Origin of the sequence: Dorea sp. AM58-8 (genome assembly GCF_003464045.1) — a bacterium.
GTDB lineage: Bacteria > Bacillota > Clostridia > Lachnospirales > Lachnospiraceae > Claveliimonas > Claveliimonas ammoniilytica.
In genome coordinates this window covers 1-57,671 of sequence record NZ_QSDM01000016.1, presented here as the reverse complement: position 1 = coordinate 57,671, position 57,671 = coordinate 1, and the positions used below count along the sequence as shown (strand labels likewise).

Here is a 57,671-nt window from a genome sequence, read left to right as displayed (position 1 = left end):
GGTCGCAAATCCACGGTTATTGGTTCCGATCACGCCGACTCCCTGAACTTTCTCACAGACAGCCACGCATCTGCGGCACAGGATACATTTGTTATTGTCACGGATCATATGAGCTGCCGAATCATCCAACTCATAGTGATTACTCTCACCTGCAAAATAATTCTCATCATCCACGCCATATTCCCTGCAGAGCTGCTGTAATTCACAGTTACCGCTGCGCACACAGGACAGACATTTCTTATCGTGATTCGACAGCAGAAGCTGTAATGTCTTCTTTCTGGATGAAATCAGCTTCGGTGTATTCGTATACACTTCCATCCCTTCACTGACCGGATGTACACAGGCAGCTACCAGATTACGGGCCCCTTTTACTTCTACTACACACATACGACATGCGCCGATCTCATTGATCTCCTTCAAATAGCAGAGAGTAGGAATTCTGATTCCGGCTGCATGTGCTGCCTCAAGGATCGTAGAGCCGGCCGGTGCAGATACTTTCAGTCCATTGATTGTAAGATTAACCGTTTCCATATTCTCTATCCTCCCTTATTCCTTATAAATCGCACCGAAGCGACATTTTTCCATACATGCACCACATTTCAAACATTTCTCCGGATTGATCGCATGTGGTTCTTTTACTTTACCGCTGATCGCACCATTCGGACAGATACGTGCACAAAGCGTACAACCCTTACATTTGTCCGCATTGATCTTGTACTGCAGCAGATCCTTACAGACGCCTGCCGGACATTTCTTATCCACAATATGGGCAATGTATTCATCTTTAAAGTAACGCAGGGTGGAGAGTACCGGATTCGGTGCTGTCTGACCAAGCGCACACAGTGAATTCGACTTCAGATGCGCTGCCAGTTCTTCCAGACGGTCCAGATCTTCCATCGTTCCCTGCCCCTTGGTGATCTTCTCTAAGATCTCCAGCATACGTCTGGTACCAATACGGCACGGTGCACATTTGCCACAGGATTCATCCACAGTAAATTCCAGGAAGAATTTGGCAATATCTACCATACAGGTATCTTCATCCATAACGATCAGACCACCGGAACCCATCATGGAACCGATCGCGATCAGGTTATCATAATCGATCGGTACATCAAAATTCTCTGCCGGAATACATCCGCCGGACGGACCTCCGGTCTGCGCAGCCTTGAACTTCTTTCCCTTTGGAATGCCTCCGCCGATCTCTTCTACAATCTCCCGCAGAGTCGTTCCCATCGGGATCTCTACCAGACCGGTATTGTTAACCTTGCCTCCCAGAGCAAATACCTTGGTTCCTTTGGACTTCTCTGTTCCCATCGATGCAAACCATTCCGGTCCATTCAGGATAATCTGTGGGATATTCGCCAGCGTCTCTACGTTATTCAGAATTGTCGGCTTCTGGAACAGTCCCTTTAATGCTGGGAATGGCGGACGCGGTCTCGGTTCTCCTCGGTTACCCTCGATCGAAGTCATCAGTGCGGTCTCTTCTCCGCAGACAAATGCTCCTGCTCCCAGACGAAGCTCAATATCAAAATCAAATCCTGATCCAAATATATCTTCGCCAAGCAGTCCGTATTCTCTTGCCTGCTTAATCGCAATATTCAGACGTTCTACTGCGATTGGATACTCTGCACGCACGTAGATATATCCCTGTGACGCCCCAATGGCATAGCCTGCGATCGCCATGGCTTCCAGTACAACGTGCGGATCACCTTCCAGTACGGATCTGTCCATAAATGCACCCGGGTCACCCTCATCGGCGTTACAACAGACGTATTTCTGATCTGCTTCATTCGCTGCCGCGAATTTCCATTTCATACCGGTTGGGAAACCTGCACCGCCTCTTCCTCTGAGTCCGCTGTCAAGCATCACCTGAATAACTTCTGCAGGTGTCATCTCGGTCAGCACCTTACCTAACGCCTCATATCCTCTTGTACCTATGTATTCGTCAATATTCTCCGGACTGATCACGCCACAGTTACGCAGTGCCACACGGTGCTGCTTCTTATAGAAATTCGTCTCCTGCAGCGGAAGTACATCTTCTCCTTTCACCGTCTCATCATAGAGCAGTCTCTTCACTATATTGCCCTTTGCCAGATGCTCTTCTACAATCTCAGGAATGTCTTCTTCCTTGACCATAGAATAAAACGCGCCCTCCGGATACACGATCATGATCGGTCCCAGCGCACACAGGCCAAAACAGCCTGTCTTGATCACACATACTTCCTCTTCCAGTCCGTTCTTCCGGATCTCTTCATCCAGACGTTCTCTGATCTTCTGGCTGCCGGATGATGTACATCCTGTTCCTCCGCATACCAGCACATGAGTGCGGTACTTGCCGTGCTCAGAAGCTGCAGCCTCTTCCAGAGATTCGTGTTCTGAGCGGTATGCCACTGTTCCCTGCATACGCTCTCTAATTACCCGTAATTCTTCCAGAGATTTCATTCTGTCCCTCCACTTCTAATCAAGTTAACCACTACTCGTATTTCGCAAGGATATCATCTATATCCTCCACCTTCAAGCGTCCGTATACTTCTTCATTGATCGTCATGACCGGTGCCAGTCCACAGGCCCCGATACAACGGCACGCATCCAGCGAAAATCTTCCGTCCGGCGTACACTCTCCGCCCACGATACCAAGCTTTTCCATCAGCTTGTTGTAAATATCGCCGGATCCTTTTACATAGCATGCCGTGCCAAGACAGACAGATATCTGATATCGTCCCTTCGGACTCAGATTAAACTGTGCATAAAATGTTGCCACTCCATAAATCTTCTCTAACGGGATTCCCGTCTGGTCTGAGATAATCTTCTGGACCTCGATCGGCAGATATCCATAGATGTCCTGCGCTCTCTGCATGATCGGCATCAAAGCGCCTTTTTCATCTTTCAATTCTTCGATCACCTTAAGCAGTTCTTCTTCCTGCTCCTTCGTTCCTCGAAAAGGAACTGCAGATTTTTTTGAAAGCATAGCTTTACCTCCCATTTGAATTCATCGATTTTCACACAAGTTATTTATTATATTAGCACACAAATTGTCTAATATCTATAATTTTTCTCATTAATTTTCTATTTTTTCGTCGCTATTTATAGTTTGTTTGAATTATTATCAATTAACTTGTGCATTTTTTGTCAAATCACAAATTATAAAAAAGAGAACTTTTGCAAGTATATTCTCCCTGCAAAAGCTCTCTTATTACTGCTCTATCTCAACAATCAGATAAAATCCCCGGTCAGTCTCCTCAATCTTCCTGATCACGCCTTTCCTGTCCCGGATCCGCTCCGCTGTGCGGTATATTCCCGACATGGCAATGGATGGTTCTACCAGATAAGTATATCTCCCGGTGCTCGGACTTCGTTCGCTGATCACAACTTCCTGTCCTTCTTCTACCAACCCCGGGCGCTCCATCTTAAAACGTTCCTCTCTCATAACAGCCTCCCATATGTATTATTTCTGCTTAAAATCATAACATTTCTTCACAAAGTTTTCAATCAGTCAGCTATCTTGTATGCATTTTCGTTAATATTTTAATTACTCTTCTATATATAGTATTTTTCATTATTCTATGTTACACTGACAGCAAATTACATCAAATCAGAAAAAGCCAGTTACATTGCTCGGTCAGAATAACCGCACCCAGGATATCTGTGGGTGCTCTATGCATTTAATATGACTTATAGGAGGTAATTGTAAAATGGCAATTTCAATTGGCATCAACGGATTTGGACGCATCGGACGCGTCGCTCTCCGTATTGCCATCAGTCAACCAGATACTTTTAAACTTTGTGGGATCAACGTGCGTAATGCTGATCTGGACTACATGAAATATATGGTCCGCTATGATTCAACCTTCGGACGTTTCCAGGGGGAGCTTGACACATATGAGCAGGGTCTGATCATCAATGGTCAGAAGATTCCTGTGTTCTCTGAATCGGACGCTTCTCTGATCCCATGGGATAGCTGTGGTGCTGAATATATCATTGATGCAACCGGCGCCTACTGCACAACGCAGAAAGCTATGGATCATCTGCAAGGCGGGGCTAAAAAGGTTATTATATCTGCTCCTGCAAAAGATGAAGAGACACCTACTTTTATCATGGGTGTAAACCATACCGAATACAACAGTGATATGCCCGTAGTTTCCAATGCATCCTGCACGACGAACTGTCTGGCACTGATCTGCAAGATTCTAGAAGACAATTACGGTATTGAATACGGACTCATGTCCACGATCCACGCAACTACTGCTAAGCAGAAGGTTGTTGACAGCCGTTCTCAGAAGGACTGGAGAACCGGCCGTTCTGCATTTGGCAATCTAATCCCATCTACCACCGGAGCAGCTAAAGCAATCTCCCTCGTAATTCCTTCATTGAAGGACAAAATGAGTGGCATCTCTTATCGCGTACCTACTTCAGATGTATCTGTTGTTGACTTAAACGTAGCTTTGAAGAAATCGGCATCTTACGAAGAAATCTGCAAAAAAGTTCAGGAAGCCTCTATGACATATTTGTCCGGTATTCTGGATTATGTGGAGGATGAAGTAGTATCTTCTGATTTCATCGGAGATTCTCATGCTTCCATCTTCGACGCACGACAGGGCATTCAGGTGAATTCCCACTTTTTCAAGGTGATCTGTTTCTATGACAATGAATGGGGCTATACCAGTCAGGTAATGCGCCTTATCCAGTACATGGATCAGGTCGACCATAATCGCTAAATAGTTCTGAATAGGACCGAGCTCGTTTCTGATTGATATGTAATATACTTTCTGTAAGGGACATATGCATTCGTTATTACGATTATGAACCGAAAGACAAAAGGCCTGCCGCATTTGTAAAAAGATGCGGCAGGTCAGTTTTTTCACTTACTCATTCTTATAATTTTTTCATAAACATCAATCCTCCCGTCCTATGATTATCGTTTATTTACAATAGCCTTTTTACGTCTAGCACAGTATGAGGCTCATCATACAAATGTGTAAAGACTATTTCGTCCGATATTTCTATATTATCTAACTCCTCTTTTTTTACTTTACTGCAATCTAAACTAATCTTTTTGTCTTTATAAGGATTCTTTTTGGATTCAAGATAAGTATCACTCTCCTTTATACGAACAACAATCTCTCGATTGTCCAGATTTATCTCCTCAACAATCGCCTCCTCTTCATACTGATGTATGCCTCCATGATTTGACACACCTGCATTTTCTTCTAACTTATCATTACAATATCGATAGATACCCCAAATAACTACTACACTTAATATCACAAATAGCCATTTCTTCATTACTTGATTCCCCTTACTGAAAAGCATACCCTTCATATGAATTATATTTTCCAAAATCATTATTCAGATTTCTAGCATACGAATGCCAGCCATCTGCAACACGCAATATATGTAAGTAAGAACTTGAATCATTACTTTTATATAATGCATACCCTTCAACAGCCATTGCATGTCCAGAATCACCATCAGTTGTTGTAATATGAACAGATGCAATTCCAATTCCTCCTGAATCTATACAATTTCTAAAGAAACCAAAATTAGCTGTATCTGTGAATACTGACGAAACATTTATTCCCTTCTCTCTGCAAAAACTTGTAAATGCATCCACCATTACTATTATTAGTACTAATTGCTTTATTATTAGTTTGCTGTAAAGCCAACTCATATGATGATGAAATATTTTCCCCATAATTATATTCGCACACAAAACCATCAACTGTCGAATCAAGAATTACATAGCCATATGGAAGATTTTCTTTATACATTTTTACAATATATCCTATCGCTCCATTTGACACATCATAGGCCTTAATAGGATCTCTACCATCTAGTTCGCCTTGCAAACAAGAAACACCAGAGAATTGTTCTGCGACTTCTATTGCCATCTGTTCTGTCACTTTATTCATTTCATCATCTGTTATATCATTTTTATCCGCAGCATTTACACAAAAACCACACATTAAACTGCACAATAAAACTACACTAAAAATACCACTTAATGTTTTTTCCACATAACACTCTTCTCCTCTCCTTCTCTATATATCAAGTATTTTTTTCAATAAATTCAATACTTTTTGATACCTGTCATTGAATAGAACTAAGGTTATGGAGTGATATTTACCTCATACAGGGCAGATATATAGTAATAATGGGTGCACCAAATAAAAGGTCATCACTATTCGTTCTAAATGGCCTCGATGTGTACCCATCCCTATATGGCAGCTCACCTCTCATGTCCAACAGGATCATCCTCCTTACGGTGGGTCCTCACTTCCTTCGTTCTGCCTGTCCATAACCAGGGTGCCAGCTTAGCTATTCATCAGGGTCTTGCCCTCCGGAGAAAATTTCTGCCGGCTACCAGCTCATTCTTTGTACTTTCATCACTAATCTAAATACTCCGATCACAGCACCTTTCGGTGGACGCTTCCTGTAATCATTATGGTTGTTCTTTATTGCTCGGTTATGCAGCCTTTAACTGCTCTCCAGGATGTCGAATATCTTTCAACATCTTTGATGCATCATAACCGATTCCCTTGGTAAGGATCACATGGAATACTCTTATCAGCTTACATGCTACTGCTATCAGTGACTGCATCTTTTTTAATGGATGCTTTTCCCTGGTGGTATAATGCCTGTGGATTTCTTTGAATTCTTCATTCTTTCCCACCACCGATATCGCTGCCTCGAAAAGAAGATATCTGAGACGTTTGCGTCCTCTTTTGCTTATCTTTGTCTTTCCATTGTGCTTGCCAGAGCTATCTGCCACCAGTTCCAATCCTGCCAGTTTCTGAAGTTCTTTCGTGCTATCAAAGCGCGTGATATCACCGACTTCTGCAATTGTACACAAACTAACATTCTTATAATTTTTTCACAAATATCACTCCTCCCGTTCTATAGTTTTTATTTCATATGGGTCGTTATAAAAATGTGTAAATCTAATTTCATCTGACACCTCCAAAGAATCTAAAACATTGTTCTCTTGATATATATATTTACAATCCAATAGCACCTCCTCTTTTGCATAAAAATCATATATAGATTTATGCGGTCTAAGTTTTACTTTAATTTCATTACGGTACAAAAAAACTCCTGTTACAACAGCTTGTTCTTCATATAAAACTTCTAATCTTTCAACTCGATCCGGCTTATTATCATAATGCATATATATCACTTCATCGCCATTTTTTATTTAATTTAAAACTTTTAACAAATCCCCTAAAAAATCATCCAACAATTTCTTCTCTATATCCCTGGAAATTCTGGCTCCAACGATTCCTCTAATTATATAAATCCCCAGTCTTATTATGTACAGCACAATTATTATAGTAAAAACAACATTGACCATTCTCATAAGTTCTGCATTTGAATGGACCATAAAATGATCTACGATATGTTGAAAAATCAGTGTACACATAACAGTAATTCCTGGATGTTTCCCTGATATGCCTCTGCATCTAAGCCTAATATCTTTGCCGCCTCGCATATTCCGTATATACTGGAGCCATTCATATTTACTTTTTCTAAATCTCGAATATATGACAGCGGAACTTTTAACCCATAATACTCACATATTGTAGCTAAACACGCCACACCACAGTCTCTAACATCATGTTGATAAATTCCATGAAAGCGCAATTTCTCACCTCCGACTATCTTTTACTATCTGTCCATCTTCAATCACAAGAATCCTCTCTGCATGTTCTGCAATCTTCTCATCATGGGTGATCAGGAGAATCGTCTGTCCATATTTTTCATTCAGTTCGCGAAAAAGCTTGATAATCTCGCGGCTGTTCTTCTGGTCCAGATTTCCTGTAGGCTCATCTGCCAAAATCAATTTCGGTTTATTGATCAGTGCTCTTCCGATTGCAACTCTCTGCTGCTGACCGCCGGACAATTCACTCGGAAGATGATTCACACGCTCTGTGAGGCCGAGTAATTCCAGTAATTCATCCAAATCTTTTCGTTCTGCCTGTCTGTGATCCAGGAGCATCGGCAGACATATATTCTCTTCCACGTTCAGTACCGGAATCAGATTATAAAATTGATAAATCTGACCAATCTCTCTCCTTCGAAAAGCAGTCAGCTCACGTTCTTCCATTTCATAAATGGACTGTCCGCCAATATATACCTTGCCGGATGTCGGTTTGTCAACACCTCCCAGGAGATGAAGAAGCGTTGACTTTCCTGAACCCGACGGACCTAAAATCGTGACAAACTCTCCTTCTTCCACCGAAAAGGAAACGTGGTTAAGTGCAATAACCTTATTATCTCCAAAACCATATTCTCTTGTAAGATCTTCCGTTCTCAATACTTCCATCTTCGCGCCTCCCTTACTGGTTATCGTTACGAATAGATTCGATAATATTCAGATGTTTCAATTGTGACATTGCATATCTCACGGGTACGATCAGCAATAACACTGCAACTACAATCTGTATCGGCACCATATCCCACGGTATTTTCCATGTAATATTATAAAAAACTTCGTGATAGGTATCATACACGCCTAATAATCCAAGAAAACTTACCGGTATTCCAATCACACACCCGATAATCCCATAAAATCCTGCCTCTATGGATAACATCCTTTTCAGATCTTTCTGGGACATTCCTATCGACTGATAAGCTGCGAACTCTTTTCTTCGCATACGCATAGAAGTCGATATACTTTGGAAAATATTGGTTAATGACAATAACGTGATAAGCGCCATCAATCCATATCCTAATATCAACAATAAGAACTTTTGCGAACGAAAATATTCATTTTTCTGCCAAAGTGCCTGGCTATTGAAGGAATAGCTATCTCTCTTCGAAATATCCACCTCATCAAAAGAAACAGCCGGATCATATGTCAACGGAGCGCCTTTCTTCAGTCTCACTTCTTGTGCGATAATCTCAATTTTACCCTTTATCCTCGCATCTTCTTGTATCCGCGTTGAGAGTCCATCCATTCCAAAAAGAAAATCCCAAAATGTATGCTCCTCCTCTTCCTCTTCTCTTTGAATATTAAACTTCAAATAAGTAGCAACACTATTATAAGTTGGGTAATGAAAAGCATAGGTATCTTCAGGATGTTTTTTATAAATATCACTATACATTGGATCTTCCAGTAATCGTTCAAAATCATCCATAGACATATAAATGTGGCAGAATCCCAATGTTTCCTCCTGATATCCATTAATATCGTCTTGCTTTCCGGAATAATAAGGATACGGCGGTGTTTCCTGTGTTGTTCCAATCAGCCGAAAGCTTCCCTTTCGCATCTCATCACGCTGATTATCATATGTCCCCGTAAAGATTCCTATATCCCCATAACGGCTATACCAAAAGGTAAATTCGCTGTCTGGCTGTGCCTTCAATATACTGCGTTGACAGATCTTTTCTAATGTCCGGACTTCCTCGTGATCTTCAATTAACACCTGATACTCTTCTGTGGTATCTTCTGGTATTTCATATCCTGCCTTTTTCACATATGCCTGAAAGGTTTGATCATCTACCCCACGATCACTGTTCGTAAATGAATGCCTTCTATCCAATTTCCTGATTTCATATCCTGAAAACTTTTAAGTTGCGACGGTTCATCGTACCACCAGAATCCAGTCTCTTCAGATACCTCAAATGGAACCTTTTGCAAATCATCCTGAATCTCCCCTGGTTCCAGCAGCATGTCGCTGATACTCATATTACGCTCTAAGGATATGGAAGTCACCTCCGGTAATGCTGCTACTTTTTCATAAAACTCCATAATCTTATCATCATCCATCGTATAGAGTTCTGTCCAAAGATCCAATTCTTCCCGTTCTCTATCATCTACCGGATAATACTCTTTATTGATTCCACGCATCACAGCCATGCCGTCCAAAATTACACAAAAAGTCAATATCAGCAATACACTGTTTGCAATATAGCTTTTCCTGCGAACCCACATATTTTTAAAAGCCAGCATTCCCACTGTTCCAAATAGCTTCCGCTTTTTCAACAGATTGGTTCGAGTACGCATTTTTGTATCTACTTCATAAGTTTGTGTGATCAGCTCCATACTGGAGGTATGGACAGCTTTCCATGCCGGAAAGAGACACGCCAGAAATATCATCAGAAATCCCCAGAACACAAATGTTATGATTCTTCCAAACGTAAGCTCCACCACCAACGGTTGTTCATACATAAAAATATTTTCCAGCCATTTTACGATACCATTCGTAAGTAAGATCCCCACTCCGATTCCGATCGGGATCCCAACGAGTCCTTCCAGTATTCCTTCCCAGTAAACCACACTAATCCTTTGAAATTTGCTCGCGCCGATACTTCCCAATGTTCCCAGATACCTTAGCTTTTCAAACGTAGAGATGGAATAGGCATTGTAAATCAGCACACAGCCCATAAGCATCACCATTGTAACTATAACATTGATGATTCCGCCCACGCTCATACTGGTTTCGTCATTTAGGCCATAGTATTCTAAAAGCTCTATATGATAGGTGATATTGTATTTTCCCGTTTCACGATAAGGAAGCCGTCGCCACTCCTCCTCCGGTAGCTGTTCCATGCCGATCTTTTTGCCAATTTTCTGTGTTCTGGCAAACATACGCCAACTGACGTTCTTCATTTCAGCAGCCACACACAAGCCCGCATCCGGTTCGCATTCTTCGCATTCCGTTTCTGATACATTACATAGCTTTTTATTTTCTTTCAGGCTTTCATACTGATCCTGATCCAAACCATGGAAGATCAAATGCCAGCTTCCCTGGTCTTCCCGGATGCTCTCCCGAATCATTCCCATCAGAGTATTGGCAAAGAGCGAAATCGTTGTGAGGATGATCATCGTGCATGCAATTCCAAGGATGGTAGCTCTGGTACGCTTTTTATTCCTTTTCAGATAACGTAAAGTCAATTTAAAGATAATTCCCATCTTTACACCCTCCTGTTATAAGTTTTGCTTTCTCATACATATCTATATGTATATCTTCGGAGCCTCCCAGCATATCTAACAGGATTCCACGGATATTTTCCAAAACACCTTTCTCATTATCCACTATCGCAATATTAATCAACATACTCCCCCCTTAAATGCATGACATTCTTCACTCCAGTGTCATAATATTACAACCAAAAATAATATTTTTCGCATAATTCGCAATATAATTTTATCATTGTTCCGCATTATTGACAATATACCGGACATTTTCTGACCATAGATTTTTCCCATGTAGTTTTTCCCATCAAACAAATCCCAAAAACATATATCATCATCCTTGATAATCATCGGAAATACTAAAAAAGGATCTGCCGCTTCACTCCATAATCGTAAAGCGGCAAATCCTTTTTGTTTTTATATGTTACTGTTTCTACTTTATAAACATTGCATCTCCAAAGGAGAAAAATCTGTATTTTTGCTCAATTGCTTCCTGATATGCATTCAGCACATGCTCTCTGCCTGCCAGTGCGGATACCAGCATGATCAGTGTAGACTCCGGCAGATGGAAATTCGTGATCAGTGCATCCAGAATCTTGAACTTGTATCCCGGATAAATGAAGATCTCTGTCCATCCGCTGCATTCTCTGAGGCGTCCGTTCTCATCTGCTGCCGACTCTACAGTTCTGCAGCTTGTGGTTCCCACGCAGATCACGCGTCCGCCATTGTCCTTGGCACGGTTAATCTTCTCAGCCGCTTCGGCATCAATATGGTAAAATTCTGAATGCATGTGATGCTCCAGAATGTCATCTACCTTAACCGGGCGGAAGGTTCCAAGTCCTACATGCAGTGTAACTCTGGCAATATCTATGCCTTTTTCCTCGATCTGCTTCAGCAGCTCCGGTGTGAAATGAAGTCCCGCTGTCGGTGCAGCCGCAGATCCGGTATGCTTGGCATATACGGTCTGATAACGGTTCTTGTCCTCAAGCTGATGTGTGATATACGGCGGTAATGGCATCTGTCCAAGCTGATCCAGAATCTCTTCAAAGATTCCTTCATATTCAAACTTGATCAGGCGGTTGCCTTCCTCTACGACATCGATGACTTCACCAACCAGCAGACCTTCGCCGAACACGATCCGTGTGCCTGGTCTTGCTTTCTTGCCAGGTTTTACCAGTGTCTCCCACACATTGTTCTCTTTGCGCTTCAGCAGAAGCACTTCTATCTTGGCTCCGGTTCCCTCACGGGCACCGATCAGCCTCGCCGGAATCACCTTGGTGTCATTGATCACCAGACAGTCCCCCGGGTTCAGATAATCCACGATCTCTTTGAAAATGTGATGAGAGGTCTCGCCTGTCTCTTTGTCTAGCACCAGGAGCCTGGAACTGGAGCGGTCCTCCAGCGGATCCTGTGCGATCAATTCTTCCGGCAGATCAAAATAAAAATCCTGTCGTTTCATATTATCTTATCTCTCCGTTCTATTTGCGAAGCTCGATTCCCATAGCTTCAAGACCGGCAAGAATCTTATCCATTGCTTTGGAAATATCTGACTCTTCCAGTGTTCTGTCTTTTGCACGGAATGTAATAGAGTAAGCTACAGACTTGAATCCCGGTTTGATCTGAGCTCCTTCATACAGGTCAAACAGGGAGTAGCTCTCCAGATGAGCTCCGCCATTTTTCTCAATTACTTCTTCAATCTGTCCTACCATGATGTTCTTCGGCACTACCATACTGAGGTCACGGTTTACAGCCGGGAACTTGGCAATTCCCTCATATTTACGGTCAAATGTAGCACGCGCTACGATCTCCGGCATATCGATCACTGCGATGTATGCTCTCTCTCCGATTCCGTAGATATCTGCAACGTCCGGATGTACTTCTCCCAGATATCCGACTACGGTTCCACCGTAAATGATATTAGCCTGACGTCCCGGATGCAGGAATGTCTTGCCTGCGTTTGGATCGTAAGTCTCTTTCTTGTGCAGTCCGATCTTGTCAAAGAACTCTTCTACGACACCCTTCATGCTGAAGAAATCGCCTTCTCCGTACATACCCAGAGTGAACTGCATACGCTCATCCGGAAGTTCTGTCAACGGAAGTGCCTTTGGCAGATATACATTTCCAAGTTCGTATAATTTTACATTTTTATTTCTACGGTTGTAGTTGGTAGCAAGTGATGTCAGCATACCGTTCAGGGATGTCGTTCTCATCACGCTGTAATCCTCACCCAGCGGGTTACGGATCTCAATTGCCTGACGAAGCTTGGAATCCTCCGGCAGTAATAATTTATCAAATACCTTCGGGCTCTCGAAGGAATATGACATACCCTGGCTGAATCCGCAGAATTCTGCGATATTTCTTGCCACCTCTTCAATACGCAGCTTGTAAGACAGTTTACCTGTCGTAGCTTCTCCGCTTGGAAGTGTGGTCGGAATATTGTCATATCCGAAGAATCTTGCCACTTCCTCTGCCACGTCTGCCAGACGGTGGATATCCTGACGGAAGGTCGGAGCTACGATCTCATTCGTAGTCTCATCATATTCCAGTTCTACTAACTTCAGATAGCCAAGCATCTGTTCTTTCGTCAGATCTGTTCCGAGAAGTGCATTGATCTTCTCTACGTCAAATGTAACTCTTGACGGCTCTCTCTTCTCCGCATAGACGTCTACCATTCCGCCTACAACTTCTCCGGCACCCATTTCTTCTACTAACTGGCATGCGCGGTCGATTGCTGCCTGTGCATTTTCCGGATCCAGACCTTTCTCGAATTTGCCAGATGCATCGGTACGAAGTCCGATCTTCTTAGCTGATTTACGGATGTTGGTTCCGTTGAAGCATGCAGCTTCGAACAGCATTGTCTTAACATTATCTGTAATCATAGAGTTCTCGCCACCCATGATACCTGCTACACCGATCGATTTTTCGCCATCACAAATCATCAGTACAGAGCTGTCCATCTCTCTTTCCTGTCCATCCAAAGTTACGAATTTCTCACCATCTTCTGCACGGCGCACTACGATCTCGCGGCCTGCGATCGTATCCAGATCATACGCATGCATCGGCTGTCCATATTCTTCCATTACATAGTTGGTAATATCTACCAGATTGTTAATCGGGCGGATTCCAACAGATGCCAGTCTTCTCTGCATCCACTCCGGTGACGGTCCGATCTTAATATTTTTTACAACTCTTGCTGTATATCTCGGGCAGAGTTCCTGATCCTTGACTGTAACCTTAACATAGTCATTGACATCCTCGTCATTGCCAGTCGGTGTTACAACCGGCGGATGGAATTCCTTGCGGAATGTAGCTGCTGCTTCTCTTGCAATACCGATCACGCTGTAGCAGTCTACACGGTTGGATGTGATCTCATATTCAAATACCACATCATCCAGTCCCAGTGCGCTGATCGCACTGCTTCCTACTTCTACATCTTTCTGGAAAATGTAGATACCGTATTCCGGTGCCTCCGGGTACATATCACGGTTAGATCCCAATTCTTCGATGGAACACATCATACCGTTACTCGGCACACCGCGAAGCTTGCCTTTCTTAATCTTGATACCGCCGGCAACGCGCTGTCCAGGCTCGTGACCTCCGGCTACACGTCCGCCGTCCAGAACAACCGGCACTTTGTCTCCTTCTTTTACATTCGGAGCACCTGTAACGATCTGAATCGTCTCAGTTCCGATATTTACCTGACAAATGATCAGTTTATCTGCATCCGGATGCTTCTCAATCTTGTCGATCTGACCTACTACGATGCGGTCCAGATCTGCATCCATTTTTTCAAATCCTTCTACTTTTGTACCGGAAAGTGTCATCGCATCGGTATATTCCTGCGCTGTCACATCCAGATCCGGCACATATGCTTTTATCCATGATAATGAAGTATCCATTATAATCTCCTTTCAATGTAACACTTATTCGTGCTTCCTTCTATTGTGTGCTCTTATTAAGTCTCCAGAATCCCGCCGGTTCCCGGCGCCGCCTCCCCAAGAGGCTCCCGATTCTGTCGAACCGTTCGCACACAGAAGTAAATACTCACTTCGTTCGTGCTTCCTTCTGTTGTGTGCTCACTAGAACTGTTTCAAGAATCTGATATCGTTTTCGTACAGTAATCTCATGTCGTCGATTTCGTATTTCAGAAGTGCGATTCTTTCCAGTCCTACACCAAATGCGAATCCTGTGTATTCTTCCGGATCAATTCCGCACATTTCGAGTACGTGTGGATGTACCATTCCGCATCCCAGGATCTCGATCCATCCGGATCCTTTACAGAAACGGCATCCCTTACCGCCGCACTTGAAGCAGCTTACATCTACCTCAGCGCTTGGCTCTGTGAATGGGAAATGATGTGGGCGGAACTTTGTCTTGGTATCTTCACCGAACAGTTCCTTTGCAAATACTTCCAGTGTTCCTTTCAGGTCTGCGAATGAAATGTTCTTATCGATAACCAGTCCTTCGATCTGATGGAAAGATGGTGAATGTGTTGCATCTACTTCATCTGAACGGAATACTCGTCCAGGTGCGATCATACGGATTGGCAGCTTGCCCTGTTCCATTACACGGGCCTGTACCGGTGATGTCTGTGTTCTCAGCACAATATCATCATTGATATAGAAAGTATCCTGCTCATCCTTTGCCGGATGATCTGCCGGAATATTCAGTTTCTCAAAGTTATACAGATCGTATTCTACTTCCGGTCCTTCTACTACTTCGTATCCCATACCGATGAAAATACGTTCTACTTCTTCCAATGCGATCGTATTCGGATGACGGTGTCCTACCATGTTCTTCTTAGCCGGCAGTGTAACGTCGATAACTTCCTGTTTCATCTTTTCTTCGCGGATCGCACGCTCCATTTTCTGCTTGCTTTCTTCCAGAATCTCTTCGATGGCTGCACGTGTCTCATTAACCATCTGACCTACTTTCGGTCTTTCTTCCGGTGCTACATCTTTCATTCCTTTAAGAACAGCAGTCAGTTCTCCTTTTTTACCAAGGAATCTGACGCGGGCTTCGTTCAATTTCTCCGGTACATCAGCAGACTGAATTGCTTCAATGGCTTCTCTGCGGATGCTTTCCAATCTTTCTTTCATCCTTCTCTTCCTTTCTCTTTCATAAATAATTAAATGACTATGTTTCCTCTTTAATAACTATATCGTTCAGAGCCACTTCCAAAATACTCTGAACGAATACAAAAAAACCTCATCCCAAAAGGGACGAGGTTAACTCGCGGTACCACCCTGATTCCTATCTTACGACAGGCACTCATGTTCGTGTAACGTACGAATACGGCATGTCCTACTATCGAATCATCATATATCGAAATATTCAAACATGCAGCTAACGTGGGAAATTCGATCCCTGCCTGAACCCGGAGCTACTTTCAGCCTGTGGTATGCCCCTCTCTGATGGAAAACAGTTCTCTACTGACACGGTCATCACTTTTATCTTTGATTTAAACAATACAAAGTCATTATACTCACTGACTTTTTTAATGTCAAGCCGATTCTTACGTTTCTGAATCTGTTTCTGAAGCTGTTTCCGAAGCTCCTTCTGTAATATCTGCCTTCTCTTCAGCAGTTTCCTTTTTATCTGCTCCGGTAAAGAGTACATCTTTCATATAGATATTAAGTTGTGCTCCAAACAACACACAGTACATACAGAAATACAGCCAGAGCATGATCAGCACGATTGTAGTCAGACTACCGTACATATCCGAAAATCCTTTGAAAATATCCAGGTATACAGAAAATACCCAGGATATGACCAACCAGCCAATCGCTGTAAATATCGCTCCCGGAATCTGCTTGCGGAACAGATCTTTTCGGTTTGGTAAAAACTTATATATAAGAAGTAAAAAACCGATTACCACAACCGGCGTAATCGCCATCCTCAATTCCATCAATTTATTTGCCACATGCTTAATGGCAGGTATATGAGACGTGATAAATATATTCAGCGAATTACCGAATACCGACATAACCAGCAATAATATGATTGCAATCAGGAACAGCACTGTATAAAATGTCGCTCTGAAACGCAGATAAATATAGTTACGTGTCTCTGGGCATCCATAAATTGTATTAAATCCGGTAGAAATTGATAATACACCCTTGCCGGCAGACCACAGTGCCACAATAACTGTAATCGGGATAATAGTACTTGACTGGTTATATACCTGATTCACAATTGACGTGATCAGGGAATCTACACTGGTAGGAAATACCTGCACTACTGCTGTCATTACATCTGCTTTCGTAACCGGCGTATATCTTACCATAGTAAGCAAAAGCAATATAATCGGAATCAGCGATAACATAAAGAAATATGCAGCCTGAGCTGCATATGCCCCAACATGATGTCTCCCCATATCCTTGGGAATTCTCATTACCCTCTCTATGGTCTCTCTTTTCATACTAACCTCCGTAAATCAGTATGTGCATCATACCATTTTCATTTAATTATTTCAAGTAAAAATATCAAATAGCCGTTTCTCTGCTATCGGATTTCTACATTTTGATAAAATAATTTCAGTATCTCCATGTAATTTTTACCATTCTTAGCCATTTCATTGGCTCCATTCTGGCTCATACCGATACCATGCCCATAGCCGCCGCCTCTGATCACATAGCTGTTCGCTTTCTTCTCTATAGAAATAAATGCACTTGGAAGTAATCTCTGACTATCTACGGTCTGTCCATCATTTCTTACGATCGAATATCCGCTTCCTCCCAGGGCTGTCCGAATCTTATTCTCTGTCTCCACCGTAATACTCCCTCCGGTTCCAACCGCCGTCAGTTCTGTTGCTACATCGCCGTCACCTCGCCTGGTTACTTCCACACTCTCCAGTGTTCCCAGATCCTTACCGGCATAATTACTGAGAAGTGCTGCCATTCGCTCTGATGATATCTCCGCCGTCCACTGATACCAGGGCAGATCTTTTTCATAATCTCCGACATCTCCACACACAGATATACTTTGGAGATATGCATTACTTTCATTGACCTCATCGCCCCAGGCTGTCATATCCGTTGTCTCTCCACATGAAGTCGAAAAGTAATATGTAGAAGCCACGTTTCCCTGATACCAGACCACCTGACCTGTTGTATCTTTTACCGCCTGCGTAGCTGTATCTGCCGGATAACTGTTATTGTACACCTGATACTCTACACTGTCATTGACATGTGCCTGATATTCCGGATATGCATAATCCTGCATCTGTCGCACTGCATAGCTTCTGGCACACACCGCCTGCGCTTTCAATGCTTCCATTTCATAAGACGCCGGCATCTCACTCGGCACAACTCTGCACAGATAGCTTTCCATCGGCAGTTCATTAATCACAGCCATACCTTCTTCACCGGACCACACTTCAATCTTTCCCTGATAAGATGGTATTCCCCGGCCACGTTCAATACTTTCCACCCGGATCTCTTCATCCGGATTCAGCGGTTCTGCCGAAAGATGTCCATTCTTTAGCCGCACATCATCTGCCAGAAGCGTCAGCACGCCTCCTGTCCAATCTTCTTCCCGCCCATCATATTTTAGTCTCAGGCCACTGTCTGCTGCCAGACTGACCGAACTGTGTAGCACGCTTCCATAACCGCTTGTCATCAATGCCACGCGGATATTCTGATTCTCCACCATTCCGGTATTCTGATCCGTTTCTCCACTCTGTCCTTTCAATTTACTCTCCGTCTGCTCTCCGGATCTGCCATTTCCGATCCGTTCCGGATGTACCAGACGCATTCCCGCCAGTACCAGACTAAGCACCGCCATAAAACTGATGATGTATAAAATATATCGATTCTGTCTTCTCATATTTGTATTCTTATCTCTTTCCAGGACTGCTTTCTCTAATGTATGAAACTTCATAGTGGGTTTAGAACCCCACCCCATTTTTGAACCCCGCTCATTTTTGAACTCCGCCCATGCATTCGCAAAACCGCACGATGCTTCGTGCTTTTCAGCTGCTACGCAGCTAATTTTGCTCGTGCATGGGCGGCGTCTCTATTCGAGCCGCCTCACGGACGAGAAATAATACCCCTTTGGGCATAAAAAGAACGGCTTTGCAGCCGTTCTTTTATCTTTTGTATATCCCGAAATGCCGGTTTCTGTCTCTTGACTCCTAGCTGCTGCTAGGTGGGTGTCCGCATCCGCTTTTCTGCCTTCCCCTGCGTATCTGGAGGCTTGACATATTACGGAGATATAAGAGTCCCGTTTAAAGTAATGTAGGTTCAAAACAACAGAAGTTGTCGCGCATCCCAGGTCACTGTAGTTATTATAACCCAATCATATATTTTTTTCCACTATTTTAGTAAAAAATATATAAAATTACAAATATTCTTCTATAACTCAAGAATCGCCTTTACAGTATCTTCCATCTTATCAACATCACATTCCAGTGTGTGAAGAATGTTCGCATTCAGAATCTCCTTGATCGCATTCGGCATCTCTGTGTTAGATACCTGACTCAATTCTTTCAATAAATCGAATTCATCTACAGATGCATACTTCTCATCGATTGCTGCCATAACGCTGCCTGCAAATTTGTATGGGCTGGCTGTGGAGGCAACTACACACTTTGTCTTGTCTCCTGAGTTCTCCTGATATTCCTGACACACATGTGCCGCTACTGCAGTATGTGTATCCATTACATAGCCTGTTTTTTTATAAACATCATGAATAGTCTCTGCCGTCTGCGCTTCTGTTGCATACCCCGCTGCAAAGTCTTTCAATCCTGCTTTCATTGCGTCAGTAATCTCATACACACCTTCACTCTTCAATGCCTGCATCAACTCTGCATTCTTCTTATCATCACATCCTGCGATCTGGTAGATCAGTCTCTCAAGATTGCTGGAGATCAGAATATCCATAGATGGTGATGTAGTCAGTTTGAACTCTCTGTCCTTACGGTCATACACACCAGTCTGGAAGAAATCAAACAGCACTTTATTTTCATTGGATGCACAGATCAGCTTTGCGATCGGAACGCCCATATTCTTTGCATAGTATGCAGCAAGAATATTGCCAAAGTTACCGGTAGGAACTACAACATTGATCTGTTCTCCCGGCTGTATTTCTTCATTATCCAAAAGCTTCGCATAGGCATATACATAGTACACCACCTGCGGCACCAGACGTCCGATGTTGATTGAATTGGCAGATGAAAACTGATAGCCATGCTTATTCAGCTCTTCTGCAAGCTTCTTATCTTCAAACATTGCTTTCACGCCGCTCTGCGCATTGTCAAAGTTGCCGTGAATTGCTACAACGTCTACGTTATCTCCGGTCTGAGTCACCATCTGCATCTCCTGTACCTTGCTGACTCCGTTCTTCGGATAGAACACAATGATCCGTGTACCTTCTACATTGGCAAAACCTGCCATAGCAGCCTTACCGGTATCTCCCGAAGTTGCTGTCAGGATCACGATCTCATTCTTCACGTGATTCTTCTTAGCTGATGTAGTAAGAAGATGCGGAAGAATGGAAAGTGCCATATCTTTAAATGCGATCGTTGCTCCGTGAAACAGCTCAATAAAATATGTGCCATCTACTTTTACTAATGGTGCGATCTCTTCCGTGTCAAATTTACTGTCATAAGCCTTCCGAATACAATTCTTCAGCTCTTCTTCAGTAAAATCGGTAAGGAATTCCTTCATTACAGCATAAGCTGTCTCCTGATATGTCATTCCCTTTAATTCTTCCATAGACACAGATAACTTTGGAAGATGATCCGGCACAAACAGACCGCCATCATCTGCAAGACCTTTTAAGATTGCCTGCGATGCTGTTACTGTTACCTCTGAATTTCTTGTGCTTCTGTATCGTACATCCATCATCATTTCTCCTGTTATATACTATTTGTTCTTTTTGCTGTTGATGTAATTAACCAGGCCACCTGCAGAGATCAGTTCCTGCATAAATGGAGGAAATGCCTGTCCCTGGAACTCAGTACCCTTGGTACGATTATATATACGTCCGCTGTCAAAATCAATCTCAACCTGATCTCCGGCGTCAATTCCTTCTGCCGCTTCCGGACATTCGATGATCGGAAGTCCGATATTGATCGCATTACGATAGAAAATTCGTGCAAATGTATCTGCGATAACACAGCTTACGCCTGCAGTCTTCAGACACAGCGGTGCATGCTCTCTGGAAGATCCGCAGCCAAAGTTCTTTCTCGCTACGATAATATCTCCCGGCTGTACCTTCCCGGCAAATTCCGGATCAATATCTACCATCGCATGGCTCGCAAGCTCCTGTGGATCAAAAGAGTTCAGATATCTGGCCGGTATAATAACGTCTGTATCTACGTTATCTCCATATTTAAACACATGTCCTAATGCTTTCATTATCTGTCACCCCCTACTTTTTCCGGATTCGCAATGCATCCGGCGATCGCACTTGCTGCTGCCACTTCCGGAGATGCAAGATAGATCAGAGAATCTACATGTCCCATACGGCCAACGAAGTTACGGTTGGTGGTAGATACACATTTCTCACCTGCTGCCATAACACCCATATGACCTCCCATACATGGTCCGCAGCTTGGTGTATTAACTGCACATCCTGCATCTACAAAGATGTCCAGAAGTCCTTCTGCGATACACTGCTTGTAGATCTTCTGTGTAGCAGGAACTACCATAACACGTACATCCGGATGTACGGTATGTCCTTTGAGGATAGCTGCTGCTTTTCTCAGATCAGACATACGTCCATTTGTACAGGAACCAATCACTACCTGGTCGATCTTAATAGGCTCCATAGCCTCTACTTCGTCAATTGTCTTAGCATTGCCCGGAAGATGTGGAAATGCAACGGTCGGACGGACTTCTGAAAGATCAATCTCGATCACATCCTCGTATACAGCATCCTCATCTGCTTCGTATACATGGTATTCCTTCTTGCAGTGCTCTGCCAGATAAGCCTTTGTCTGCTCATCTACCGGGAAAATACCATTCTTGGCACCTGCTTCGATTGCCATGTTAGCAATCGTAAATCTGTCATCCATGGAAAGATGTGACACACCTTCTCCTGTAAATTCCATTGATTTATACAGAGCTCCATCTACGCCGATCTTACCAATGATATGGATAATGATATCCTTACCGCTTACAAACTCAGACGGTTCTCCCTTCAGTACAAACTTGATCGCACTCGGCACCTTGAACCAAAGTTCTCCGGTAGCCATACCGGTAGAAATGTCGGTCGTACCTACGCCTGTAGAGAACGCTCCCAATGCTCCGTATGTACAGGTATGCGAATCTGCACCAATGATGCATTCTCCTGCTGTAACCACTCCTGCCTCCGGAAGAATCGCATGCTCTACTCCTGATTTGCCCTGTTCAAAATACCAGCTGAGTCCCTGATCCTTCGCAAACTCACGAATTGCCTTGGAGTTCTCTGCTGACTTAATATCTTTATTCGGTGTAAAATGATCTGGTACCAGAACAACCTTATCTTTATCAAACACTTTATCTGCCATCTGTCTGAAGATCGGCAGTGCCATTGGTCCGGTGATGTCATTCGCCATAACGATATCAAGCTTCGCCATAATAAGCTGTCCTGCTTCCACATGATCCAGACCTGCATGTGCAGCCAGAATCTTCTGTGTCATCGTCATTCCCATGATGAATGTGCCTCCTTTATCTTTTCTTCATACGTGTAATCATAACACACACAATAACAGCCACGCAAGAAAGAATGCATACAAGCATCCAATTTGATAAATTCGCTCTATCTCCGGTTCTTACTGTCTGAGCTTTTACAGTCTGTCCGGGAGTTTCCTGTTTCTCCTTCTCCGGTTTATTCGGTTCTTCCGGAACCTCTGGCTTATCATCCGTCATCGTACCAAGATTCACCGTCACATGATCCTTTTTAATCGTCACTTCGAAAGGTGGAATCAGTTCATGATTCTGATTTGCCTCACACCTCAGCTCTTCAATCGTATAAGTATCATACGGAAGTGCACCTTTGCAGTCATCCGGTGCGGTCAGAGTTCCCTCTGTATCGATTCCAAACCAGACTCCATCCTCCATGTTCTCTCCGCAATTCGTATTTGACGTATGCAGATTCCACTCTGCCGACGTTGATGCATAGCCGTTCTCATCTGTCACGATCACATGGGATTCCCCGGTTGTATTACTGGTAATCTTAAATGGTACTTTTGAAAGTCTCTTATGAGTGCCGTCTGCAATCTTGATAAGTTCCAGATCCCCACGGATCACATGATCTGATGCTTTATGCACATTGCCCCCGGTGAGTACAGCCGTATCTCCGTCCGGCCGTATCTGTGTCAGATATCTGCCTTCCTGTACTTCCCCGGATTCATCCTGAAACTGCATTCCATCCAGCAGATATCCTTTCGGTGCCTCAATCTCTTCCACCGTGATCGTTCCAAGTGGCAGTATCACCTGATCATTCATCATATAGAAGGCATCACCCTCTATAAGATGCGCTTCATCCAGCCGACATACATATGCGCTATCGGACTCGCCCTTTTCTTCCTTTGTCTCCAATACCCAGCTCCGTTCCGGAACCTCCGGAAGATTATCTGTCTCATAATATCCTGCATAATAATTCACACGCATTTTCGCACCGGCAAGATCTGCTCCACCAAGTGCCTGACTTTCACCAGTTTCGGCATCTACTTTGCAGATTGACACTTCTGCCTTATTCCACACCGGTGTATCCTTTACTTCTGCCACAGCAGTCTTCTCCGCTTCCACTGTCACAGGATATACATTCGTATTCAGCCGATACCCAAAAGGTGCCTGCTTTTCTTTTACGTAATAATTGCCCGGTGCAAGTTCTACTGCCGTCGTTTCTCCATTCGCATCCGTCTTAAGCACCGCCTTCTGATCCGTACAGCTTTCGTCTGCATACACACCATATTCTGCCCCCTGAAGGGTGTAACAGCGATTGTCCTCCGTCAGTTCGTTATCCTCTGCTGTCTTTTTAAGTCTTGCATACCCTGTCGGGTGATATTCCCAATATCCCAGGTTCTGATGTGCCGCCGCTCCGTCTGACAGCAGATATACCGTAAATCCTTTCGGCGCTGCCGGAAGTCCGGCGATCCGGTTGATAAATGCCTGTCCATAGCCATAATAATTATCATCATGACCATTAGCTACCGATCCGGCAAGACATGTTTCCACATAGCTGGCCCCGACATCTCCTGGGCCTTTCCAGCCATAGTAATATATCTTCCGGAGCTGCTCGTTACCCCGATTTTCTGCCGTATACTCCGCTACTGTAGTTAATGTACTTCCCGTCTGTGTCGGTGGTTCCATCTCATGACACACACACATTGCTGTTGTTCCACCATCGATTTCAAAATATCCCACTCTTAGTAATCCGTCGTTGTACCTGGTGTCATAGTAAGTCAGTACATGTGTGCCGCCCGCCTGGCGCTGTGTCACACTGTTCTGTTCTGCAACATCTTCTATATCGCTCTCTTCTTCGCGTTCTTCTGCCCGTACTGATATCGCTCCCACACACCCCCAGAATGACAGGATAAATACAACAACAGCAACCGCAAGTGGCATGATTCTACCTGCCCTGCCCTTATTATCTCTTATCTTCTTCATGTATCCTTTCCTCCAATTTTTAATATCTCTCCGCTTCGAGTATCGACATAATAACTCTTCCTGAGTATCTTTGTCAACACATTTTTAAAGTTTTATTTCAACCCGTTTTTCGGTAAAAAAAAGAGACCGTAAAGCCTCTTTTTTACCATTTATTTCCTTTTATTCCGACGCATTGCCACCCGTTTCTTGACTTCTCTCAATGCATCCTTATGGATACGTGATTCCATATTCGGGAATGCCTTTACCAGACGTTCGCCGACACTTCCAAGTCCATTAACCAGACTGTCATAACGTCCTTTCAGTTCATCCAGCTTCTGCTGCTGACTCTTGTACCATTCTTCCTTACCGGCACTGTATTCAGCACGCAATTCTTTTCTGACTTCTTTCATACTAGCCACTTTACTCTTAAGCTGTTCTTCTTTCTCCATCCCGTCTTTGACATTTTCATAGATGTTCTCACCCATGCGGTCAGAGAATTCCCGCAGCTCCGCAGCAATCTTTTCCATTGCTTCAAGACGTTTGTTCAGTTTCAGGATTGCAGATGCAGTTACATAGAGATCTGCGAGCATCGCAATACTTAATATTACCAGTATTACGATCCCTGCAATATGAGGGATGTACCCGATCAGATGTGCAACAAGCGGTTGAAAACACTTAACAATGAACACACAGAACACACCCCAGATCAGCGAAAATGGCAGGCACACATAACCGCCGATATTAAGCGGCTGTCCGGAATAATCCCACCATTTCTGATGAAAAATCCGGTCCATTACATATCCTGTCAGCCATTCGATAAATGTTACAAGTACAGCCGATGCCAAATATAATATTAACAGACTTTCTGAAAATCCCTGTAATGAAAATATTACCGATACAACTCCGACTCCATAAATCGGACAGATCGGACCATTCAAGAATCCTCTGTTGACAAACCTTCCTTCTTTTACTGCCGCAAATGCGACCTCCACGCACCATCCAAGTACACCGTACACAAAAAAGTACGCCAGTATTTCATAGATTCCCATATTTTATTCCTTTCCCAGCAATCTAATTTCTCATTTAAGTCTTATCGACTATTATATGGGAAGTTGTAAATTTCGTCAATTGGTGCTATACTTTTTCAAATAATAGATAATAATTATCAATAAGATTAAGGTGAGGATTACTATGGTTTTAAAAGAAGGCTTAAATGGACACACTTACCGTGTGCTATCCATACAGATCGAGCTCCAATTGGAGCGTCGGCTGGAAGCACTCGGTCTGACAGACGGCAGTCTGATTACTATATTAAATAATGACAAGCACGGTGCACTTACCGTCAAGTTCCGCGGCACACGCTTTGCTCTCGGCAGACGTATTGCTGATCACATTGAGATTGAGGAGGTGCACACACATGAATAACTCTGTTACTGTCGGTTTTATCGGCAATCCTAACTGCGGTAAAACCACACTGTTTAACGCTTATACCGGTGCCAATCTCAAGGTTGCCAACTGGCCGGGCGTTACGGTAGAAAAGAAAGAAGGGCATACCACCTACGAAGGACAGGATTACACGCTGATCGATCTTCCGGGTATCTATAGCCTGACTTCCTATACTATGGAAGAGAAAGTCTCCCGCGAATGTATCCTGAGCGACGAAGTCGATGTGATCATCGATGTAGCTGACGCATCCAGCCTGGAGCGAAACCTGTATCTGACACTGCAGTTGATCGAACTTGGCAAACCAGTGATTCTTGCTCTGAATATGATGGATATTGTAGAGGAACGCGGCATGGAGATTGACCTGCACCGGCTCCCGGAAATGCTGGGCATCCCGGTGATTCCGGTATCTGCCAGAAAGAAAACCGGGCTTTCCATATTAATGCACGCCGTTGCACATCACAAAGATGTATTACATCAGGATCCTCTGATCCATCATCATCCGGGACTGCACAGCAAGCACCGCCATGACCATCATGCGGAGTATACGATGGTGTACACAGATGATATTGAAGATAAAATTGATATTCTGATTGAACGAATCACGCATACATATCCGGACTTTCCGAACAAAAGATGGTTAGCCATTAAGTACATGGAAAAGGATACCAGCGCTTCCGAACAATGGCCACTTGACACCTCTGATATTCTGGATTGCAGCTATGAAAAAGATTTAATTAATCAAAAATATGATTTTATTGAAGAAATCATAGGCGAAACACTGGTCAATAAATCCAGCCGTGAAGAGCGTACAGACCGGATTGATCGATGGCTCACCGGCAAATACACCGGTCTTCCAATCTTCTTACTTATTATGGCAATGGTATTTTTCCTGACCTTTACGGTAGGCGATTTCCTGAAAGGATATTTTGAGATCGCATTGGATCTGTTTTCTTCGGCGGTAGCCAATGGTCTGGCTTCCATACATACCTATCCGATGCTTCAGTCCCTTGTGGTGGATGGTATCATCGCAGGTGTAGGTGGTATTCTCACCTTCCTGCCCAATATATTCATTCTGTTCCTTGCCCTCGCATTTCTGGAAGACAGCGGATATATGTCCAGAGTTGCCTTTGTCATGGATGACATCATGAGCGGGCTTGGGCTCTCCGGACGCGCATTTATCCCACTTCTGCTCGGATTCGGATGTTCCGTTCCAGCAGTCATGGCCTCCAGGGCTCTGGAACACAGGAAAGACCGGTTAAAGACTATCCTGATCACACCATTTATGTCCTGCAGTGCCAGACTTCCGATCTATGTATTATTTTCCTCTATGTTTTTTGGAAAATATGCGATGTTGGTCTGCTATGGCATGTATCTTCTGGGTATCATCGTGGCAATCTTAACTGCATTCATCCTGTCCCGGATTGACAACAGCAAAGCAGAACATGCGCTGTTGATCGAGCTTCCGGAATACAAGACACCAAATGCCAGAACCATAGCCATCTATGTGTGGGAAAAGGTCAAGGATTACCTGACACGTGCAGGAACCGTCATTTTCCTGGCGTCCGTTGTTATGTGGGTACTTTTAAACTTTGGTCCGAATGGGTATGTAACAGATATCAGCCAGAGCTTCGGTTCCTATATCGGCAGAGCCATCGTACCTGTCTTCGCACCGGCAGGTCTTGGATACTGGCAGATCATCGTTGCACTGATCGCAGGAATCGCTGCCAAGGAAGTAGTAGTCTCCAGCTGTGGAGTTCTCTTCGGTATCTCAAACATTGCTACTGCACATGGCATGAGCACTGCGCTGGTTGCCTTAAACAGTATTGGATTCGGTACTGCCAATGCTCTGGCGCTGATGGTATTCTGTCTGCTGTATGTTCCGTGTACTGCAACAATTGCTACGATCCGTCGTGAAACCGAAAGCAGAAAGCTTACCATTCTCTTTGTACTGTTCCAGCTCTGTGTTTCCTGGATCATGAGTTTTCTGTTCTATCATATCTTTCTGTTAATAGGATAAATACGAAGTGAAACAAGAAAGGCATCGGGATTGCTCCCGCTGCCTTTCTTTTTCTTTATATCTTTCCGTATCTGTGCATAATGGCCTACATCAGCTTCTTTAATATATTCAATTTGTTCTTGAACGGTGCATACCGGATTGGAATATCCAGAAGTACCGATTTCTTCATAATACTCTTTTTATGTGTAAATGTGTCAAAGCTGTCCTTTCCATGATAGCCACCCATTCCACTGTTGCCCACGCCGCCGAATGGCATATGGGACGTTGCCAGATGTACTATCGTATCATTGATGCAGCCGCCGCCATAAGACACCTGTTTGAGCATCATGGCTTCTCTTTGCTTATCTTTCGTGAAGTAATACAATGCTAACGGCCTCGGTCTGGCATTGACCATCTGAATCGCCTCTTCAATATCATAAAATGTAAGAACCGGAAGCAGCGGTCCGAAAATCTCCTCCTGCATTACCGGGCTCTCCCAGGTCACCTGATCCAACACGGTCGGCTCAATCTTAAGCATGTCCACATCAGATCCACCACCACATACTATGTGTGCCCGCTCCGTCAGCCCCAGTACACGGTTAAAATGCTTTTCATTGATCATCTTCGGATAATCCGGATTCTGCATCGGATCCTTTCCAAACATCTTACGGATATATTTTTCCATATAACGAACGAGCTTGTCTTTCACACTGTTCTGTACCAGAATATAATCTGGTGCCACACAGGTCTGCCCACTATTCAGGAACTTACCCCAGACAATACGCTTTGCCGCCAGCTTCAGATCTGCAGTCTCGTCTACAATACAAGGACTCTTGCCGCCAAGTTCCAGACTCACCGGTGTCAGATGTGCAGATGCCTTCTCCATGACGTATTTACCAACATTTACACTTCCTGTAAAGAAGATATAGTCAAACTTTTCATTCAAAAGTGCCTGATTCTCCTGTCTGCCACCTTCTACTACAGCGATATATTTCTCCTGAAACAATTCTCTCAACATATCTGCCATAACCTTTGTAGTATGTGGTGAATACGCAGATGGCTTCACTACTGCACAATTACCTGCACAGATTGCCCCCACAAGTGGTGCGATCGTAAGCTGGAACGGATAATTCCAAGGTGACATGATTAACACGATGCCATACGGTTCCGGATATATAAAAGACTTCGATGGAAATTGCGTGATCGGTGTAGGCACTCTCTTCGGTGCTGCCCATTTCCGAAGATGCTTTAATGTATATCGAATCTCTTCTTTTACTATACCAATCTCAGTAGCATAAGCTTCAAAATTTGATTTATTCAGATCCATATAAAGTGCATCCATAATCTCCTGTTCATGTACTGTGATCCACTGATACAGCTTCTTTAACTGGCGGATACGAAACTCCACATCCTTAGTATCACCTGTTTGAAAATACGCTCTCTGCGTATGCAGCATACTCTTATATTCCATCATAATGTTCTCCTATTTCAACTATCTCAGATGGCAAGCTGTGTGTCGGTGCCATAACAGATTGCTGCTGCGCACACACACCACATCGCCAGATATACAATGCCCGGTATCCTTGTCTCTGCAAATCCATATACCAGAATAATCATGAGCATCGCAATCACACCTGCCACTGCTACTAATTTCTTTCCTAATTTTTTCATAAAAGAACACCTCACTTCCTGTAATCAATATAGCAAGTAAGGTGTCCAATAATCCGTACACCTATTTCTTTGAGCGGAATTTTTTTGCTTTTTTAAGATATGGGATCTCGATCGGATCTACCGGAGTCACCGGGTTCTCAATCTTATCTTTTCTTCTCCGTTTGAAATACTTCAGCATAGCTCCTCCCCGGTTATAGAACCAGAACAGATCTGCCAGTATCTTGTGAAATGCTCCCATTTTCTCCTTGGTAGTTCTGCCATACAGAACACCTCCGGCCTGAATTGCTGCCTTTTCCCGGATCAGATTAATAAGCTCCGTCTCACAGGTAACCATCTCCGGAAGTATCGTATAGCCTGTCCCGATACAGTCTGGCTTGTGGGCATCACTTCCACCAACTCCCGGTTTCCCGTATTCAGCCGCAAGTCTGGCTGCACTGTCATTAGACTCCTGTGATTCGCATGCGTTAAACACCTCTATAAAATCAAATCTTTTCACAAATTCCTGTGACTTCCGATACCTTTTTGTATTGGTCATACTCATATATTTAGCTCCATACGGATGCGCCGGGCCAAGGATACCTCCATGCCTGTGTACGAATTCAATCAGCATCGATACCGGAAGACCTTTTAACTCCAACAGCCTCATACGAACGCCCTCCGGCATAATGCAGAGCATATGTCCTGCATCCAGTGTATCATACTCAATGCCTTTCAAAACTACGAAATCCTGGTGAGCTTTCCCTTTCATTTCATATTTCCAATGCCTGTAACCATGATAACTGTCGTGGTCCGTGATCAGCATTCCATCAAAGCCTTTTTCTTTCAGAACAGTAATATATTCATCCAGGCTTACCCGGCTGTCAATCGAGCCTTCATGCACATGACAATGCATATCTATCTTCATGTGTAAGCCTCCTTTGTCATTTTTTCTTTATTATACCACGTTACTGCCAAAATACAACAAAGGCAGTCTGCCCGCCACAGTCTCTGCTGTCACTGGCAAACTGCCTTCTACTTCATTTAAATCACTCTATGATCTTAAAATCATCATCAAAGTCAAGATTATCATATCCGGATTCCAGATCATCATCAAGATATCCTTCATCCTCATCATAATCTCCATCCAGACTGTCCTCGCTGTCTAGAACATCGTCGTAATCTGTCTCCAGATCATCGTCATCTTCCAGATCGGTTACTTCTGTATCATCCATATTATCATCGTCAAGCAACATTCGTGCCTGCTCTACTTCTGCTTCTCTGGATTCTTTTTCTCTGTGCTCTCCGGCTTTCTTGACCTGCTTCCTGCCAACCTGTCTGGATCGCATGATGAACTGTACTGCCACACAGATTGCAATAAGCACTACCGGCACTCCAATCACTGCTGCCAGATAATTACCTAACCCCAACATGGAAACAGCTGCATTACCTGCCATGTAACCACCATAAATGGATGTGATAATAATTACCAATGGATCAAACATCTTCATCGTAACGATCGCGAGAACCAATCCTAACACGCCACATACAGCAATCACCGGTATAACCTGCTGATTGATAGCCGATACTCCCATGCTGAATATTGCCAGCCATACAAAGAAAAATATACCAACTCTGTAAAATACACATACAAGAATCGCCAGTATCACTGCGCCTCCTGCCATAGCTCCCACAGAAGCCATTCCATTCAGTCCTGCCACAACAGAAACGATGCCCCCTGCTGCCACTCCCAGGACCAGTCCTACCAATGCTGCCCACACACGTGCCAGTTTCAATCCAAACAGACCGATGATCAATCCGATACAGATCGTAACCGCCAGTATAACCGTACTCTGCAGAAAGGACAAGCCATTGCCCACTATCTGATTTACCTGGGTCATCATATCACTCATACTACTTCTCCTTTGTGTTACTCCTTCATGACTGCATCTTCCGGTGAGCCGATTAGAATTCTACTGATCCACTCTCTGTTTCGTTGATCACATAGTATACTTTGCTTTCTTCCGGTTTAATGTAAAGATCCATAGTCTTGATCTCACCGATCTTGTGACCGGACTTTTTCCATGCTTTCTTTACATCAGCAATCATTGTATTCTCATGTACCTGCTTGCCATAGTATTCTACGTAAGCATTTACCTTCATGTCTTTTTTGCTTCTTCTTGTAGTTGCTTTCTTTGCAGCTTTTTTAGTTTCTTCTACAACTGTCTTAGCTGCTGCTTTTGTCTCTTTTGCTGCTGTCTTAGCTGCCGCTTTTGTCTCTTTTACCGCTTTCTTGGCTGCCGGCTTAACTTCTGCTGCTGCATTCTTCACTGCCGCTGCTGTCTTGCTTTCTTTTTCTTCTGTACCCGGCTCAGCCTTTTCTGAAGTCTCAGCAGCCTTTTCAACTGCTGCAACCTTTCTTGCTACTGCCTGTGCTTCAGACACAGCCTTTCTTGCTGCTGCCTGTGCCTCTGCTGCAACATTCTTACCAGCCGTCTTCTTAGTTCTTGCCATGACAAATCCTCCAAATACTATATTCTATCTACACTTATGTGCTGTCCCATTCTGTCTGACCTCTGATGTAACAGAAATTATTATAGCACTTCTGGAAGATATTTCAATTAAAGATTACAGCGTAACTATTTTATTTACCGACAAAAGTCAACAATTCCTGCTTTGTCTGCTCTCCAACTGTACGTTTCACAACCTCTCCATTCTCAAAAATGAGAAAAGTAGGAATAGACATAACGCGGTATTCTCTGGCAATATCCATGGCGCTGTCAATATCCAGCTTGCACACCCTAATATCCGGATACTCATCTGCGATTTCTTCTACGATCGGTCCCATATTCTGACACGGTCCGCACCACTGTGCCCAGAAGTCTACCAATACCGGCTTATCTGCCTTTAATACTACATCTTTAAAATGTTCTGCTGTTACATGTATTGCTGCCATATATTTATCCTCTTTTCTTTTTTAGATAGTTTGTAAGTTCCTGATCAGATTATACATGATACCTGAAAAAATATCACTGTTTTTCCTCAATATATCCTCACAAAAAATCTCATTAACCCTATTTAAGATCTAATGAATATCTCACTTCAGATTCTTTCTGCCAAGCCTCACTTCTTCCATATGACGCACCAGATTTTCATCCATATGGTCAAACAGATAGTTGCGATCAGATTCTCTGTGTCTGTCCCATTCTTCCCGGATCTGCCTCTCTGTAAATGCGATCTCTTCACGAAATTCTCTGGCTGAGATCAGATGTGCCCCCTGGCTGGTTGTGATCACCTGCTCCACGCCATCTGAGGTCACAACCGTCACATGTCGTTTTCTTCCAATCTCATGGACTACTTTTTCGATATACTGATCGGCAGTCTCAGCTTCCTTGGTAAATACCACATGGATATTGTGATAACGTTGGATTTCCAGTACCTCACCGTCTACCTTATAGGCATCAAATACCAGAATGAGTACACATCTGCGGAAGCCTGATAATTGCTCAGCACATCCATCAGTTTATTTCTCGCCGCCTCAATATTATCTTTTGCCAGTTCTTTTAACTCATCCCAGGCAAAGATTACATTATAACCATCTACCAGCAGATACTCTATTCCGTCATCTCGATGCTTTTTCGGCTTACTGTCCACTGTCACTACCGTCTGACCGACAGGCGCATTCCTCCGCTCGATCTTGCCATACGTACGGATAAAGATATCTTCCAGCTCTTTTTCTTCTTTGGCATTCCATCCGATGCCAGCCGAAGACGGTGCTTTCTTTCCGGTCATGCGGTCCTTACGGCGTGCAGAAGACGTATCAGTTGTCATGTCCTTCTGAATCTCCTGCCGCTTTTTCAGTTGACTCTCGATATGCATATGCGAGAACACTTCATTCCATGGCACATAATATCCTGCTCCATGGGAACAGAATACAGAACCAGCCGGATTCTCCGTATCTGCTTCCGGATCATAGCCAATTTCTTCTATCACAGTATCCTGATCTGCACACGGACGATAACCGTCTAATGTACAAAACAGCCGTCCCCCGCCTCTGGTATAGGTCGTCACTTCCATCTGATAATCCCGCATAGCAGATACCGGCGCCATTCCTGTGATTACTGTCATATCACCGTCCGTTTCCGGCGGTTCAAATTCGCCATGCATCTTCTGAATGTCATTCAGAGCTCTTCCCACATTCTCTGCCGGGATCTCCATAGCAAATGAATAATACGGTTCCAGCAGCACATTATCTGCCTGCATCAGTCCCTGCCGCACTGCACGGTATACTGCCTGCCGGAAATCTCCGCCCTCCGTATGCTTGAGATGTGCTCTTCCTGCTGCCAGTGTAATATGAACATCCGTAATCACAGAGCCTGTCAGCACGCCCCGGTGCTGCTTCTCATACAGATGTGTCAGAATCAGTCTCTGCCAGTTCTTATCCAGGATATCTTCACTGCACTCCGTGTCACACACCACACCACTGCCTGGTTCACCCGGTTCCATGATCAGATGTACTTCCGAATAATGGCGGAGCGGTTCATAATGTCCCACTCCTTCTACCGTATTGCGGATTGTTTCTTTATACACGATACTTCCTGCATCAAATGTAACCGCAATACCAAATCGCTCTTCGATCAGGCTTCTTAAGATCTCAATCTGGATCTCGCCCATGAGTTGAACACCAATCTCACCATTTTCTTCCTTCCATACAATCCGCAGCATCGGATCTTCTTCTTCCAACTGCTTCAGATAGCCAAGCATGGTATGCGCATCCACTTCTCGTGGATACTGCACACGGTAGCTGAGTACCGGTTCCAGCATTGGTGCCGAAACATCCTTCTCATCACCAAGTGTCATGCCTGGTCTGGTAAATGAGAGACCAGTCACTGCGCAGACAGTGCCAGCTTCCGCTTCCTGCACAAGCTCGTACTTTTCTCCCGAATAAATACGAATCTGGTTAACTTTTTCTTTCTTTTGTTCTTCATTTGTTTCTTCAGCAAACAGTGCTTCTTTTACTTTCAGACTGCCTCCGGTAATCTTCATATGTGTCAGCCGGTTGCCTGACGGATCTCTGGATATCTTATAGACTCTCGCGCCAAACACATTCGGATAAACCGGTGATTCCGTATAAGCTTCCAGTCCCTGAAGAAAATCTTCGATTCCTTCCTGTTTTAAAGCAGAACCAAAATAACATGGAAACAGACGTCTGCTGCGTATCAGGCGTCGTATCGTATCTGCCGACAGCGTATCTGTTTCCAGATATTCTTCCATAGCAGTTTCTTCTAACATCGCCATGCTCTCCAGCCATTCACTCTCTGACACCGCTATCCTTGCATTGCCTTCAGTCAGACCGGCTGATCCTGGAAATGCTGTGCAGCCTTCTGACAGCCTGTCCTGTAATTCTGTCAACACTTTTTCCGGATCCGTTCCTGCCTGATCCATCTTATTTACAAAGATGAAGGTCGGAATCTGATATCTGGCGAGCAGCCGCCACAGAGTCTCCGTGTGTCCCTGCACACCATCAGCTCCATTTACCACCAGAATTGCATAATCCAACACCTGTAATGTACGTTCCATTTCTGCCGCAAAATCTACATGTCCCGGCGTATCAAGAAGTGTCACCGGACGGTCACCCAGCATGATCTCCGCCTGTTTGGAAAATATCGTAATGCCACGGCTCTGCTCCAGTTCATAATTATCCAGATAGGCATCCCCATGATCGACTCTTCCGAGCTTACGGATCTTTCCCGTCTGAAAAAGTATGCTCTCTGCCAGTGTCGTCTTACCGGAATCCACGTGCGCCAGAATTCCTGCCGTCAACTTACATTTCGACATATTTTTCTTTCAACTCTTTTTCTTTTGCTTCATATGCGTCATTCTGTTTCTTCTGGAAAAGTGTGTTCACTATTGTTGCTTTCACAGCTTCAAATGGCTGTACCTCAGCCTCATTTTTCTTCTCCACACGGATCAGGTGATATCCAAACTGTGTCTTTACCGGTCCTACAACCTTGCCTGGTTCTGCTGCGAATGCTGCCTCATCAAACTCTTTGACCATCTGACCATGCCCGAATTCTCCAAGGTCTCCCCCCTGCTGTCCGGATGGCAGGTAGAATGCTGCTTTGCTGCTTCCTCAAAAGAGATCTCTCCACTTACGATACTGTTCAGGATGTCAGTGCATTTATCCTCATCCTCTACCAGAATATGCTTCGCCTGCACAGTCTCTTCTTTCTTAAATTTATTCGGATTCGCTTCGTAATACTCTTTGGCTTCCTCTTCCGTCACCTTTACATTTTTCACTGCCTCGCGCATAGCAAGCTGTGCCAGAATATCACGTCTGGTATTCTCCAGAATACGTGCAAATTCCTCAGTCTTATCCAGACCCTGCTCAACTGCATCTGCCGAAAAGGTATACAACGCCAGATACTGATCCAGCAGTCTCTCCTTGAATCCCGGATACTGCAGATATGCCTTTCTGTCCTGCGGCAGATTCTCTACAAATAAATCAAATTCTTCCTGTTTAATCTCTTTTCCTGCAACAACTGCAATTACTCCATCTTTCATGTTCTTATCTCCTTCTATATCTTTCTTATAACTCCATCGGTTTCCCGTCCAGAGCCGCACTGACTAATCGGTCGTGTCCATCATAGACCAGCTTCAGTGAGAAAAATGACTCCCTTTCCACCAGAAGTCTCAGAAAAATGCGATCACCTTCCCATAGATTCAATTCTCCGATCCGGTCGATCTCTACCCATTCCAGATCTCCCTCATCACACGGAATCTCTTCGCCTTTAAATCCATCGGCCGTAAACAACGACATATATTCCGTCACACCGCTTCCTGATACAAAGGTCACGATGCCCCGGAACCGATAAGATGTCAGTGTATACCCGGTCTCTTCTTTTACTTCCCTGAGCAGGCATTCCTCCGGACTCTCATCCGCTTCAAAATGACCGCCTACGCCAATCCACTTACCTTCATTGACATCGTTCTCCTTCACATTGCGGTGAAGCATCAGATATTTTCCATCATTTTCAATATAACAAAGTGTACTTAAGGATTCCATGCTTTTCTCCTGTTTTCCAAAGCTTTTCAAATGTGCTATGATTAGTTTATCGGAATTTAGGAGGAAATGCAATGAATCGAACGATAAATTATCAGATAGATAAGACTGCCGCCGGACTCCGCGTGGAACAGTTTTTGAAACGTAAGGGATATTCTTCCCAGAATATCTCTTCCATTAAGCATATGCCAGAAAGCATTCTGGTGAATGGCGTCCATTATTATATGCGGCAGGAACTTGCCGAAGGGGACTGTTTAAGTGTCCGCATCAGTGAGACCAAATGCTCTGACAAAATCCCACCGGTAGAATTACCTTTAGATATTGTCTATGAAGACGAAGATATCATTGTCCTGAACAAACCGGCCGGCATGCCAATCCATCCTTCCCTGAATAATTACTATAATACAATGGCCAATGCACTGGCGTGGTACTACCAAGAGCAGGACAAGCCATTTATCTTCCGGTGCTGTAACAGACTGGATCGGGATACCTCCGGACTTACTGTCGTGGCAAAACATCTGGTCAGTGCCGGAATTCTCTCTTCGATGACCGGACGCAGAGAAGTCCACAGGGAATACCTTGCCATTGCCTCTGGACACGTAACGCCCGAAGCTGGCACCATCTCTGCCCCACTCGGCAGAAAACCCGGCACCATCATCGAGCGTATGGTGGACTGGGATAACGGTGAAACCGCTATCACCCATTATCATGTTGTAAAAACGACCAGACATTACAGTCTGGTCGCATTGAAGCTTGAGACCGGACGCACACACCAGATCCGCATTCATATGAAGCATCTGGGATATCCACTGATCGGAGATTATCTCTACAATCCGGACATGCGCCACATTGGTCGTCAGGCTCTTCATTCTCATAAACTTTCATTTTGTCATCCGATCACTGGAGAAATGATGTCTTTCACCGCTCCTCTCCCAGATGATATGCAGGCAGCGCTGGATGCCGATTAAGCTTTCTTGCTTCCCATGCATTTCCGGATAATGACACAGATCACAATGGTCACTGCCATATCCGGAAGTGTATTTCCTACCGGAATATCCACACCCATTAAGTATCGATATAATACAAATCCTACAATCCAGATCACAATGTTCGTCACATCAATCGCATCTGACAGACTGTCTGCACGTTTCAGGATAAAGAAGTCTGCGATCTGGATTGCGATCATCGGTGCAAACACAGAACCGATCAGATACAGGAAATCCGTAATATTATCCATCGGATATACGATCGCCCCAACAGTACCGATCACGGTCACTGCTACGGCTGCATATTTTCCATTCAGTTTGGAAAATACAGATTCAGCAGAAATGCCTGCGGAATACGCATCCAGGAATGTAGTAGTTACTGTTGAAAATACAATGATCAACAGTCCTGCGATTCCAAGTCCTGCTTTCACCATGATCTGAGCAATATCATACTCTCCGGTGTAAATCGCCGCACCCATACCGATCACGTACATCCAGCAGCTGATGATACCATAAACAACAGCACTGACTGCTGTTGCTTTCACCGGCTCCTCTGCTTCTCTTGTATAGTCACTGATCAGCGGAAGCCATGATAACGGCATCGCTACCGCCAGCTCTACAGCTGCGCCAAAGGACATTGCCTCACTTGTATCCACATTTCCTGCCGCTCCACTGAAGAAGATTACCTTGCAAAGTACCAGTGTTAGGATAAACAAAGCTGCCATTGCAATGGTATTGACCTTGCCAAGATTGGTAATCCCTACCAGAATCCACACAATGATCAATGCTCCGATTACCAGACACCACACCCATCTTCCGGTATTCAATACGCCATCTGCTGCCAACGCACCATCATAGATCATGATCGCCGTCCAGCCAACCAGTTGAAGGACATTTAAAAAAGAAAAGAATACTCCGCCGTTCTGTCCAAAACTCATTTTAACCGTTTCCATTGCACTTCTTCTGGTCTTACCGCCGATCACACCTGCCAGGAATAACATGGTACATCCGATAATGTGACCGATAATAATTGCCAGAATACCTTTCTGGAATCCAAGCGGTGCAAATGCTGTACCGGTAAGGATCTCTGCCAGAGATACGCCTGCGCCAAACCAGATCAGACCATTCTCAAAGATTGAGGTTCTCTTTTCCTTCATCTTAGACTTCCTCCTTTGCGCATTCCGTATATTCATTTTTAATTGCAAATCCGTGATTCATCGGACCACTGCCTTTACCCAGATCAAGCATTGCTGCCAGCGCACCGGAAATGTATTTCTTTGCACGCTCTACTGAAGTATCCAGATCATATCCTTTTGCCAGATTCGATGCAATCGCGCTGGACAGTGTACAGCCGGTTCCATGCGTATTCGGATTATCAATACGCTCTCCGTAGAACCATTTATATTCGCCATCTCTCCACAGCAGGTCATTGGCATCGTTTAACTGATGTCCTCCTTTGCAGAGTACTGCACAGTGATATTCTGTTCCAATCTTCTCTGCTGCCTTGATCATATCTTCTTCTGTATGGATCTCCATACCAGACAACACTTCTGCCTCCGGAATATTCGGAGTCAACACGGTTGCAATCGGAAGCAAGCGCTTTTTCAATGCATCAACTGCTTCATCACAGATCAGTTTTGCTCCACTGGTAGCTACCATAACCGGATCTACTACGATGTTCTTTGCTTTATATTCTTCCAGCTTATCTGCAATCTTATTGATCAATGCATCCGAAGATACCATACCAATCTTCACTGCATTCGGATAAATATCGGTAAATATATTATCCATCTGATCTTCCAGAAATTCTGGCGTTACTTCCATAATACCTGTGACTCCGGTTGTATTCTGTGCAGTCAGAGCTGTGATCGCACTCATAGCGTATACGCCATTGCTGATCATTGTCTTAATATCTGCCTGAATTCCGGCGCCTCCACTGGAATCACTTCCAGCGATTGTTAATGCTGTTCTCATACCTCATTCTTCCTTTCTTCTGTATCTATCTATGCATTAATTTTTCCGCTTACTGCGGGACGACTGAAGGTGGTGCCCCCAATCAGCCGTCGGATTACTCCCGTAACTATATCGTCTTATAGCGGCAGTTTTCCTGCCTCAGACCAGTCTTCCAACACATAATCTGCCGTTTCCCGAATCTGCTGCCAGTCATCTCCATTGCTCATATCCCGGATACCAACCGTAATAAAACCTGCATTCTTTGCAGTCTCAATCGCATATCCGGCATCCTCAAATACCATTATTTCTTCCGGCTTTCTGCCACTATCGATGCACACTGCAGATAAATCTCCGGCTCATGCTTACCCCTGACAAGTTCAGAACAGGTCCGGATTTCCTGAAAATAATGGTCCATGCCAAGTCGCTTCAACGCTGCCTCTGCATATTCCTTATGACCTGCCGTAGCAATTATCATAGGAATTTTATTCGTATATAGTTTCTCAAGAAACTCTATCACATCTTTTTTTGCCTGTACCTCTTTGTAATAGAAGTCTCTGACTACCATCAGAAGCCCCTGTGTGATCTCTTCTGCCGACTGCGGTAAATTATAATGCTCTTTCGTATATGCCACGCCCTCTTCTATCGTCATCGGATACAGAATCTTGCTCAGTCCCGGTTCCGGTTCTACCTGAATGTTCTCCAGATACCGGACACCTGCCACTTCCCAGATTCCCATAGAATCCAAAAGCGTTCCATCTACGTCAAAGATTACCCCGCGGATCATGCATTCACCATCCTGAATACCGCTTCCTTCAATTCCCTCGTAGCCTCAGTAATATCTTTCTGCGCAAAAATGGCACTGATCACAGCCACACCGTCCAGCCCGTTTCCGGCAAGTTTTTCTACATTGTCTTTACCAATCCCACCAATAGCAATGACCGGAATATGTACTGCCTCTGTGATCTCGCGGATCATCCCTCCGTCCAATACATCTACATCCGTCTTCGACCCGGTCGGAAATACAGCCCCTACTCCCAGATAATCAGCTCCACGTTCCTCAGCAAGAAGTGCCTCCTCTACGGTATGCGCAGACACCCCGATAATCTTATCTGAGCCAAGTTTCGCTCTTACATCTCCGGCTTCCATGTCATCCTGTCCCACATGCACACCATCTGCATCCATTTTCAGTGCGATCTCTACATTATCATTGATTACAAACGGGACGTGATATCTGGCACACAGTTCTTTGATTTCTACTGCTTCTTCAAAAAAATGTTCCTGATCCAGTTCTTTTTCACGAAGCTGGATAAAAGTCGCACCGCCTTTCAGTGCTTTCTCCACCTGATCATACAGGCGTTCCCCATTCAGCCATCTGCTGTCTGTCACAGCATATAGTAACAGATCTTCTCTATCGAACTTCATATTTTGCTCCTTTCTCCAGCATCTCCGGAGTCATATTATAAATAGCATCAATGATCCGGTTGCGATATGTCGCATTTCCGTCTCCCGGCTGCATATAATCATATGCAATCTCACCTGCAAGACCCATCGTACACACTGCTGCTGCCGCCGCACCACATATATCATCCGGATTGGCTGCCAGAAATGCCGTCATCATGCCAGACAACTGGCATCCCGTACCTGTGATCCGTCCCATTTCCGGACGTCCATTGTGTACTACATAGCAGATCTTGCCGTCACTGATCAGATCGATTGCTCCGGTGATTGCAATCACACTGCCACTCTGAGCCGCGTAGTCTTTCACAAATACCACTGCCTGATCCAGATTCTCATCTGTAACTGCATCTGCCACATCAGCATCTACGCCTTTCGTTGTTCCATTGCCGAGTGCCAGTGTCTTAATCTCTGAAATATTTCCACGGATCACATCAAAATGGATCTTTTCAATCAAGCCAAGCGCAGTATCGGTCCGCAGTTTACTCGCTCCGGCACCCACTGGGTCAAGCAGCACTGCATGGTTCAATTCATTCGATTTCTCACCGGCAGCATACATTGCCTCAATCGTTCTCACATTCAACGTACCGATATTAATATTCAACCCATTACATATAGAAGTAATATCAATAATATCTGCCGGTTCGTCAGACATAATCGGGCTTCCGCCACATGCCAGAAGCACATTCGCCACATCATTAACCGTAACGTAATTGGTAATATTATGGATCAGAGGTGCTTTCGTTCTGACTTGTTTCAGGTATTTTCCTAACATACAGTTTCCTTCTTTCATTAAATGATTATAGAAATTTGTGCAAGCACGATTTTGGCACAACAGTTTACCGCACAAAAAGAGACACCCATGCAGGTGTCTCCGAAAAAAATCATATATTGATTCCTACGGCGGCATTATCCGCATCAGGTCAAAGGGTCGAAACTCCTGTTTCCTCTCAGCCTGTCTCACAAGCTCCCCTATCTTCATTCATTACTTATGAACTCCAGTATCATTATATGAAGTCTTATTCTAAATGTCAATTGTTTATGCATTTGCTGCTATTACATTCTGCTGTGCATTTTCTTCTGTATCAAATCTCACATAAGTCACACGGTCCAATGCTTCTTCTGCAATACCGGTACAGTTATCTGCCACACGGTCAAGATTCAGCAGGATACCTGAATATGCTCTGGTAAGCTCCGGATCACACAAATTCTCCTGCAAACGTTCCAGATGCTTCTTGGTGCTTTTCTTCTGTGCCTTGCGCATGCGCTTCTTATCCTTAATCACCTGTTCCGCCTGATCCACATTGTCTGTTGCCACCGCTGTAATTGCCTGTTCAAACAATTCTTCTGCAATAGTCACACACTGTGCCAGTTCTTCTTTTGCCTGTTCTGACAAAATCTTCTCTGATGTACCGATACGCTCATAAATATTTACCACATCTCCACATCGGTCTGCAATACGATCAATGTTATTGGCAATCGCAAGATATCCTGCAACCCGCTCTGCCTGCACTTCCGTCAGTGCACCACCGGTAAACAACTTTGAGATGTACGTCACAATTGCATCCTGCAGCGTCTTGATCGCATCGTGATATTTCTTAAACAACGATTTTGTTTCTTCCTTGTTATCTCCTGATACGATTTCTTTCAAAATCTTCAACATCTTTTCTGTAGATGTTGCAATACGGTTAATCTCGTTAGAAACCATGTACATTGCCGGAATCGGCTGACCTATCATCTTATCATCCAGATACTGTGGTTCATAAGAATGTACTTTCTTCGTATCATCTCCGCGTACGATCGTTGTCACGATCTTCACCATCAATGGAATCAATGGCAACCATACTAATGTACAGACTACATTAAACGTGGTATGCGCATTGGCAATCTGTCTGGAAATCACCTCCACTTCCGGTCCTTTTGGCGAAATGAACTGTACAAACTTCGCCAGCACCGGAATCAGGAACAGAAATACTATGCTTCCTGTAATATTAAAAATACTGTGTGCAAGCGCAGTTCTCTTGGCATTCTTAGACTGTCCGATGGATGCTAACAATGCTGTGATCGTTGTACCAATGTTATCACCAAACAAAATCGGAATTGCTCCTGCCAGACCGATCACACTGGTCACTCCATCCGGTCCAGGCTGTGACGCAAAATTCTGCAGCACCGCAATCGTAGCTGAACTGCTCTGTACAACCAGCGTCATCACGGCACCAAGCAGAACACCAAGCACCGGAATATCTGATACTTTCGCCATAAGTTCTACAAAAATCGGGCTGTTTGCAAGTGGCTTCATAACACTTCCCATGATCTCAATGCCTTCAAACAACAGACCAAAAGAAAAAATAACCAGACCAACATTCTTTACCTTTTCTTTCTTAGAAGCAAAGTAAAGCATAAAGCCAACAAAAATAATCGGATATATATAGTCTGTAATCTTAAATGCCATAAGCTGTGCAGTCATTGTTGTACCAATATTGGCACCAAAAATAACAGAAATTGCCTGTGGCAGACTCATCAGTCCGGCGCTGACAAAACCAATCACCATAACTGTAGTTGCAGAACTGCTCTGCAGCACTGCTGTAACCAGTGCTCCTGCCAGCACTCCCATAATCGGATTCTTAGTCAGGAACTCCAAAATCTTCTTCATTTTCTCTCCAGCAGCCTTCTGCAGCGCATCACTCATACTGTTCATCCCATACAAAAACAGTGCCAGACCGCCAGCCAGTCCAAATACTACCTTACATACTTCATTCATCACATTCTCCTCATTTCCTATGTGTTTCCTCTTTCTTTATCAAGTAAACATTATCAGAGAAATATGATCATCTTTGCAGATTTAGGTTAAATCTATGTAAAATATGTAAAAATCTTCTCTTTCAGCTTCTGTGCCTCGATCGGTTTGGTAAGATGTCCGTCCATTCCGGCCTTGCCGCATTCTACGATACTTTCTGATGTCACCTGCGCTGTCAGTGCCAGAATCGGAATCTTCTTCGCATCGCTCCGTTCCATTTGACGGATGTATCTGGCCGCCTCCAGTCCATCCATGACCGGCATCATGATATCCATCAGGATCATATCATATGTTCCAGGTTCAGAAGCAGCAAACATCTCCACAGCTTCTTTACCGTTCCACGCTTTATCTACCTTAATCTTCATATCCTCCAGGTAAAATTCCGCAATCTCCATATTAATCTCGTTATCCTCCGCCAGAAGTATATGAAGATTTTCTATTGCAGTGACATCTGATATTTCCCCTGTCTCTTTTATCATTTCGCTTTCTGTATCCAGCTCAAATGGTATCTGACAGGTAATTTTTGTCCCTTTTCCAAGCTCACTCTCTACCTGAACGGAACCATGCATTTTCTGAATCAGCCCCTGCACGATTGACATACCCAGACCGGTTCCTTTATACTGTGTTCTTGCATCTGACTGTTCCTGCGTAAATGGCTTAAATAAATGTTCTTCTACAAATTCCCGACTCATGCCAACGCCGGTATCTGTAATGATAAATTCATAGTATACTAACTTTCCGTCACAGGATAATTCTCCGGCATAGGTCTCGATAGAACCGCCTTCTTTATTATATTTAATTGCATTACTAAACAGGTTCACCATAATCTGACGAAGCTGCAGCGGACTTCCAATCAGCGATGTATGTACCATATGTCCTCTGGAAACTCGATGTTCAATTCCTGTCTCTGTAAGCTGTGCATCTACTAACGCTCTAACTTCCTGCATCAGTTCCACCAAATTAAACGGTTCTCTTGGAAGTTCAATCTGATCTGCTTCAATCTTACTCATATCCAGCACATCATTTACCAATTCCAGAAGATGGCCTGCTGAAATCTGTATTTTTTCCATACATTCTCTGCTCTTCTCCGGATCTTCTTCTACCCGACGCATAATCTCCAACATACCCATGATACCATTGATCGGCGTACGGATATCATGACTCATACGGTTCAGGAATTCTGTCTTCGCCTTACTTGCCAGATCCGCTTTATGAAATGCTGATTCCAGGCGTTCCTTTTCCTGATGCTCCTTCTCATGGAACTCTGATGTATCCTTAAACAGAATAATACCATGAACCACTCTGCTTTCCTGCTGCGTTCTGCTGTCATACACCATATCTCTGGACATGAGCACCGTCTTCTGAAGCCAGTATAATCTTCTTTCTACACCGCGCTCACAGTATTCCACCGTAATCTGCTTCTCACCATTCTCAAAACGCTCCAGAAGCTTTTCAGAAGAATCCATGATCCGGTAATTTTCCAGTGTGTCTTCCGTCACATATTTTCTGCGTTCTGCACAATATGCATTATAAGAATACGGTGGTTCTATATGAGAATCAGAGTCAGGGTCACCCTCCGGATAATACACTTTTTCCAGACAGTCATGTGTCAATTCCACTGAATATATCGCCTGTGCCGTCTCCATCAGCGCATCTACATAATCACCGTTTTCCATCAGAGAATGTTTCACCTGATCATAATATCTGGTCAGCTGCAGCTTTTCATTCTGTGCAACTTCCTTCCGGTCACGGAACGGTTCGAAGCCAAGGATAAAATGATGCAGACGTCCATCTGGCGCATGGTCCACATCCAGGATTGTCATACGTCCTCTCTTCACAGGTGGTACATTTCCGCTCAGATATGACTGTATAATCTCCTTTTCCTTACTCAAATGTATCTGTATATAATCAATCTGCAGCTTCCTCCACATATCTCTACGAGTATCATCTGTAGCTAATATCTGCACAATCTGTTCGACTGCTCCGGAATAACTTCCTTCTTCCGCCAGGAAGAACTCGGAACCTGCACGCAGTATCCGGTACTGATCCAACATAGCATCACAGTAAATACAATCTGTAAAATAGTATTCCTGTTCCCTCACCCAGGCCAGCAGGCTCCGGTTTTTTCTCTGTCTTTCCGCTGCCTCTTCCATCTTGGCATGATTCTTATCTACATACATATTCTTATCCGCCAATCGGAATAATTCCCGCATGGTACACTGTTCAAAATCACAGGACAATGCATATCCTACTGCATAGCTTAGCGGCATCTCCGGGTGTTCTGCAGAATACGCAGCCATATGCTCCCGAATCATCCGAAGCATTCTCCTCATCTCCGAATGATCCAGTCCATGAAATACTGCAATAAATTCATCGCCGCCATCTCTTCCTGTAAAATATTCAACTGGTACAGCTTTTCGCAATTCCACTGCAAAGGATCTGATATACTCATCCCCCTTTTCGTGACCCAGATTATTATTGATCGTACGCAGATTGTTCAGGTCAAATACACAGACTGCTGTCAGTCCATCCAACGGTTCCGGATTCCCCAGGATTTCTTCACATTTATTCTTATTTGGAAGTCCTGTCGCCTCATCCAGATACACCTTCTTCTGGAGCATACGATTCTGCGCTGCGAATCTCAATGCTTTGATCAGTTCAAATGCAATCAGGATAATAAGACCTGCAATATCCGCAAATACAATCTGCTCCAACGCATTCAATGCAGAAGCTTTTCGCTGAGAATATGCTTCTGCATAACCAACCGCCTCATCACAGATGCCGAAAAAAGTCTCACTCTTCTCGATAATATCCGTATTCTCATACCCATTCTCACGGACCGACAGAATCTCTTTTTTAAGTTCTTCAAAATAAGAGTCCAGTTCTTCCATCTTGTTCTGAAAATCCTTATCATCCAGACACACCAGGTTCAGATCATTGCTTCCCTCTCGGAGTCCCTGAATATAGGAACTGATGGTATTCATCATCTTATCCTGTGGTTCTTCCGCATCTTCCAGCTTGATCATACGCTGGGTTTCGCCACGCACCAGTCCGGCATAATTCACCACTCGTGCAGTTCCCTGTATCTGTCCAACAAGCGATATGATGACAAAAAATAATATGATCAAAATACTCGTCATCACCATCATCAATGTACGCGTAATATATGTTAATTTATGTTGTGTCTTTTTCATCATTTCTACTGCTCCGTATCACTCCGATTCTTTTCCCACACAGTCTTCCATCATAACGGAATCATTTTTCACAAGTACCGCAAATCCAAGACCTCGACTTATATATCGTAACAAACTTGCCTTATGTTTACAATATCTTTATATCTGATTTTTGATTTGGTAAACTTCTCTCCAAACACAACCTCCCCCGAGGATGTCAAGTCATCGCTACAAACTTTTTAACCTTTTTCCCTTCGATTTTTCCTATAAAACCGTTGTTTTGGAACGGAGGACGTTATATTGTTGTCACAAAATCAGTGGGGAGGATGTAACGTCATTGTCACATTTATCCATCAACAAATGTCATATTATTACCACTATAGCCAGCCTATCAAATCAAGCTTAGCGAAACTTAAATTATGCCCAATATGGAATATACTTTTTATATCTGGGTGTTGTATCCAGGTCCATTACTTTAATATATCTGGGTGTTGTATCCAGGTCCATTACTTTAATATATCCACCTTCAACGGCACTGGTAAGAAGTCTCGATGCCTTGGCCTTCTCTTTTTCTCCCAAACCGAATATTTTTTGAATATCTGAATTAGAAATACCTTATCCTGGAGTATCGTTTCTTTTAACTTAATTATATCCATGCTGCCGCCCCTTTTCCTGTGTAATATCGATACATAAAATAAGATCAAATCGCCGCAAAAATATGCGGCTTTTTATAGCATCATAATAATTGCATCTATAATAATTTCCGTCACCAAACTAAGAAGCACACTTCCTAATATCGTGCAAAGAACAATCCCAATTATAGGATGTCTTACCTTCCATTTTGTCATCATCCCATATATTTTCTGCTCTAAACAACTTTCTTTGTCCCAGAACGAAGACATCTTGCTTTTCTTTACACAGCCTTCCGTCTTTTCTTTGCTGATTTTCCCAACCATATACGCATATAAGTACATTCTGTAATAAGTAAGCCTTCTCTGCATTCTTTCTTCTATATCATTTTTTGTTTCGGCAAAAAATTGCATATCATTATAGTTATAAACGTAATCCATATTTTTCCTCTTCCTTGGCTGTTATATCCTACATCAAATATTATGATATAGGAAAAATACTTTACAAAATTCTCCTCAAATTCATACCTCTAGCATTCCTCCATCACTCTCTATCATTTTAATCTCTTCAGCTACATTCAAGACATTCAGCTGATATTCAGCAATTTCGCGTAGGATTTCAAACCTTTCTTCTTTTTTCTTTCCTTCTTTAAGCATCTGCGCATTATGAGATTCTAGATTGGAAAGCACTGTTAATTCATTGATAGTTGCAAAATCTCTGACATTGTTTTTCTTCGCAAGTTCAGGATTTGCCTCTCTCCATGCTTTCGCCGTAAATCCAAATAATGCTACATTTAATATGTCTGCTTCTTCCGCATATGCCAGCCATTGAAGGTTTTCTCTGTAATTCATTTGAGGAAGCAAGTATCTTTTTACAGCATCCGTCTGGATCAGATAATTATTTTTACTTAAAAAACGTTTTGCATCCCATTCCTTTTGTCCAGAATTGTTTTCTTCTTCCTTTAACCGTTGAAATTCTTTTATCAGATATAGTTTAAATACCGGACTGATTGCAGATGCAAATTCAAATGCAATATCTTTGTGTGCATATGTGCCACCATATTTTCCACGTTTTACATATAATCCAATGGCATTTGTTTCATTTGCCCATTCCGAAACACTAGGTGTAAAAGTCAATAACCCTACTTGCTTTTTAAAGTGTTCGGATTCGAACACTTTAAAATTGGGATTATATATCTGTTCCCATACAGACAAATATTCCAAAGTACCACGATTTCTTAACCAATTTCTTACCACATCTGCTGCCCTGACAGAATCTGATTTAGCCTTAGCAATATCTGTAATACAAATATAATCATCTAACTCCTGTTTCGAAATAGAAATCTGCACATTTTGCACCTCAATTATTTTATTCTTCATTCACATCTTCCTTTATGATGAGTTTTTCCATCTTTGCTTTATATGCTAATAAGCGTAACACATAATCTGGCATCTTTCTGGTTCCTCGTTCCCACTCTGTTACTGTTCTGTATGGGATTTCAAAATATTCACAAAATTCCTTTCTGTTCATTCCGGTACTTTCTCGTAATTCTTTTATTTCCATTTTCTCCCCCCCCTTTTCATTTACACATTGTGTATGTATCGTAGCATATTTTTTCATTTATTACAACATCTATCATCTTCATTTCGGTATGCTCTCTGAAAGGCATAATCGCCCATACCCTACCTGATTATTGGGATATTCCGCAAATCCCGGCAGCTCTCTCGCCCCTCTTCTAAGATATGCCTTTACTTTCTCCCCATACAGATAGGGATCATTTTCTTTTATGATTCCCCATTCCATCAGTAGTGCTGCACTTCCCGTTGCGAAAGGCACTGCAAATGACGTACCCGTATACTCTCCATATCCTCCGCCTGCTGCCATACTTCTCACTGCTACTCCCGGTGCTACAAGATCCGGCTTCGCAGTTTCCCAGAAAGTGTTTTCGTCCGCCGGACCACGTCCGGAGAAAGCCGCATAGGTAAATGTTCTTGCATCATATGCACCGATGGTGATCACCCGACTTGCCGTTGCCGGTATAGTCATGGTTGCCTGTGCACTTGGCCTGGTAAATCCGGTCCCGCTATTTAGCACACCACCTCCCGGAAGCCAAAGGTCATATCTTCCATCTACCACTCGATTGCCAGCCAAAATAATCTGCCACGCCCCAGAAGCAATATAATCGTTTACTGGCAGGAAATCAATAAAGATTTCCTGTCTTGTACTATAAGGGGCTGGCATGCCATAGTATAAAAGCAATTCCGTCTGTCCTACACGAAATCGCTGTGGTCCAAGCACTTCCTGCAATGGTCCGATCTGCACACCTGACGGATTCACAAGCGTAATGCTCATCTCATCCGTATAATTCTTCCAGATCTGTACATTTAATCCCGCTTCTTTTTCCTGTACCGCCAGTTCTGTCCTTTGTTCCTCACCGGTTCTTACTATGCCGGAAGCATGCCCTGCTCCTACGCCTTCATTTCCTGCTCCCACACAGATGCAGCATCGTCCCAGTCCCGCCACGCTGTCCAGATAACGCTCAACCAACGACTGTCCGTTGTGCGCGCCGTATGAATTGCCGAAACTGATATTCACTGCCACAGGCATGTCAAGTTCTATACTTTTCCGAATCACATAGTCTACACCTCGCATCAGTTCCGTTGTCCTTGGGAATCCTTCTTGCCTTGGCAGTCCCATTTTCACCACAATTAGTTCACTCTCCGATGCTACCTCTGCTGCAATTCCAGCAACTGCTGTTCCGTGTCCGGAACTGTCAACGCTTGGTACTATACGATATCGTTCTGCTAAATTTCCTGCGCTTAGTGCTTGATTAATTTCTTCCGAGATATATTCTTTTCCATTTGTCTGATCCCAAAGGTAACGGATTCTTGTGCTTCCATCCGCTTTGAGAAATGCATCCAAACTATAATCAATCCCGGAATCTATCATACCGATCAGCACTCCCTTTCCGGATAACCCCAATCGGGATCCTTGTACTACTGTATCAATACAAGACACCCTCTTTCCGTTTGCAATCTGAAAATATAATCGTTTCGGCTTTTCTATATATTCCACCTGTGGAAGCGCAGACAACTGATCAATCACAGATTCTCGCACTGTCACAATCATATATTCATTCAAAAGCACAGTCATATCCATAACAAGTGGTCGAATTACATCTATATCTCCGGAATATTTTACGATCAGCTCCCACTCTTTTTCAATGGGATCATATCCCACATCCAGGATCTCAGACCGTTCTCTTTCATTCTCATCCGCATCTAATGATAAGTTTAGTAAATTCTCCAGCTTCTGATTATTCACACTTCACTCCACACGTTCACGCTTTTATTCTCATATTTATGAAATGAACAACCTGTTAATGATGCTTTATTGCATAAAATAAGGCGCACGGTCAATCCGTGCGCCTTACAATAATATATCATTATTCAAATCTAATTAGATCTCTTCGCCTTTTTCAAGTGCAAGTGTTCTTGTTGTGATATCACATACAGAAGCTGGTCCATAGTACTGGATAGCACCTGGGAATAAGAATGCAGTCTCAACAGCCCACTGATCTCTGTGTGCCTCAAAGTACTTGAATGGAGCTCCATCAAGCTCTGTAAGTGCTTTTCTGATAACCGGCTTATCTTTACCATTTCTTCTTTCCATGTTCATCATCTTAGTGATCGGCATACCGCCTGCAACCCACTCTTCAGCCGGCTTAGACAGGTTAGATACCTTAGAAAGATATCCATTGAAGCCATACTGGATCAGCATGAATGCATTGTATCCAAGTGAATAGCAGTAGTCAGCATCGAAGTTAGATGGGAATGCACATCTTCCTTCGTATCCGAAGAAGTGATGCTGTGTAGCGAATTTACCTGTGTATGTTCCTGCTGCTTTTCTCTCAGCAAGCTTGTCAGCTACCAGTGCTGCAAACAACTTCTCAGACTCGATCAGAGATACCTGTACGTTACCGTGCGGATCTCTCTCAAGGAACAGCTGCTGCTGAATTCCCTGCGGCAGAATCTCAAATACAGACATAGACTCTTTTGTAAGTCCAGCCTTGATGAATTCATATTTAGCATCCCATGATGGAAGTGCATTGAACTCTTCTGTCTTCTCACCCGCAAGAAGCTCATTGATCTCAGCGATCAGTACAGAGAATTCAGGAACGAACTCTACGATACCCTCTGGGATAATAGCTACACCGAAGTTATCTCCGTTAGCTGCTCTCTTCTCTACAGAATCAGCAATGTAATCAGCGATCTCAGACAGTGACATCTTCTTAGCTGCTACTTCCTCACCGATCAGGCAGATGTTCGGCTGAGTCTCAAGTGCACACTCCAGTGCTACGTGAGAAGCTGAACGTCCCATAACCTTGATGAAGTGCCAGTACTTTTTAGCTGAGTTAGCATCTCTCTCGATGTTACCGATCAGCTCGCTGTATGTCTTAGTTGCTGTATCGAAACCAAATGAACACTCGATATCTTCATTCTTAAGGTCTCCGTCGATTGTCTTAGGGCATCCGATTACCTGAACGCCTGTGTTATTAGCTGCCATATACTCAGCAAGTGTACATGCATTTGTATTAGAATCGTCTCCACCGATGATAACGATCGCTGTGATTCCGTGCTTCTTGCATACTTCTGCTGCTACTGCAAACTGCTCCGGAGTCTCAAGCTTCGTTCTTCCGGAACCGATGATATCAAATCCACCAGTATTTCTATACTGATCAATGTACTCATCTGTCATCTCGATGTATTTATCTTCCAAAAGTCCGCTCGGACCACCCTTGAATCCAAGGAGGACATTGTCCTTGTTAGTAGCCTTCAGTGCATCATACAGACCACTTACTACGTTGTGTCCACCAGGAGCCTGTCCACCTGACAGGATAACACCTACAACCTGCTTCTTATCTGCAGCTGTGTTCTGTCCTTTTATAAATGTGATCTCCGGCTTTCCATATGTGTTAGGGAAAAGCTCTGCAATCTTCTCCTGATCAGCAACACTCTGAGTTGCTTCTCCTTCTTTTACGCTGATTTCTGCGATACCATTTCTGAGCATTCCTGGAAGTTTTGGAGTATACTCATATCTTGCCTTCTGAAGTGGTGAAATTCTCATAATCATTTCTCCTTTATTATAATGTTTATTAATTAACCCATTCGGTTCCTCACGTATTTTACCATAAACACACGCACTCTTCAAATATTTTAATTAAATCCGATAATCTTTCTTGCAAGCAGATATGCCAGTGAAGAAATCTTACGTCCGGACTTGCCCGGAAGATTCATACTCTGACCAAGAATACCATATCGAATACGTACAAATGTCTTCTTATCCTTCTGTCTCAGATATTTCCAGAGTTCCTTCTTCTTCTCCATATTCTCCGGATCTTTGGAGCGAATGCATAAAATAGAAGAAACGGTCATCATGATTGCCAGATATTTTTCCATATATGCGCGCAGTTTTTTATTAGAAATCTGACGCATCTGGTACATATCTATCATCGTTCTGGTTACAAATATCTGCTGGTCAACACGCTTGATCATAACCTTTTCATTGACCGACTGATCTTCTCGTCCAATATAATATCTGTAGAAATCCTCATCCATATAATACATCTTACGTACATGTGGAAGCGGATAATATACATAGATATTATCTACATAGAACGTATGCTTCGGTAATGTAAGCTGACACAGTTTCAGCATATCAGTACGATAAATAACTGAATGCATCAAAATATACTGATCAATATGGAATCTGCCCACATCTGACCATTTAAAAATCTGGTTCTGAGGCAGTACATTACGGTAATGAATCACCTTCTTATGCGATACTCCCTCTTTTTCATATACATAATTGGCTATAAGCATATCTACTTCTTCGCCATGTTCTTCCATCTTCTTCAGTACATTCAAAATATTCTGTAATGATTCTGTATTAACCCAGTCATCACTGTCTACAACTTTAAAATATTTTCCCTCGGCATTGGCAAGTCCATAATTAACTGCGTCACCATGTCCACCATTCTCTTTGTCAATCACGCGGATAATATCCGGATACTTTTCTGCATACTCATGTCCAATCTTAGATGTATTATCTTTTGATCCATCATTCACAATAATAATCTCTACGTCTTCCCCGCCGGTAAGAATGGTCTCAATCGCATGCGACATGTATTCCTGCGAATTATAACAGGGAATTGCAAATGAAATATACTTCATAAATCTATCCTTTCACTTCATTCAATAGATACCATAATAGTATATCCCATTTTATCACTTTTTCCAATTCGCCTTTTTTACCAAAAAATGTCCGAAAAGGTCGTAAATATGCCGTCATAACTCCAGTTGTTCACAGTTTGTTCATTTTTCTTTCAAAAATACTTCACTTATTAAACCTTATTTTTTCACAGATACCGGCTATACTATAATCATCAACAGGAGATAGACGATAAGTAAATTAACATAGATAAAACTTTTTCATAATACGTGCCGGGCCCGCGAAAGCGGTGACCCGGCATCCTCCCTTTTAGGACTCTTTTTCATTCTATATGTACCGATCCATATCTGACATCTTTCGAAGTAACCGAAATGCCAACACAAACATTGCGATTGTATATGTATAGAATGCAATCGTCGGAAGTTCCACCGAAAGAATCAGATCATAGCAGCCATGGATAAATGCCGACACTACAACAGCAAACTTTCGATACCGTCTGGAAAGATCTATTCGTCCTATGCGTTCATATTGCTTTGCAAATCCATAAAACGCACCCATAAACACGCCAAAGCATGCATGTCCCGGAACAGCTGTCACAGCACGGATTAACGCTGTCCCCCATCCATAACCGATAGAATAACTAATATTCTCCAACACTGCAAAGCCAAGAGAAATGTACACAGCATACAACATTCCATCATACAGGCAGTTAAACTCTATTGATTTCCAGGTTCTTAATTTTAACATTATGTATTTGGAACCCTCTTCTGCATATGCCACAATTATCATACAGGTAATCAGATGATAGACCAGACTGTTTTCAGACAGAAAGCTCTGTAACACCCAATCCCCTGCCATCTCCACCAGCAATGCCGGAAACGCAGAGAATATTCCACACATAATCAGTGTCACTAACATCTTGGGAGACTCTTTTTCAACTTTGTCCTTTTGATATACTTTTACCAAAAGAATGATTGCCGGTACAACTGCAAGAAGAATTAAATTGCGATAATAATAGTAGATTCCAAACATAAACATGCCCTCTTCTCTCATAATCTTACTTTGAGTATAATAAACTAATAACACGCAAGTCAACCTGTTAATGTCAATCCTATATCACAAATTTTCTAGCAGTATTTCATTTTTGAAAAATCCACCTGAAATCCTTCATACAACACAGATTCTACACATTCATCAAACGTATAAATTGCCGGCAGAGCGTCCCGTTCCTCTGCATACACTACAATCCTCATTTTCGCCGGATCAATGATCCAGTATTCGTTCACTCCTGCACTCTGATACTTGTGGCGCTTCAGTTCATAATCATGGTTGGAATCTTCTGCCGATACAATCTCCATGATCAGTTCCGGCGCCCCCATACAGTTCTTGCCATCCCGAAGCATTTCCTTACGCTGTACCACAAAAATGTCTGGCTGCAGAACCGTATAATCATCTCCTTCCAGGCATACATTACACGGAGCTGCCAGTACTTTTCTGCCCCCGCCATGGCTATGCATATAATACATAAGCTCTGATGCAAGCATTACCAGAAGTTCCTGATGTCTCACAGACGGAGACCTGCGGTAATAAAGTTTCCCATCAATCAATTCTGCCTTCAATTCATCCGGAAGTGCGTCATAAGCACTTCTCGGAATTCTTCGTTCCGGCTTTCCAGACTGATAGACGCCTTGTTCTCTTGCCACGGACAATTCTATACTACCTCCCATGGTGTAATAGTCCATACCCAGTGCCTGAATCAGCGCATTCATCGTCTTGTCTCTTGGATATCTTGTCATACCGCTGAAAATCTTATTCAGTGTCCCCACCGGTATCCCGGCCTGATCTGCAAGCTTCTGGTTCGTCCATCCTAGTTCTCTCTTTCGGTTCTTCATTTCTTCGATGCTAGATTTTATATACATACTCCTGCCTCCTCGTACTTAACTTTCTTCCCCGGATGTCTGTTCTTCCACAACATCCTCCTTCTGCAGCTGCTCTTTTGCGAATTCAATACACTCCGCATACCTTTCATCCTCTTCATCCGGAATTTCCTGACGCATACGCTCCAATAACATTTCCACCGACTCTTCTTCATCCTCAGTCCGCTTCTCTGTATTATCGTCTTCTCCGTCTGCCCTGCTCATCATCCCGCATAATCTGACCATATCCTTTGCAAATGCATCCGGCTCTTTCATCTCTTCCAGATATCTGCTGCACACTTCATAATCTTTCATCTGACTGAAATACACAAATGCCAGATCATACAGCAATTCCTGCTCCCGCTTGCTACTTTCATCCTGCAATTCTTTTCTTTCCGTCTCCCACTGTTCCTTTAACTCCTGAAACTGTTCCTGATACGCCTGCGCCTTCATGTCCTCTTTCCGTTCTGTATCAGCAAGTTTCGTATCCTGTCCGCCCTGTCGGCGGCTCTGTCCGGATATGCATGAAACAATCCTGTTTCCTGACAAGACCAGCAGTCCTATTACTGCCAACGCAATCATCACATACATTATCTTTTTACTTCCATTTCTTTTTTCTGACAAAGAAAACTGTCCTGAAAGATCTGATAATTTCTGATACCTCTTCTTACCCTGCTTATCCAGACATCTGGTTATAATCTTCTGAATACGTACGCTTTCCAGAAATTTGAGTTCAGGTTCCAGCTCAACTGACGATAAAACATACTGTATCATCTTGCCAAAACCGTAGATATCTTCCTTCTCTTCTGACTTCTGATAATACTGGTTCTCTGGCGACAGAAAATTTTCCCTCACATAGCGCCGCTGCATAAGATGCATCATGTCTTCCTGCTCTTTGCTTGCAAGATCCAACAAATATACCTTCCTATCCTCCCCAACGATTACGCTATATGGATTCACATACTGATAGCAAGGATTACCACGACATCTGTGAAAGTGATCCAGATCAGCAATAATCTGCCGAGCCCATTCATAAAACTGTTCTTTTGTAATGTGCGCATGATATTTCAGCCATACGATCAACGGTTTTCCCTTCACAATATCCGTACTCATATAACACTTGTCACCATGCATTACAAATTTCAGAATCTCATAGTTCCTTTTTTCTTCCAATTCCCCATCTCCTTTTTAATTTTACATAAGTTTATTATTATGCTAACTCGTTTTATTTGTTATGTCAATATCTATTTTCATTTATTTTATTTTGAGAAAAAATAACAGCACTATAAACATTATTATGTATATAGTGCTGTTTCTATTTTTTTACCTTATTTTTATTCCCGAATTTACCGTTTTTCCGCTAATCTTTTTCCTACAGCTCCGCCTGGATGAATCAAAGCAAACTGTTCATTCTGATATCCCGTCTCTTCAATCACCGCTGCCTGAAGCGCGTCAAACACTGCTGTTACAGCCACAAAGCTTGATGTCCCCTGACAATTATATTTATCCGTCTCTTCCGTTACACGAATCGGAAGTATAATATCTGACTCTTTGGCAAGTTCTGATTCCGGCCTCTCCGTAATACCAATTACGGTCACAGATTTCTTATGGCAAATGTCTAATATCGGAAATAATTCATCAGTCTTACCGCCTCTGGATGCCCATACTAATACATCACCAGACTGCATAAATCCGCCCGCTCCGTGAACTGCTTCTGCCGGAGAAAGGAACCTCGCCGGCTTTTCTGCACAACACATTAAATGTGCAAAATGCTCTGAATCAGCACCACCAGCTTAGCTGGTGGTTTGCTCTGTCCCTGTAAGGGACTATTACCGGCTTGGACCTCAAAGGTCCTACGAAAATAAGGTCCCCAACCGCACCTCATT

The 57,671-nt window shown here is 43.4% G+C and carries 53 protein-coding genes, 1 other RNA gene, 2 pseudogenes, 1 riboswitch and 1 other annotated feature (1 of these 58 running past the window's edge); of the genes and pseudogenes, 4 read left to right on the top strand and 52 right to left on the bottom strand.

The window, feature by feature from the left end; genetic code table 11:
- The 4 genes from DXA18_RS11690 to DXA18_RS11675 all read right to left on the bottom strand — a co-directional run.
- Positions 1-531, bottom strand: the beginning of a protein-coding gene (locus DXA18_RS11690; protein WP_118384042.1) for an NADH-dependent [FeFe] hydrogenase, group A6. 1,212 nt of this gene lie to the left of the window's left edge; the window shows 531 of its 1,743 coding nt (coding positions 1-531); it begins with the start codon at positions 529-531; its stop codon lies off the left edge, out of view.
- A gap of 15 nt (positions 532-546) precedes the next feature.
- Positions 547-2,442, bottom strand: a complete 1,896-nt coding sequence (gene nuoF / locus DXA18_RS11685; protein ID WP_118384041.1) for an NADH-quinone oxidoreductase subunit NuoF — start codon at positions 2,440-2,442, stop codon at positions 547-549.
- 31 nt (positions 2,443-2,473) lie between these two features.
- Positions 2,474-2,968, bottom strand: coding sequence for an NADH-quinone oxidoreductase subunit NuoE family protein (locus tag DXA18_RS11680; protein WP_118384040.1), 495 nt, complete (start codon positions 2,966-2,968; stop codon positions 2,474-2,476).
- A gap of 225 nt (positions 2,969-3,193) precedes the next feature.
- Positions 3,194-3,427, bottom strand: coding sequence for a hypothetical protein (locus tag DXA18_RS11675; protein ID WP_118384039.1), 234 nt, complete (start codon positions 3,425-3,427; stop codon positions 3,194-3,196).
- A gap of 265 nt (positions 3,428-3,692) precedes the next feature.
- Here DXA18_RS11675 and gap point away from each other — a divergent pair, with 265 nt between their 5' ends.
- Positions 3,693-4,715 (top strand): type I glyceraldehyde-3-phosphate dehydrogenase, encoded by a 1,023-nt coding sequence (gene gap, locus DXA18_RS11670; protein WP_118384038.1) that lies wholly within the window; start codon positions 3,693-3,695, stop codon positions 4,713-4,715.
- A 208-nt stretch (positions 4,716-4,923) separates the two neighbouring features.
- Here the strand turns inward: gap and DXA18_RS11665 are convergent, their stop codons facing one another.
- From DXA18_RS11665 to DXA18_RS11570, 20 genes and pseudogenes are all read right to left on the bottom strand, one after another.
- The gene (locus DXA18_RS11665; RefSeq protein WP_147345595.1) at positions 4,924-5,283 is read right to left on the bottom strand and encodes a hypothetical protein; all 360 of its coding nucleotides are present in this window, start codon (positions 5,281-5,283) and stop codon (positions 4,924-4,926) included.
- A gap of 257 nt (positions 5,284-5,540) precedes the next feature.
- The gene (locus DXA18_RS11660; RefSeq protein ID WP_118384036.1) at positions 5,541-6,014 is read right to left on the bottom strand and encodes a hypothetical protein; all 474 of its coding nucleotides are present in this window, start codon (positions 6,012-6,014) and stop codon (positions 5,541-5,543) included.
- 449 nt (positions 6,015-6,463) lie between these two features.
- Positions 6,464-6,841 (bottom strand): annotated as a pseudogene (locus DXA18_RS11655) (transposase); the annotation flags it as partial.
- Between the two features lie 39 nt (positions 6,842-6,880).
- A complete protein-coding gene (locus DXA18_RS11650) occupies positions 6,881-7,165 on the bottom strand; it encodes a hypothetical protein (protein WP_118384035.1) in 285 nt (94 codons plus the stop codon).
- 239 nt (positions 7,166-7,404) lie between these two features.
- A complete protein-coding gene (locus tag DXA18_RS17660) occupies positions 7,405-7,638 on the bottom strand; it encodes a cysteine peptidase family C39 domain-containing protein (protein WP_442873206.1) in 234 nt (77 codons plus the stop codon).
- A gap of 4 nt (positions 7,639-7,642) precedes the next feature.
- Positions 7,643-8,320 carry an ABC transporter ATP-binding protein gene (locus DXA18_RS11635; RefSeq protein ID WP_118384032.1) on the bottom strand — a complete coding sequence of 226 codons (678 nt, stop codon included), beginning with the start codon at positions 8,318-8,320 and terminating at the stop codon, positions 7,643-7,645.
- Between the two features lie 13 nt (positions 8,321-8,333).
- Positions 8,334-9,539 (bottom strand): ABC transporter permease, encoded by a 1,206-nt coding sequence (locus tag DXA18_RS11630; protein WP_118384031.1) that lies wholly within the window; start codon positions 9,537-9,539, stop codon positions 8,334-8,336.
- Entirely contained in the window at positions 9,497-10,912 is a 1,416-nt protein-coding gene (locus DXA18_RS11625) for an ABC transporter permease (RefSeq protein ID WP_118384030.1), read from the bottom strand. Before DXA18_RS11625 ends, DXA18_RS11630 begins: the two co-directional genes overlap by 43 nt.
- Positions 10,896-11,057 (bottom strand): hypothetical protein, encoded by a 162-nt coding sequence (locus tag DXA18_RS15680; protein WP_158567128.1) that lies wholly within the window; start codon positions 11,055-11,057, stop codon positions 10,896-10,898. Before DXA18_RS15680 ends, DXA18_RS11625 begins: the two co-directional genes overlap by 17 nt.
- Positions 11,058-11,348: 291 nt before the next feature.
- The gene (queA, locus tag DXA18_RS11620) at positions 11,349-12,374 is read right to left on the bottom strand and encodes a tRNA preQ1(34) S-adenosylmethionine ribosyltransferase-isomerase QueA (protein ID WP_118384029.1); all 1,026 of its coding nucleotides are present in this window, start codon (positions 12,372-12,374) and stop codon (positions 11,349-11,351) included.
- 19 nt (positions 12,375-12,393) lie between these two features.
- Positions 12,394-14,814, bottom strand: a complete 2,421-nt coding sequence (gene pheT, locus DXA18_RS11615; protein WP_118384028.1) for a phenylalanine--tRNA ligase subunit beta — start codon at positions 14,812-14,814, stop codon at positions 12,394-12,396.
- 180 nt (positions 14,815-14,994) lie between these two features.
- Positions 14,995-16,014: a phenylalanine--tRNA ligase subunit alpha gene (gene pheS / locus DXA18_RS11610; protein ID WP_118384027.1), complete on the bottom strand. Its 1,020-nt coding sequence runs from the start codon at positions 16,012-16,014 to the stop codon at positions 14,995-14,997.
- 116 nt (positions 16,015-16,130) lie between these two features.
- Positions 16,131-16,369: a binding site (T-box leader), on the bottom strand.
- A gap of 61 nt (positions 16,370-16,430) precedes the next feature.
- On the bottom strand, positions 16,431-17,336 hold the full coding sequence (locus tag DXA18_RS11605; RefSeq protein WP_118384026.1) for a YihY/virulence factor BrkB family protein: 906 nt from the start codon (positions 17,334-17,336) through the stop codon (positions 16,431-16,433).
- Positions 17,337-17,419: 83 nt separating this feature from the next.
- Entirely contained in the window at positions 17,420-18,742 is a 1,323-nt protein-coding gene (locus DXA18_RS11600) for a SpoIID/LytB domain-containing protein (protein WP_199665574.1), read from the bottom strand.
- A 271-nt stretch (positions 18,743-19,013) separates the two neighbouring features.
- Positions 19,014-19,195: non-coding RNA, 6S RNA (ssrS, locus tag DXA18_RS11595), on the bottom strand.
- 74 nt (positions 19,196-19,269) lie between these two features.
- Positions 19,270-20,760 carry a threonine synthase gene (gene thrC / locus DXA18_RS11590; protein WP_118384025.1) on the bottom strand — a complete coding sequence of 497 codons (1,491 nt, stop codon included), beginning with the start codon at positions 20,758-20,760 and terminating at the stop codon, positions 19,270-19,272.
- Between the two features lie 21 nt (positions 20,761-20,781).
- The gene (locus tag DXA18_RS11585; RefSeq protein ID WP_118384024.1) at positions 20,782-21,276 is read right to left on the bottom strand and encodes a 3-isopropylmalate dehydratase small subunit; all 495 of its coding nucleotides are present in this window, start codon (positions 21,274-21,276) and stop codon (positions 20,782-20,784) included.
- Complete coding sequence (gene leuC, locus DXA18_RS11580; RefSeq protein ID WP_118384023.1) at positions 21,276-22,553, bottom strand: 3-isopropylmalate dehydratase large subunit; 1,278 nt, start codon at positions 22,551-22,553, stop codon at positions 21,276-21,278. The genes DXA18_RS11585 and leuC overlap by 1 nt, the downstream gene beginning before the upstream one ends.
- A gap of 16 nt (positions 22,554-22,569) precedes the next feature.
- Entirely contained in the window at positions 22,570-24,513 is a 1,944-nt protein-coding gene (locus DXA18_RS11575; protein WP_118384022.1) for an MSCRAMM family protein, read from the bottom strand.
- A gap of 149 nt (positions 24,514-24,662) precedes the next feature.
- The gene (locus DXA18_RS11570) at positions 24,663-25,541 is read right to left on the bottom strand and encodes a putative ABC transporter permease (RefSeq protein WP_118384021.1); all 879 of its coding nucleotides are present in this window, start codon (positions 25,539-25,541) and stop codon (positions 24,663-24,665) included.
- 142 nt (positions 25,542-25,683) lie between these two features.
- On the opposite strand from DXA18_RS11570, the gene DXA18_RS11565 reads away from it, so the two are divergent.
- The gene (locus DXA18_RS11565) at positions 25,684-25,917 is read left to right on the top strand and encodes a FeoA family protein (protein ID WP_118384020.1); all 234 of its coding nucleotides are present in this window, start codon (positions 25,684-25,686) and stop codon (positions 25,915-25,917) included.
- Positions 25,910-27,955: a ferrous iron transport protein B gene (feoB, locus tag DXA18_RS11560; protein WP_118384019.1), complete on the top strand. Its 2,046-nt coding sequence runs from the start codon at positions 25,910-25,912 to the stop codon at positions 27,953-27,955. The genes DXA18_RS11565 and feoB overlap by 8 nt, the downstream gene beginning before the upstream one ends.
- A gap of 85 nt (positions 27,956-28,040) precedes the next feature.
- Here the strand turns inward: feoB and DXA18_RS11555 are convergent, their stop codons facing one another.
- From DXA18_RS11555 to DXA18_RS11520, 10 genes and pseudogenes are all read right to left on the bottom strand, one after another.
- Positions 28,041-29,405 carry an aldehyde dehydrogenase gene (locus DXA18_RS11555; RefSeq protein WP_442873207.1) on the bottom strand — a complete coding sequence of 455 codons (1,365 nt, stop codon included), beginning with the start codon at positions 29,403-29,405 and terminating at the stop codon, positions 28,041-28,043.
- Positions 29,406-29,431: 26 nt separating this feature from the next.
- Complete coding sequence (locus tag DXA18_RS15675; protein WP_158567127.1) at positions 29,432-29,605, bottom strand: hypothetical protein; 174 nt, start codon at positions 29,603-29,605, stop codon at positions 29,432-29,434.
- Between the two features lie 61 nt (positions 29,606-29,666).
- Positions 29,667-30,509 (bottom strand): PHP domain-containing protein, encoded by an 843-nt coding sequence (locus DXA18_RS11550; RefSeq protein WP_118384017.1) that lies wholly within the window; start codon positions 30,507-30,509, stop codon positions 29,667-29,669.
- A 121-nt stretch (positions 30,510-30,630) separates the two neighbouring features.
- Positions 30,631-31,494 carry a TMEM198/TM7SF3 family protein gene (locus DXA18_RS11545; protein ID WP_118384016.1) on the bottom strand — a complete coding sequence of 288 codons (864 nt, stop codon included), beginning with the start codon at positions 31,492-31,494 and terminating at the stop codon, positions 30,631-30,633.
- 52 nt (positions 31,495-31,546) lie between these two features.
- The gene (locus tag DXA18_RS11540) at positions 31,547-32,095 is read right to left on the bottom strand and encodes a DUF6465 family protein (protein WP_118384015.1); all 549 of its coding nucleotides are present in this window, start codon (positions 32,093-32,095) and stop codon (positions 31,547-31,549) included.
- Positions 32,096-32,225: 130 nt separating this feature from the next.
- The gene (gene trxA, locus DXA18_RS11535) at positions 32,226-32,537 is read right to left on the bottom strand and encodes a thioredoxin (RefSeq protein ID WP_118384014.1); all 312 of its coding nucleotides are present in this window, start codon (positions 32,535-32,537) and stop codon (positions 32,226-32,228) included.
- A gap of 141 nt (positions 32,538-32,678) precedes the next feature.
- A pseudogene (locus DXA18_RS11530) lies at positions 32,679-35,419 on the bottom strand (NYN domain-containing protein).
- Positions 35,406-35,639, bottom strand: a complete 234-nt coding sequence (locus DXA18_RS17040) for a peptidylprolyl isomerase (RefSeq protein WP_330424563.1) — start codon at positions 35,637-35,639, stop codon at positions 35,406-35,408. Before DXA18_RS17040 ends, DXA18_RS11530 begins: the two are co-directional and overlap by 14 nt.
- Positions 35,585-36,145 (bottom strand): peptidylprolyl isomerase, encoded by a 561-nt coding sequence (locus DXA18_RS11525; protein ID WP_330424562.1) that lies wholly within the window; start codon positions 36,143-36,145, stop codon positions 35,585-35,587. Before DXA18_RS11525 ends, DXA18_RS17040 begins: the two co-directional genes overlap by 55 nt.
- Before the next feature lie 25 nt (positions 36,146-36,170).
- Complete coding sequence (locus DXA18_RS11520; protein ID WP_118384013.1) at positions 36,171-36,647, bottom strand: NUDIX hydrolase; 477 nt, start codon at positions 36,645-36,647, stop codon at positions 36,171-36,173.
- Positions 36,648-36,718: 71 nt separating this feature from the next.
- Between DXA18_RS11520 and DXA18_RS11515 the strand changes: the two genes are divergently transcribed.
- The gene (locus tag DXA18_RS11515; RefSeq protein WP_118384012.1) at positions 36,719-37,612 is read left to right on the top strand and encodes an RluA family pseudouridine synthase; all 894 of its coding nucleotides are present in this window, start codon (positions 36,719-36,721) and stop codon (positions 37,610-37,612) included.
- Here DXA18_RS11515 and cytX read toward each other — a convergent pair.
- From cytX to DXA18_RS11430, 18 genes are all read right to left on the bottom strand, one after another.
- The gene (gene cytX, locus DXA18_RS11510) at positions 37,609-38,787 is read right to left on the bottom strand and encodes a putative hydroxymethylpyrimidine transporter CytX (protein WP_118384011.1); all 1,179 of its coding nucleotides are present in this window, start codon (positions 38,785-38,787) and stop codon (positions 37,609-37,611) included. The two genes, DXA18_RS11515 and cytX, sit on opposite strands and share 4 nt — an antisense overlap.
- 1 nt (position 38,788) lies before the next feature.
- On the bottom strand, positions 38,789-39,604 hold the full coding sequence (thiD, locus tag DXA18_RS11505; RefSeq protein WP_118384010.1) for a bifunctional hydroxymethylpyrimidine kinase/phosphomethylpyrimidine kinase: 816 nt from the start codon (positions 39,602-39,604) through the stop codon (positions 38,789-38,791).
- Positions 39,605-39,720: 116 nt separating this feature from the next.
- Positions 39,721-39,885, bottom strand: a complete 165-nt coding sequence (locus tag DXA18_RS15670) for a hypothetical protein (protein ID WP_158567126.1) — start codon at positions 39,883-39,885, stop codon at positions 39,721-39,723.
- The gene (locus tag DXA18_RS11500; protein ID WP_118384009.1) at positions 39,885-40,367 is read right to left on the bottom strand and encodes an HAD family hydrolase; all 483 of its coding nucleotides are present in this window, start codon (positions 40,365-40,367) and stop codon (positions 39,885-39,887) included. Before DXA18_RS11500 ends, DXA18_RS15670 begins: the two co-directional genes overlap by 1 nt.
- Positions 40,364-41,005, bottom strand: a complete 642-nt coding sequence (gene thiE, locus DXA18_RS11495) for a thiamine phosphate synthase (protein WP_118384008.1) — start codon at positions 41,003-41,005, stop codon at positions 40,364-40,366. The genes DXA18_RS11500 and thiE overlap by 4 nt, the downstream gene beginning before the upstream one ends.
- Complete coding sequence (thiM, locus tag DXA18_RS11490; protein WP_118384007.1) at positions 40,992-41,813, bottom strand: hydroxyethylthiazole kinase; 822 nt, start codon at positions 41,811-41,813, stop codon at positions 40,992-40,994. The genes thiE and thiM overlap by 14 nt, the downstream gene beginning before the upstream one ends.
- Positions 41,814-41,916: 103 nt before the next feature.
- Positions 41,917-42,022: riboswitch (TPP riboswitch) on the bottom strand.
- A gap of 55 nt (positions 42,023-42,077) precedes the next feature.
- Positions 42,078-43,799: a Na/Pi cotransporter family protein gene (locus DXA18_RS11485; RefSeq protein ID WP_118384006.1), complete on the bottom strand. Its 1,722-nt coding sequence runs from the start codon at positions 43,797-43,799 to the stop codon at positions 42,078-42,080.
- 92 nt (positions 43,800-43,891) lie between these two features.
- Positions 43,892-47,032, bottom strand: coding sequence for a response regulator (locus DXA18_RS11480; RefSeq protein ID WP_243007114.1), 3,141 nt, complete (start codon positions 47,030-47,032; stop codon positions 43,892-43,894).
- A 704-nt stretch (positions 47,033-47,736) separates the two neighbouring features.
- Complete coding sequence (locus DXA18_RS11475) at positions 47,737-48,078, bottom strand: hypothetical protein (RefSeq protein ID WP_118384005.1); 342 nt, start codon at positions 48,076-48,078, stop codon at positions 47,737-47,739.
- Between the two features lie 81 nt (positions 48,079-48,159).
- Complete coding sequence (locus DXA18_RS11470) at positions 48,160-49,017, bottom strand: KilA-N domain-containing protein (RefSeq protein ID WP_118384004.1); 858 nt, start codon at positions 49,015-49,017, stop codon at positions 48,160-48,162.
- A complete protein-coding gene (locus tag DXA18_RS11465; RefSeq protein ID WP_117448078.1) occupies positions 49,007-49,201 on the bottom strand; it encodes a helix-turn-helix domain-containing protein in 195 nt (64 codons plus the stop codon). Before DXA18_RS11465 ends, DXA18_RS11470 begins: the two co-directional genes overlap by 11 nt.
- Before the next feature lie 78 nt (positions 49,202-49,279).
- The gene (locus tag DXA18_RS11460) at positions 49,280-50,962 is read right to left on the bottom strand and encodes a S8 family peptidase (protein ID WP_118384003.1); all 1,683 of its coding nucleotides are present in this window, start codon (positions 50,960-50,962) and stop codon (positions 49,280-49,282) included.
- A gap of 135 nt (positions 50,963-51,097) precedes the next feature.
- Positions 51,098-52,765 (bottom strand): diphosphate--fructose-6-phosphate 1-phosphotransferase, encoded by a 1,668-nt coding sequence (locus tag DXA18_RS11455; RefSeq protein WP_118384002.1) that lies wholly within the window; start codon positions 52,763-52,765, stop codon positions 51,098-51,100.
- Between the two features lie 89 nt (positions 52,766-52,854).
- The gene (locus DXA18_RS11450) at positions 52,855-53,871 is read right to left on the bottom strand and encodes a glycosyltransferase family 2 protein (protein ID WP_118384001.1); all 1,017 of its coding nucleotides are present in this window, start codon (positions 53,869-53,871) and stop codon (positions 52,855-52,857) included.
- A 325-nt stretch (positions 53,872-54,196) separates the two neighbouring features.
- Positions 54,197-54,901, bottom strand: coding sequence for a PrsW family intramembrane metalloprotease (locus DXA18_RS11445; RefSeq protein WP_199665573.1), 705 nt, complete (start codon positions 54,899-54,901; stop codon positions 54,197-54,199).
- Positions 54,902-54,996: 95 nt separating this feature from the next.
- Entirely contained in the window at positions 54,997-55,788 is a 792-nt protein-coding gene (locus DXA18_RS11440; RefSeq protein WP_118383999.1) for a Uma2 family endonuclease, read from the bottom strand.
- An 18-nt stretch (positions 55,789-55,806) separates the two neighbouring features.
- Positions 55,807-56,958, bottom strand: coding sequence for a hypothetical protein (locus tag DXA18_RS11435; protein ID WP_118383998.1), 1,152 nt, complete (start codon positions 56,956-56,958; stop codon positions 55,807-55,809).
- A gap of 173 nt (positions 56,959-57,131) precedes the next feature.
- The gene (locus DXA18_RS11430) at positions 57,132-57,542 is read right to left on the bottom strand and encodes an SIS domain-containing protein (RefSeq protein ID WP_118383997.1); all 411 of its coding nucleotides are present in this window, start codon (positions 57,540-57,542) and stop codon (positions 57,132-57,134) included.
- Between the last annotated feature and the right edge of the window lie 129 nt (positions 57,543-57,671).

Bases quoted from the DNA above. Each gene is read 5' to 3' on its own strand.
- nuoF (WP_118384041.1), bottom strand. From the start codon at position 2,442: ATGAAATCTCTGGAAGAATTACGGGTAATTAGAGAGCGTATGCAGGGA.
- DXA18_RS11680 (WP_118384040.1), bottom strand. From the start codon at position 2,968: ATGCTTTCAAAAAAATCTGCAGTTCCTTTTCGAGGAACGAAGGAGCAG.
- DXA18_RS11675 (WP_118384039.1), bottom strand. From the start codon at position 3,427: ATGAGAGAGGAACGTTTTAAGATGGAGCGCCCGGGGTTGGTAGAAGAA.
- gap (WP_118384038.1), top strand. From the start codon at position 3,693: ATGGCAATTTCAATTGGCATCAACGGATTTGGACGCATCGGACGCGTC.
- DXA18_RS11665 (WP_147345595.1), bottom strand. From the start codon at position 5,283: ATGAAGAAATGGCTATTTGTGATATTAAGTGTAGTAGTTATTTGGGGT.
- DXA18_RS11650 (WP_118384035.1), bottom strand. From the start codon at position 7,165: ATGCATTATGATAATAAGCCGGATCGAGTTGAAAGATTAGAAGTTTTA.
- DXA18_RS11635 (WP_118384032.1), bottom strand. From the start codon at position 8,320: ATGGAAGTATTGAGAACGGAAGATCTTACAAGAGAATATGGTTTTGGA.
- DXA18_RS11625 (WP_118384030.1), bottom strand. From the start codon at position 10,912: ATGGGAATTATCTTTAAATTGACTTTACGTTATCTGAAAAGGAATAAA.
- DXA18_RS15680 (WP_158567128.1), bottom strand. From the start codon at position 11,057: ATGTTGATTAATATTGCGATAGTGGATAATGAGAAAGGTGTTTTGGAA.
- queA (WP_118384029.1), bottom strand. From the start codon at position 12,374: ATGAAACGACAGGATTTTTATTTTGATCTGCCGGAAGAATTGATCGCA.
- pheT (WP_118384028.1), bottom strand. From the start codon at position 14,814: ATGGATACTTCATTATCATGGATAAAAGCATATGTGCCGGATCTGGAT.
- pheS (WP_118384027.1), bottom strand. From the start codon at position 16,014: ATGAAAGAAAGATTGGAAAGCATCCGCAGAGAAGCCATTGAAGCAATT.
- DXA18_RS11605 (WP_118384026.1), bottom strand. From the start codon at position 17,336: ATGAAAAGAGAGACCATAGAGAGGGTAATGAGAATTCCCAAGGATATG.
- DXA18_RS11600 (WP_199665574.1), bottom strand. From the start codon at position 18,742: ATGAGAAGACAGAATCGATATATTTTATACATCATCAGTTTTATGGCG.
- thrC (WP_118384025.1), bottom strand. From the start codon at position 20,760: ATGGATGTACGATACAGAAGCACAAGAAATTCAGAGGTAACAGTAACA.
- DXA18_RS11585 (WP_118384024.1), bottom strand. From the start codon at position 21,276: ATGAAAGCATTAGGACATGTGTTTAAATATGGAGATAACGTAGATACA.
- leuC (WP_118384023.1), bottom strand. From the start codon at position 22,553: ATGGGAATGACGATGACACAGAAGATTCTGGCTGCACATGCAGGTCTG.
- DXA18_RS11575 (WP_118384022.1), bottom strand. From the start codon at position 24,513: ATGAAGAAGATAAGAGATAATAAGGGCAGGGCAGGTAGAATCATGCCA.
- DXA18_RS11570 (WP_118384021.1), bottom strand. From the start codon at position 25,541: ATGGGAATCTATGAAATACTGGCGTACTTTTTTGTGTACGGTGTACTT.
- DXA18_RS11565 (WP_118384020.1), top strand. From the start codon at position 25,684: ATGGTTTTAAAAGAAGGCTTAAATGGACACACTTACCGTGTGCTATCC.
- feoB (WP_118384019.1), top strand. From the start codon at position 25,910: ATGAATAACTCTGTTACTGTCGGTTTTATCGGCAATCCTAACTGCGGT.
- DXA18_RS11555 (WP_442873207.1), bottom strand. From the start codon at position 29,405: ATGGAATATAAGAGTATGCTGCATACGCAGAGAGCGTATTTTCAAACA.
- DXA18_RS15675 (WP_158567127.1), bottom strand. From the start codon at position 29,605: ATGAAAAAATTAGGAAAGAAATTAGTAGCAGTGGCAGGTGTGATTGCG.
- DXA18_RS11550 (WP_118384017.1), bottom strand. From the start codon at position 30,509: ATGAAGATAGATATGCATTGTCATGTGCATGAAGGCTCGATTGACAGC.
- DXA18_RS11545 (WP_118384016.1), bottom strand. From the start codon at position 31,494: ATGAGTGATATGATGACCCAGGTAAATCAGATAGTGGGCAATGGCTTG.
- DXA18_RS11540 (WP_118384015.1), bottom strand. From the start codon at position 32,095: ATGGCAAGAACTAAGAAGACGGCTGGTAAGAATGTTGCAGCAGAGGCA.
- trxA (WP_118384014.1), bottom strand. From the start codon at position 32,537: ATGGCAGCAATACATGTAACAGCAGAACATTTTAAAGATGTAGTATTA.
- DXA18_RS17040 (WP_330424563.1), bottom strand. From the start codon at position 35,639: ATGGTCAAAGAGTTTGATGAGGCAGCATTCGCAGCAGAACCAGGCAAG.
- DXA18_RS11525 (WP_330424562.1), bottom strand. From the start codon at position 36,145: ATGAAAGATGGAGTAATTGCAGTTGTTGCAGGAAAAGAGATTAAACAG.
- DXA18_RS11520 (WP_118384013.1), bottom strand. From the start codon at position 36,647: ATGGAATCCTTAAGTACACTTTGTTATATTGAAAATGATGGAAAATAT.
- DXA18_RS11515 (WP_118384012.1), top strand. From the start codon at position 36,719: ATGAATCGAACGATAAATTATCAGATAGATAAGACTGCCGCCGGACTC.
- cytX (WP_118384011.1), bottom strand. From the start codon at position 38,787: ATGAAGGAAAAGAGAACCTCAATCTTTGAGAATGGTCTGATCTGGTTT.
- thiD (WP_118384010.1), bottom strand. From the start codon at position 39,604: ATGAGAACAGCATTAACAATCGCTGGAAGTGATTCCAGTGGAGGCGCC.
- DXA18_RS15670 (WP_158567126.1), bottom strand. From the start codon at position 39,885: ATGGTATTTGAGGATGCCGGATATGCGATTGAGACTGCAAAGAATGCA.
- DXA18_RS11500 (WP_118384009.1), bottom strand. From the start codon at position 40,367: ATGATCCGCGGGGTAATCTTTGACGTAGATGGAACGCTTTTGGATTCT.
- thiE (WP_118384008.1), bottom strand. From the start codon at position 41,005: ATGAAGTTCGATAGAGAAGATCTGTTACTATATGCTGTGACAGACAGC.
- thiM (WP_118384007.1), bottom strand. From the start codon at position 41,813: ATGTTAGGAAAATACCTGAAACAAGTCAGAACGAAAGCACCTCTGATC.
- DXA18_RS11485 (WP_118384006.1), bottom strand. From the start codon at position 43,799: ATGAATGAAGTATGTAAGGTAGTATTTGGACTGGCTGGCGGTCTGGCA.
- DXA18_RS11480 (WP_243007114.1), bottom strand. From the start codon at position 47,032: ATGATGAAAAAGACACAACATAAATTAACATATATTACGCGTACATTG.
- DXA18_RS11475 (WP_118384005.1), bottom strand. From the start codon at position 48,078: ATGGATTACGTTTATAACTATAATGATATGCAATTTTTTGCCGAAACA.
- DXA18_RS11470 (WP_118384004.1), bottom strand. From the start codon at position 49,017: ATGAAGAATAAAATAATTGAGGTGCAAAATGTGCAGATTTCTATTTCG.
- DXA18_RS11465 (WP_117448078.1), bottom strand. From the start codon at position 49,201: ATGGAAATAAAAGAATTACGAGAAAGTACCGGAATGAACAGAAAGGAA.
- DXA18_RS11455 (WP_118384002.1), bottom strand. From the start codon at position 52,765: ATGAGAATTTCACCACTTCAGAAGGCAAGATATGAGTATACTCCAAAA.
- DXA18_RS11450 (WP_118384001.1), bottom strand. From the start codon at position 53,871: ATGAAGTATATTTCATTTGCAATTCCCTGTTATAATTCGCAGGAATAC.
- DXA18_RS11445 (WP_199665573.1), bottom strand. From the start codon at position 54,901: ATGTTTGGAATCTACTATTATTATCGCAATTTAATTCTTCTTGCAGTT.
- DXA18_RS11440 (WP_118383999.1), bottom strand. From the start codon at position 55,788: ATGTATATAAAATCTAGCATCGAAGAAATGAAGAACCGAAAGAGAGAA.
- DXA18_RS11430 (WP_118383997.1), bottom strand. From the start codon at position 57,542: ATGTGTTGTGCAGAAAAGCCGGCGAGGTTCCTTTCTCCGGCAGAAGCA.